This is a genomic window from Pseudoalteromonas sp. 2CM36K (assembly GCF_023161865.1).
Classification (GTDB): Bacteria; Pseudomonadota; Gammaproteobacteria; order Enterobacterales; family Alteromonadaceae; genus Pseudoalteromonas; species Pseudoalteromonas tetraodonis.
The window spans coordinates 71,684-113,499 of sequence record NZ_JALNTK010000014.1 but is presented as its reverse complement, the minus strand read 5'-3'; the positions used below and the strand labels follow the sequence as shown (position 1 = coordinate 113,499).

Genomic DNA, 41,816 nt, shown 5'->3' with positions numbered 1-41,816 from the left:
TCGAGGGATTTTAAATCCCTTGTGTCTACCAATTCCACCACTCGGGCATCGAGTTTGCTAATTAAAGCGTGTGGAGTGTTGATTGGAGGCGGAACCCGGAGTCGAACCGGGGTAAACGGATTTGCAATCCGGTGCATGGCCACTCTGCCATTCCGCCTCAGTACTAGGTTAGCTTTAAAGATAAACTGGAGCGGCACACGAGGCTCGAACTCGTGACCTCGACCTTGGCAAGGTCGCGCTCTACCAACTGAGCTAGTGCCGCTTTGTTTATCTAGGGGCTATGCCCTCTCAACACGGACGCATTCTACAGAGATTATTAAACGCGTCAACACAAAAAATGCTACTTTTGAACTGTTTGATTATTTTTTATCTAAAATGGTGCGTTATTAGACGTTTACAATCAATTTTTGGTCAATTCTGCCCATGCTGCAACTAAATATTGCACCATAGAGCTAAGCGTTAAAAACGTCGCTATGTAAAGTAAGCCATAGCTTAAATACATCATCCAGGTATCGTACTGCCAAATTAGGCCAATAATGGCTAACATTTGCGCTGCGGTTTTTAATTTACCCATATCGGACACAGCCACATTGCCGCGTTTGCCTTGCTCAGCCATCCATTCTCGTAGCGCCGATATAACAATTTCACGGCTTATAATAATAAGCGCAGGAATAGTCATATACAAAGATTGATAATGCTCAGATAAAGCAACCAAGGCAGCGCACACCATTACTTTATCAGCAACAGGGTCTAAAAACGCACCAAAAGGCGTTGATTGTTCAAGCTTACGCGCTAAATAGCCATCGAGTATGTCTGTGATTGAAGCAAGCCAAAAAATAAAGGCAGCAACAAAGAATGCCCATGAATAAGGCATATAAAATATCACCAAAAAAATGGGGATAAGAAAGAGTCTAAACGTTGTGAGTGTGTTTGGAATATTCCACATAACTACTTGGATATGTCTTTTTTTCTATATTCGCACATAGGGCTAGCCCTTGTCATGCAAATGGTTAAATATCTTCTCAGCCATGTCAGGACTGATCCCAGGAACTTTCTTTAGCTGTTCTATATTAGCAGCTTTTACGCCTTGCATGCCCCCTAAATATTTTAATAATGTTTGTCGACGCTTGGAACCAACGCCATCTATTTCTTCTAATAACGACTGAGTACGTTGTTTTTGGCGCTTGTTACGGTGCCCTGCAATTGCAAAACGATGCGATTCATCCCGAATATGCTGAATCAAATGCAGTGCGGGTGCATCAGAATCCATAGGTATAGTTTTACGCCCGCCGTCAATAAGTAAAGTTTCAAGGCCTGGTTTACGGCTAGTGCCTTTTGCAACCCCAACTAATAGTGGCATTTTTGCATGCGGCCAGTTTTCAAAGTATTGTTCTGCCCTACCTAATTGGCCTTTACCACCATCAATAAAAATAACATCAGGAATTTTCTCCTCATCAACCAACTTGTTGTAACGTTTGTTTAGTGCAAACTCCATAGCGGCGTAATCATCACCACCGGTAATACCGGTCACGTTATAACGACGATACTCTTTATTGTTAGGGCCTTGAGAATCAAATACAACACAACTGGCCACGGTGTTTTCACCCATGGTGTGACTGATATCAAAACATTCCATGCGATTAATGTCATCAAGACGCAAGGTAGCCTTTAATTGCGCATAACGCTTGTTTATAGAGTCTTGAGTGCTTTGCTTAACCGTAATACTATTTAATGCGTTTTTATTGGCTAACTGTAAGTACTGTGCTCGCTCACCACGAGTAACCACTTTAAGCGATACTTTACGTTCACTAATTTGAGTTAGTGCTTCGCTGAGCGCATCACTTTCTTCTATTTCAAATGGTAAGATGATTTCTTTGGCAATGCGCCCTGTTGCTCCCGGTGCTAAGTAATATTGGCCTAAGAAAGAGGTTAAGATTTCCTGCTCCTGTGAGTCTTTAGGCACCTTTGGAAAATAAGTTTTACTACCCAGCACTTTATGATCGCGGATCATTAATAGATGAATCCCATTTAAGCCATTTAAATGAGCAAAACCTACAACATCCATTTCAGCAAAATTACCTGAGATAGACTGCTGCTCCTGCATTTTACGCAATAGCATAATTTGATCGCGAACTTTAGCTGCGAGTTCAAAATTAAGCTGCTCACTGGCTTTTTCCATTTTAGCGATAAGATCAGCTATTACTTCATGGGATTTACCGGTTAAAAATTTACGGACATAATCAACTTGCTGCGCGTATTCATCTTCAGAGACTTTATTAACACACGGTGCAGAGCAACGTTTTAATTGGTATTGCAAACATGGCCGACTACGCGCACGGTAGTAGGCGTCTTCACATTGGCGTACCGGAAATATTTTTTGCATTAAGCGCAAACTTTCTGAAACCGCCCCCGCGCTTGGAAACGGACCAAAATATTCACCTTTTACTTTTCTGCTACCACGATGAAAGGCTAAGCGAGGATGCTTATGATTAGTGAGCAGTATATAAGGGTACGACTTATCATCACGTAACAGAATATTATAACGTGGCTGATATTTTTTAATCAGGTTGTTTTCGAGCAGTAAAGCTTCTGTCTCTGTATTAGTAAGTGTGACTTCAATATTACAAATATTACTCACTAAAACACGGGTTTTACTGTCGGTAATGTTGCTGCGAAAGTAACTGCTCACCCGCTTTTTTAAACTTTTAGCTTTACCGACATAGATAACTTGGTTGTCATTATCGAGCATGCGATAAACGCCAGGCTCACTCGATAATGTTTTTAAAAACTGGGCATGATCAAATTCAGACATATATATCGACTAGTAAGAGATATCTATATCAATCATTTTGTAACGTATGGCTAAATGAGTAAGCTCTACATCGCCTCCTACGTTAAGCTTTTCAAACATACGATAACGATAACTGTTTACTGTTTTAGAGCTTAAATTTAAGCGCTCAGCAATATCCTGTGCTTTTTCACCTTTGGTGATCATTAGCATTATTTGTAGTTCACGCTCAGACAAACTTTGAAATGGGTTTTCATCGGTACGCCCGGTTACCTGTGCAAGTGCAATCTGTTGCGCTATTTCTGGCGCAATATAACGTTGCCCTGCATGCACACAACGTATAGCACGCACCATTTCATCAGATCCTGCCCCCTTGGTTAAAAAGCCATGAGCACCAATTTGCATGACCTTACTTGGAAATGGGTCTTCACAATTAACTGTAAGCACAATAATTTTTACATCGGGACAATAACGGCAAACCTTTTTAGTTGCCTCAAGCCCGCCCATACCAGGCATGTTCATATCCATTAATACTATATTTGGCGCATGTTGACGACAAAACTGCACAGCCTCTTCGCCTGTTTTAGCTTCACCTATTACTTTAAAACCACGTATATCATCAAGAATACGTCTGATCCCTGTGCGCACAAGTTCATGGTCATCAACTAAAAGTACGTTAATCAATGGAACACCCTCACTAGCCTAATAAGATGCAAGTTAACAAAATTAATTCTCAACATTAGCATAGATACGACGAAACCATAACTAATATTATGCTTTCGTAATCGGTCTTTATGACCGATATGATTAAAAGCGTATTTACCTACAGCAGGTAAATACGCCCCAATGATTTATGCTGACGCCTTTTCACTAAAACGGTCTACCCATAAAGCAATAATACCATCGCCAGTTACATTACACGCAGTGCCGAAGCTATCTTGCGCTAGGTAAAGTGCAATCATTAGTGCCACCGCACCTTCATTGAAACCAAGCATGCTAGTTAATAAACCTAACGCCGACATTACCGCACCACCTGGGGCGCCTGGCGCTGCAATCATCACTACACCTAACATCATAATGAATGGCAACATAGCCATTAGTGAAGGTACTTCCATGCTAGGCGATAAAAACATTACAGCCATAGCACAGGTAACTATTGTAATTGTTGAACCTGACAAATGAATAGTGGCGCATAATGGCACTGTAAAGTTAGCTACATCCTCTTTAACGTTATTTGCTTTACTTGATTGCAAAGATACTGGAATGGTTGCCGCACTCGACATGGTTCCTAATGCAGTAAAGTACGCAGGTAACATATTTTTAATTAGCTCAATAGGATTACGCTTAAGTAATAGGCCTGAGGTAATGTATAAAACACTCAACCATAACCAATGCATCACTAACGCAGCAATAAGTACTACACCAAATGCTTGTAATGTATCAACAACGGTGCCTGCTACGGTCATTTCAGCAAATACACCTGCAATGTAAAATGGTAATGCCGGAATAATTACTTTTGAAAGTAAACCATCAATAATATCGCGCCCCTGATCCGACACAGTTTTTAATGTGTCTAAGCCAAGCTGGCTCATACCAATACCAAATACAAATGCTGTGACTAAAGCAGTCATTACACCCATTAATGGTGGAATTTCTAAGTCAATAAAGCTACCTACTTCGGTCACTGCTTCAGCTTCAAATGAAATACCGCCGCTTAAAAACGGAATAACCGCCGTCACTAATAAAAACGCTAAAGTACCAGCTATAATTGTTGAGCCATACGCAAAACCCACCGTTTTTCCCAGTAGATGCCCTGATCCTTTAGGAAGCCCGGCAATCCCAGAGGCAATAAAAAATAAAATAATCAGTGGAATTGTAAAACTAATAAGCTGGCCGATAAGCTCTTTTACTGTATATAAAAGCTCAACGCCAGTTAAGGGAATATAGAGCCCGACTAAGATACCGGCCACAATACCGGCAATTAATTTTAAAATTAACTTCATGGTGATTACTTTATTGAATTTAGATAATGTGTTTTTACCATGTTTTGAATAGTTTGTGTCAATAAACTGTTCAACCGCAGTTCATTTGCACAATTAACCGACAAAATATAAGTGTGTTGTGTTGATTTGTTTAAATAACGACTACATAAAGAAAAGATAAAGTACAAAGTTAAAAACGAACAAATGATTTCAAGTTCGCCTTTTTAATAACTAAAAAATTAACAGATTGAGTTTTTAGTTCAATCCGTTATAAGCGTAATTAATATATGTTATAGCCAAAGCTTACTTTAACTTTTTTTATCTCACAGTAAAGTAGGCTTATAAAGTTAACAGAATAGCTGTTAACGTGTTGATCAGATTGTACCTAAAGGAACATTATGTCTACTATTTTTGAAGATAACTCACTAAGCATCGGTAACACACCGTTGGTAAAACTTAACCGTGTTACAGGTGGGAATGTATACGCTAAAGTTGAATCACGAAATCCTAGCTTTAGTATTAAATGCCGTATTGGTGCATCAATGATTTGGGAAGCTGAAAAATCAGGTCAACTTACCAAAGACAAAGAACTTATAGAGCCAACATCAGGCAATACCGGTATTGCATTAGCATTTGTAGCTGCTTCTCGCGGTTACAAGTTAACGCTTACAATGCCAAATACCATGAGCTTAGAACGTCGTAAACTATTAAAGGCACTCGGTGCTAACCTAATGCTCACCGATGGCGCTAAAGGCATGAATGGCGCTATTGCAAAGGCCAAAGAAATTCAAGCAGCAGACCCAGATAAGTTTATTTTGCTACAACAATTCGAAAACCCTGCAAACCCTAAAATTCACTTTGAAACAACAGGCCCAGAAATCTTTGATGCACTTGATGGCAAAATCGATTTCTTTGTTGCAGGTGTTGGTACAGGCGGAACTATCACAGGTGTAAGCCGTTATCTTAAAAAAGAAAAAGGCTTAAATGTAAAATCAATCGCTGTAGAGCCAAGCCACTCTCCGGTAATTAGCCAAACACTTGCTGGTGAAGAAGTAAAACCTGGGCCACATAAGATTCAAGGTATTGGTGCAGGCTTTATTCCTGGGAATTTAGATCTATCAATAATTGATAGTGTAGAGCAAGTCTCTAATGAAGAATGTATAGCAATGTGTCACGAACTAATGAAAAAAGAAGGGATTTTAGTCGGTATTTCATCGGGTGCAGCCGTGGTTGCAGCAAAGCGTATTGCTGAACGTCCTGAAAATGCAGATAAAAATATTGTGGTTATTTTGCCAAGTGCAACAGAGCGTTACTTATCAAGCCCGATGTTTGACGAAGAGTTTAGCGAACAAGAGCTTGTGCAATAATCAAGCGATCTGATTAAAAAAGGATGTTTTTTAACATCCTTTTTTATTGCTTTTTTAATAAGTTACTATCTATTTAGTCTACTCCTCTTTACATCTTCTCCATTCCATCACACACTTTATATATAAGTAATCAACCTGACCAAATATGAAAACAATTTTAACCATTTTTGTACTCATATTTAGTATTTTGATCGTTGGCTATAATGAAAATACTAGACCTAAAGAGCAGTACATTGACAATGATCGTCCAGGCGACACTGCTACTGTGTATTTTGATGCGCTTTATAACCAGCATAATTTGCAAAAAGCCAGCGATTTCGCAACGCCTAAATTAGCCCGCATAATGAAATCGTATGGGACGGCCAAACAGTTTGCGCGTAGTCTTATTAATTTACAATACGATGAAGTGGTAATTGAAATTGATATGTCAAATTCAAGCCTGCGAGAACAGTATGGCAATCAGGCTAAAATAAATATTGTGTTTACCGGTTACTTAAATGGTAAAAAAATCGATGATTTCCGTAGTATCGAAATGCTTAAAATAAAAGGTAAGTGGTACGTAGATAAAATCATCGCCGATCCTTACGGGCGCTGATCAGTCATTCAGAGCCTTAGTAACAGTAACCGTATATTCGGGCTTAAAAAATATACAACATAAAAAAGCCTTAAATCATAAATTTAAGGCTTTTTTTATTATCTACTTTATTATAATCCAGTGTTAAATGTCTTCAGGTTTAAAGTTATCAACCGCAATAGCCTGCATTCTTAGCTTATTGGCATGATGCATTGCTTCACCATCAACCTTCGTTACGAGCTCGTGTTCAAGTGCGTAATCAATCGCTTGTTCAATATCATAGGTGACAGGCACCTTGCCTTTTCGTTGCCACTGTTTTAACTGCTTAAATTGATTGTGCATATCGTGCATTGCTAAAAAAGCATTTTCCATCACCCCTGTGCCTGCATTCTCATCAACGTAACACAAATGGGTAAGCCTGTTTCGAAACACGCCGGGTTGAGTCATGTGTTCACAAATACTTTGTGAAGTGGCATCACTTGGTTTGTGATAATGATTACCTAATGGAAAAACAATACGCTTAAGTGCAAAGTTAACCACCGGGTTAGAGAAATTTTTAAAGAAGCCGTCAAATGCTTGACCTATTTCATACAATGACGTCTCTATTGCATACTTAACAAAAGGTAAATCAGCTTGTTGGCGCCCTTCATCTTCAAAACGTTTTAACACGGTAGAAGCAATATACAAATGACTTAATACATCGCCTAAACGTGCCGATATCATTTCTTTGCGTTTAAGTTCACCACCTAACATCAACATTGCAACATCCGTTGTAAACGCCAATCCTCGGCTCATTCTACCTAATTGTTTATAATAGTCGGCCGTCTCTCCACACACAGGCGCTTTAGCAAAGTAGCTGCGAGTTAAACCATGCACCAAGGCCATACTTGCATTACTCAGTGCAAATACAATGTGCTTCATTAACAAGCCATCAAATTGCTCAAGTGCAGCATCATCGTCATCCATTGCTGCCGCTTCCATCTCTTTTAATACAAACGGATGGCAACGAGTTGCACCTTGGCCAAATATCATAAGGTTACGGGTAAGAATATTAGCGCCCTCTACGGTAATAGAGACGGGAATACCCATATAACCGTGTGCTAAATAGTTATTAGGCCCAACCTGAATCCCTTTACCTGCATGAATGTCCATTGCATCATTCATTACCGTTCGACCCATTTCGGTCATGTGGTACTTTGCAATAGCAGTCACTACTGACGGGCTAAGTTTTAAATCAATAGCGCCAGCTGTCATTAACCTGCACGATTCCAGCGCATAAGTTAGGCCACCAATACGTGCTAACCCTTCTTGAACCCCTTCAAATTGACCAATTGACACACCAAACTGTTGTCGAACAACAGAGTAAGCCGAAGTCATTTTAGCCGCTAAATGCCCTGTTGCAGTGCTTAATGCCGGTAACGAAATACCACGCCCTGCACTTAAACATTCAACTAACATGCGCCAACCACGTCCTGCGCCTTGCTGACCGCCAATAATCCAATCAAGCGGAATGAATACATTTTTACCGTAAGTTGTGCCATTCATAAATGCCATATTGAGGGGATAATGCCGCTCGCCAGTTTCAACACCCGGATGATCGGTTGGTATAAGTGCACACGTAATACCCAGCTCTTTTTCATCGCCAATCAAGCCATCTGGGTCATACATTTTAAATGCAAGGCCAAGTACTGTCGCCACAGGCGCTAGGGTAATGTAACGTTTTGACCAATTTAAACGCAGCCCTAAAACCTCCTTACCATCATGTTCGCCTTTGCACACCACACCTGAATCTGGAATACTGCCGGCATCTGAACCGGCCTCTGGCCCCGTTAATGCAAAACAAGGCACATCGTCGCCTTTTGCAAGACTAGGTAGCCAGCGTTCTTGTTGCTCAGTTGTTCCGTAATGCAGTAATAACTCACCCGGTCCTAAGCTATTTGGTACCATTACCGTCACTGCAGCAGTTAAACTTTTAGTAGCGATTTTTGACACTATGGTGGAATTAGCAATAGCAGAGAATTCAAGACCACCAAATTTTTCTGGGATGATCATTGCGAAAAACCTTTCGGTTTTTAAAAAGTCCCAGACCTCTTTAGGTAAGTCTTTATCTTTTTGAACAATTTTATAGTCATCAAGCATTGCTAATAAAGTTTCAACTTGATTATCTATAAATGCAGTTTCTTTTTCACTTAACTGCGGGCGCGGATAGTTGTGTAGTTTTTGCCAATCAGGATCACCACTAAATAACTCGCCATCCCACCAAACATCGCCTGCTTCCATGGCTTCTCGCTCTGTTTGCGATAATGGCGGTAATACTTTTTTGAACATTTTAAAAGTGGGTCGGGTAATTAAATTAAGGCGGATATCTTTAATTGCAAACACCACGATCACCATAACCAGTAATATAATAAATACTGACATAAGCACATTCCTTTACAGTTATAAAAACATTGATTTAATTATGACCGATCTTAATTTAAATACAATGGGCTGTCAGAAGAGTGCTACTGAATGATGCGCCGATTATTTGCGATCAAAATATAACGATAAAGTAGAGTTACATATTTATTACACACAGCAAAAAGCCCACAAATGTGGGCTTTTCACTACTTAACTGGTTTAATTTATGCGATTAAACGCTTAATTAAAACTGAAAACGCATATTTGCAAAGTAAGCATCGTTATCTGAGTCATCTGCGTTGTTTTCGTAACCTACTTTTACGCCAATGTTTTTATTGATGAAATGTTGAGCACCAAAACTGTAAGTATCTTGCTTGTCGTACGAAGCAAATACAGAGGTTGCTTTAGAGAAATAGTAGTTTGTTTCTACATTCCATTGGTCATCTGCTTCGTCAATGCTTTCAAATGTACCTTCTACTGTTAAGTAGTTACCTTGTTGTAGGTCAATGAAGTATTTTGCAGCTACTAAACGATAATCAAAATCATCATCTGATTCTACAGTGATACCTACGTAATCTGTATCGTTTAGCATGTGGTTGTATGCTAAAGAAAAGTATGTAACGTTATCACCATCTTTTTGATCAACAAATCTTACTTTTGCAAGTAAATCTGGGTTAAAGAAATAACCAGCAGAAAGTGTGTATGACTCGTTGTTAGAACCAAAATCAGCATTTTGGTAAGACGCACCAACAACAAAATCTTCAACGAAGTATTCACCGCCAATAGCAGTCACATCGCCAAAATCGTTATCAGCGTAGCCACCAAATACGTTGCTTTGCTTATTGATGTATTCGAATTGATCGTATGGACCTAGTGTGCTTTTTGGAGAGAAGTAGTAAGTAGAGTCCACGCTGATAGTATCGTTGTTATCAGTATCTGTGTAGTTTAAGTTACTGATTGATTGATAGCTATCTGCAGCGTGTGCAGCACTTGATAATAAAAGACCTGAAATAATAATTGCTAATTTTTTCATAATGAAACATCCCTATGTACATTGTTTTTGTACTTTAACTACATTGCTAAAGTGGGGGTATGCTAACGCCACGAAACTGAACAAAAACTGAATCAAGCAATTGTATTTGTTAGGGAATTTGTAAGAAAGTGTTGGAGTAATTTATGTTAAAGTAATCGCAACAAGCTGTAAACAATTACTTTAATTTTACACCGATTTTGTTTGTTTCTATAATGAATACTGGCTAATTATCCGATAAACATCATTTATGTTATCACCAGCTTTAAAGTCCTTGCTAATTGGCGTTGGATCTGACCCTACCCATATTTTTAACTCAGCGTCTAAATCAAAGTGCCCAGCACTCTCTTTACTGAACTTAGTTATCTTAGAGTAAGCAATACTGATCATTTCTATTTTAGAACCTGTCACACCTTGTTTATCTAATAAAATTAGTCGCTTATTAGTAAAGATAAACATATCACGGACAACTTTATACGCCTTTTCAACTCGCTCACCTTCAATAAGGGTATTTGCCAATACTTTTTCTAAATCGGCGTCATCCACTTCACTGGCGTTACCCATTAAACCACTAAATAATCCCATTATAGTTTCTCCTGTTTAAATATTTGATTTTCTAGCGTATGACCATTTACTAACTGCCTATACTGCCAATTATGTTGGTGGCAAAATTGCAATAGCGCGATGTCGAGTGAATCGCTAGTTGGTTGATACTCAATCACATACTCTTTATGTTGGCTCATATAAACACGGCTCACACCCTCAATTGCTTGGAGTTGTTGCTCCACATTTTGATACACTTCACTGAGCATTAAAGTGTAAAAATGCTTATCGGTGTTCACTGCTTTAGTTTGGTGCTCGCTTAATACGCCTTTATCTAAATGTAGTACTTGAGAACATAATCGTTCAAGTTCCGTTAAATCATGAGAGCTTAAAATAAACGTCGCTTGAGACGATAGCTCAGACACCAGCTCCCTGACTTCTCTGGCATGAATCGGATCAAGTCCTGCTGTGGCCTCATCTAACATCACAATTTGCGGTGAGCCAATTAATGCTTGCGCTATGGTTACACGCTTGCGCATACCGTGAGATAAGTCCCCAGCGCGGTTTTTTGCAATTTCGCTAAGGCCCACTAAATCAAGCACACGAAGTGCCTCTACGTGGCTTTGCTTAGTACTCATGCCTTGTAGCTTGGCATAAAAACTAAGTTGTTTATCTATATTAAAACGCGGATCTAGCTGGGCATCTTGTGGTAACGCACTCACTTTATTAAATAAAGCAGCACTACCAGGTTTATGGCCAAGTATTTCAAGCTCACCTATGCTAGGTGCGATATAGCCACACAACAAACTAAATAAAGAGGTCTTCCCTGCGCCATTAGGGCCAACTAATGCAACTGGCGCGCCTTTTTGAATCTCGAAACTCACATTATTTAGAGCCAGTTTTGAGCCGTACGATTTACTTAAATTACGCCCTATTATTAATGATTTCATAGTGAGCTCCTTGCAAAAATACGTTGAGCAACCACAAGTAGCACCGCTGTTTGCACAAGTGGAATAGCTAATGCGCTCAGTAACGGTAAGTTTTGTCCCGCTAATAACTCTATTTGCACACCAGGGAATAAATAATCAAGCACACTTAATGCGGGTATTTGCCACTCTAGTAATCCAACAATAATGCCACCGGCTGTAAAATATAAAATGGCTAACACAATAGATAAGCGAGATGAGCTCGCAAAAGTATTAATTAAGCTCATTAAGGCTACAAACGGCGAAAAAGTAACTATGAGTATTAAAAATATTGAAACAGCACGACTAAGGCCACCTGCAAGTAAGCTCGGCTCGCGAAACCCGAGCACCGCCAATGTCGCTATAAGCGTGATGCCAACTAAACAGGTTAGTACTGCTAACTGCCCTAAAAAACGACCAAAGAGTATTTCAAAGCGAGTTGAGCGTAATGATAAAAATCTTAGCGTACCGCGCTCTCTATCACCCACAGTTTGATCACTACAAATAAATAAGCTAAAAACAGGAAAACTATACAAAGCAATAAGCCAATACATAGCAAATTCTGCTTCAGGCCAATCAAGTAACTTATTTAATCCAATAGAGCCGGAAATATCACGGGCTATTTGTTCAAAATCGGGGGAGCTGATAATGCCCACTGCCTGCCCTATGGGGTAACGTAAAATAACAAGCCACACTAGCCCAAAAGCCGCCAGTGCAATAAGTCCTCGTTTAGTTAAAAACATACGTACCAGCTCAAAACCCGCGATTTGGGTTAAGCGCCCTACGTTAACAGGTGATGGTATTGCCATTGACTATCCTTAATGACGTTGTTCGTGCTTTACAATAAGTGTTATTTAACAACACTAAGTGTAAACACGTTGAATTGCTAGCAAAAAAAAGCCTACTCAGAGATAGGCTTTGTAACAAATAATGTAATTTAACCAATTAGTAATTATAAATGTTGCTCATAAATAACTAATGCTTGCTGTAAGTCGGCAATTAAATCTTCAACATCTTCCAAACCAATGTGCAAACGAATCACAGGTCCATGCTCCCATCCTGTTTGCGAGCGCAGCCCTTTCATTGATAGGTTTGCCGTTACTAAGCTCTCAAAGCCTCCCCAAGAAAAGCCCATTTTAAAATGCTGCAAGCTATCTAAAAAAGCATCAATGGCCTTTTGGTTACCGGTTTTCATTACAAACGAAAACAAACCATTACTACCGTCAAAATCGCGTTTGAAAAATTCATGCCCAGGACACGTTTCAAATGCTGGGTGGCGAATATGATCAACCAACGCATGTTGCTCAAGCCATTTTGCTACTTCTAGCGCGGCTTTTTCATGCTGATTTAATCGCACTGCCATGGTACGCAAGCCTCGTAGTGCTAAATACGCATCATCTGCACTGGTGCATTGCCCGAGTAAATAAGAATGTTCACGAAGTGTTGGCCAATATGTTTTATTCGCTACAGCTACGCCCATCATCACATCTGAATGACCTACAATATATTTGGTTGCCGCTTGAATACTAATATCAACACCGTGTTCAAGTGGACGATAGTGCAAACCATTACCATAAGTGTTATCAAGCACCGTCATTACATTATGATCATTTGCCACTTGCACCATAGCGGGAACATCTTGAATTTCCATGGTAATTGAACCCGGAGACTCTAAAAACAACATTTTGGTATTGTCTTGAATGTACTCTTTTATGTCTGCGCCAATCATGGGCGGATAATAGGTCGTACTAATACCCAACCCAGCTAATATCTTGTCGCAAAAATCACGGGTTGGCTCGTAAACAGTGTCCACTATTAAAATATGATCACCGGACTTTAAAAACGATAACAGCGTTTGGCTTATCGCTGCCGCGCCACATGGGTATAACGCACAGCCCTCACCGCCTTCGAGTTCGGTAATTGCCTCTTGCAGAGCAAAATGAGTGGTCGTCCCTCTGCGGCCATAAAACAAGGTTTTGTCGCCACGTGTTTTAGCCGCTTCTTTAAGCTCACTCACAGAATCAAACACAATCGTTGAAGCGCGCTGTATCACTGGATTAACTACGCCATGGGTGTACGCTTTTTTGCGCCCTGATGACACTAATTGGGTATTTTTATTTTTGCTCGACATGATTCATCCTTCTATCTGAGTACGCCAATATTCAATTAAATAACGCGAAATCGAATCAGCTCTAGGTAGCTTTAAATGCTCCCCCTCGTGTTGCCAATCTTTAAATTGCGCAAGTTCTTGGCGAGAAAACCATCGTGCATCTTCAAGTTCATCTTGCTCTGTGCTTATTTCATCACTGCTTGCTGTGGCAATAAAACCAAGCATGATTGATGAAGGAAACGGCCAAGGTTGAGAAGCAATATACTCTGCTTTCTCCACGGTAATACCCGCTTCCTCTTTTACTTCTCGGATCACGGTTTGTTCAAGGGTTTCACCTGGGTCGACAAACCCGGCAAGTGAGGAATACAGACCTTTAGGCCAAGTTGCTTGGCGACCCAATAAGCAGCGTTCAATCCCATCAGAAAATGTTTTAGTTACTACCATAATAACGGCTGGATCGGTACGCGGAAAAGTTTGGTGCATACAGGCTGCGTTGTCGCATAAACGTGAATGCCCCCCTTCAACTAAGTGATTTTTGGTACCACAGCGACCACAAAAACTATGAGTGGCATGCCAGTAACACAACCCACGAGCAAGCGCTGCATTTGAGCCATCTTCAAGTGCTACTTGAGTACCATGTTGACGAATATCTGCAAACTGGGCATCACCAACAATCGTTGCTAATAACGACTCTTCGAGTTCAGTTACGTCTAGCGCAAATACGGCATTATCCTGTTTATTTGATCCTAAAAGAATAGCCTGCGTTAAATCTAAATGTGCCACTTGTTGGTAAGCTAAATACACCACCTCAGGGCTACTGTTAGCAAATAAGGTGTGATTGCCTTTAACTAGAAGCCATAAACTGTCTGCTGTTTTTTTTGCGTCTACCCAAGTAGGGTCTTTGCGCGCATTTGAGCCTCTGTCTAATGGCATATTACTGTAGTTAAGCATGTAATTCCTTGATACTAATTGAATCTTAAAATTACCATACTCATCCACTAAACCCAATTTATTATCGCCATAAAAAAAGCCTAAATTAGGCTTAATTAATCTATGCACCCGTTGTATTAAATACTCTCATGATCAACGCAAACATTCTGCTCAAAAATAAATCAAAAATACAATGCTTATACTTTTTAAAGTAGTAGCTGTTTGTCAATTAAATGAAATTGCTCGGCACTTTGCTTAAGTACCTCTGCGGTTAATTTATCAGCACCGTATACATCACACGGAACATTATATTGATTTTTTAAATGCCCAAGTAATAATGCAAAGTCACCGTCACCCGAGAGTAAAATAACTTTATCAAGCTGCTTTCCCTGCTCTAGCATATCTATGGTTATACCTACATCCCAATCGCCTTTGGCACTGCCGTCACGGCGTTGAATAAAGGGTTTTAGTTTTACTTCAAAGCCAATAGCGCGCAAAATATTTTGAAACTGATTTTGCTTTTCATCACCTCGGTATATTGCATAAGCAAACGCACATTCAATATTGTATTGTTGCTCTATCATTCGCCAAAAGGCATTGTAATCAAAGTTTTTACCGTGGCTTTCGCGACAGGTGTAATAAATATTTTGTACATCGACAAAAATACCTACACGAGGTTTACTGCTTTGTTGTGAGGTCATTATTATGTCCTAATGAGTGATACTTGCAATTGCGTGTTAAGTAACCTAAATTAGTTACCAAACCCAACGTAACCAATTATAGTTACATTTAACAATGTAACCTAATTTAGTTACATATAAATAATTTATCTGGATTTTTATGATTGGTGTGATCAGCGGCGATATTATTAAATCGCAAAAAATACCTAAACAACAATACGATGCCATGCTTTATCAGCTAGAGCAAAGTTTACGTGCAAATTGTAATAAAACAACATCTTGGGATATTTACCGTGGGGATGCATTTCAGCTGCAAGTAGAAAAAAGTGAACAGTTAGTTACCACCGCTATTCTTATCTACCTACAGCTAAAATCTGCCGGCTATGAACTGCGCCAAAGCATGGCGTTGGGGCACATAGATAACCCTGGTAAGAGTATAAAAACGGCCACAGGCTCTGCGTTTACTCTCTCTGGTCATGAGCTAGATAAAATGACAAACCAGCGTTTTACATTTGCTATTGCAAAGCAACCAGTTGATGAGAGCTTTAAGCTAAACCTAGCGTTTGTTGATGTATTGCTGTGTAAAATAACTCAAAAACAAGCAAACGCTTTGTATGTATATTTAACCCATACTAATAACAACCATGCAGCATTAGCTAAAGAGCTCAATACCAGCCGCGAAAACGTTACTAAGCTGCTTAATCTTGCTAACTATCAGCTGATAGAACGATTTATTTTACATGCACAACAACAGCTTAAAAGCATACAGCAAGGACATGACTAATGGAATTTTCACTATTACTCGTTGCACTGATTATTGGCCACTTACTCGCTGATTTTTATTGGCAACCCATGAGCTGGGTAAACGACAGAAACACCCGTCATTTTAAAGCAAAAAAACTTTACCACCATGTATTGGTTCACGGAATTACCAGTGCAGTCGTTGTGGCACTTTGGGAATATAGTTTTGGCTGGCAACAATTAGGCAGCGTATTACTGGCGACCGGCATTATTATGATCAGTCACTACTTTATTGATATTGCTAAATCGTATTCAAATAAAGGCGTAGTGCCTTTTTTATTAGACCAAATTGCCCATATCACCGTCCTTATTGTGATAAGCATTTGGCTCACTGATAATCAGCAATTTACTAACAATTTTATGGCGTTATTGTTCAACGAAAAAGTGCTTTGGGTTATAACTGGTTACCTTATTATTTTAAGTCCCAGTGCGGTATTTATAAGAATGATGTTAGAGCGTTTAACTAATCACTTTTCAAGTGATGGTAGTCTCCCTTTAGCAGGACAAAGTATTGGTATGCTCGAACGAGTACTTATGCTGACATTTATTTTATTAGATCAGTTTGCTGGGCTTGGGTTTTTAATTGCCGCCAAATCCGTGTTTAGATTTGGCGACTTAAGTGCCAGCAAAGATAAACAACTCACAGAATATGTGATGCTAGGCACGTTACTGAGTGTTAGCGTTACGCTGTTTGTTGGCCTAGGCATTAATTACTTACTGATAAATTAAAAACAAAAAAAGCGCTAACCTTAAAGCTAGCGCTTTTTTTGCAGCTGCGTTTAACTAAACGCAGTGACAATTAGTCATTATTTGCAGGACGACGACGGCGTTGACCACTGCCCCCAACCGATTGACGCTTTGCCCATGGGTTTTGTGCATTTTCATCGGTTTTAGCTGCTGGCTTTTTAGAGCCACCACGACGTGGGCCCGTACCATTGCCACCATTGTTAGGCTTTTTGCTATTAGGCTTGCTGCTATCTGATTTAGGCTTATTAAATGGTTGTTTTTTCTTTGGCTTTTTAGCAGGCAGTGGGCGAGCATCGAGTGCGCGCTCAGCAACAGGGTTAGCCGGTTCAAAGCCTTCTTCTTCAGCACGAGGAATTAACTCGCCAATAAAGCGTTCAATACCGTATAAATCTACTGCATCGTCGACCGTTACAAACGAAATGGCATGCCCTGATGCACCCGCACGACCAGTTCGGCCAATACGGTGGACATAATCTTCATATACATTAGGTAAGTCGTAGTTAACTACGTGTGGAAGCTCAACAATATCTAAACCACGAGCAACAATATCAGTTGCCACTAATACGCGCACTTCACCGCTTTTAAAGCCTTCCAATGCTTTAACACGTGCGCCCTGAGATTTATTACCATGGATTGCTGCGCCAACAATATCATCGCGTTCAAGTTGCTTAACTAAACGATTAGCACCGTGTTTAGTACGGCTAAATACCAGTACTTGTTGCCAATCATTGCTACGAATTAAATGGCTTAATAAGGCCGTTTTACGCGCTTTATCGACAGCGTACACGCATTGAGTCACGCTTTTAGCAGTGGTGTTTTTGGCAGCGACTGAAATTTCAACCGGATCGTTAATTAACCCTTTGGCCAATGCACGAATGTCGTCAGAAAAGGTTGCTGAGAACATTAAGTTTTGACGTTTTTCAGGCATTTTTGCAATTAAGCGTTTAATGTCGTGGATAAAGCCCATGTCTAACATACGGTCGGCTTCATCTAAAACCAGTACTTCAACGCTATCAAACTTAACTGCGTTTTGATTATGTAAATCAATTAAACGCCCAGGTGTGGCCACTAAAATATCAACCCCTTTGCGCAGGCGCTGCATTTGTGGGTTAATTTTTACACCACCGTAAACCACAAACGAACTCACATCAGAATGCTTAGCGTACTCTTCAACGTTTTCGCTTACTTGCAACGCAAGCTCTCGGGTTGGCGTTAAAATAAGCGCACGTACATGATTACTTTTTGCTTTAGTGCCCGACGATAAACGCTCAATTAGTGGCAAAGTAAAACCAGCGGTTTTACCTGTACCTGTTTGTGCTGCGGCCATTACATCGCGACGCGCAATAATTGCTGGGATAGCTTGAGCCTGAATAGGCGTTGGCGTTTCATAGCCCTTTTCTAAAACCGCATTAACTAAAGACTGTGATAAACCTAAACCATCAAAACTCATATAAACTCTCTATTTCAAATTAGGCCAAAGTGGCCAGTTGCGCGCATTATACCTTTAGTAGCTCAGAATGCATGCCATTATTTACTTTGTGCCAAATCAATACACACAAATACTAAAAAAGCGGCTAAACAGCCGCTTTTTATTTACCTGAGCATTACAAATGCTAAAGGATTATTTTACACCTAACTCACGTAAACGCTCTTGTAAGTAGCTATCTGCTGTGTAGCGATCAGATAACACCACATCTGGACGAGGATGCAAAAACAATGGTAATGAAATACGTGATTTGGTTGTTGCTTTACCCGATGGATTAATTACACGGTGAATCGTTGATGGGAAGTAGCCACCCGATGCTTCTTGTAACATGTCACCAATATTAATAATTAGACTACCAAAATCACATGGCACGTCTAACCAATCGCCATCGGTTTTTTGTACTTGTAAACCCGGCTCGTTTGACGCTGGTAATACGGTTAATAAGTTAATATCACCGTGCGCAGCAGCACGAATAGCACCAGGCTCTTCATCACCTGTCATTGGCGGGTAATGTAAAATACGTAACAACGTTTGCTCAGATTGGGCAATCATATCTTTTAAATCGATAGAGAACTTAGCACGCACTTCTTCAGGCGCTTCAGCCTGAACCCAGCTTAATAATGTTGCCGCAAATTCATTAGCTAAACGGTAGTACTCACGCACATCAGCTTCTAATTGTGCAGGAACACGGCCTTTAGGGTAAACATGAAAGTACTCTTTAATGTCTTTTACTGTATGGCCTTTAGCTACTTCTGATACCGACGGTGGAAAATAACCATCTTGCGTTTCTTTTGAAAATAAAAACTCATGCTTTTGATCTGAGTTAAAAAAGTCTTGCCAATTTTTATAAATAGACTCAACTAAAGATTGCGGAATAGGATGGTTTTTTAATACGCCAAAACCAGTATTTCTCAACGATTCAACAAATTGCGCAGCCGCATCGTCCGCTTTATAATCAACTGTAGGTAATTGCATGGTACATTCCAGTAAGTAGGTTGTTAGAAGCCATTTACCAATTCGCTTGAGTAAAGATCCATTAAATTAACTAAATATTACATGCTAACTACGCAAAAAAAATTATATCTAGTTGTTCTAGATAAGGTTTTTTAAACGCCGATAAACAACGACTTAATACATTAAATTAATCATAGGTTTATGCTAATTGGTATTACATTCAAATATAGCTTAACTACTTAATTCAAGTAATAAAGGCTGCATTTATATGCTGTGCGAGGATAGACAAACCCCTTTGAAATTATAAGGACATATGTCCGCACTCAATTGGCAAGCCCTTTCTAGCTTGATCGAGATCAAAATAATGCCAATATTGAATTTTCATCCCATCGTACCAATCTCTTATTTATCAGCACCACACACTTTATCAATTAGTTAAGGTATTCTCATGCGACAAAAAGTCTCTTTTATAAGCGGTGAATTAGAACTTGCTGGACAACTTGAACAGCCCTCTGGTGAGGTGAAATTTTATGCCTTATTTGCCCACTGTTTTACCTGCTCTAAAGATGTAGCGGCTGCAACACGAATAAGCCGCGCACTCACTCAGCAAGGCATTGCCGTATTACGCTTTGATTTTACAGGGCTTGGTAATAGCGACGGTGACTTTGCTAACAGTAACTTTTCATCAAACATTCAAGACTTAGTGGCTGCTGCCAATCATTTAAGAACACACTTTAAAGCACCTCAGTTATTAATAGGTCACAGCTTAGGTGGTGCTGCGGTGCTTGCAGCAGCAGAGCACATACCCGAAGTGTCAGCTATTACGACTATAGGCGCGCCATCAGATGCCCAGCATGTTACCCATAATTTTGCTGCTCATTTAGATGAAATAAACCAATCGGGTGAAGCAAAAGTGTGTTTAGCTGGGCGTGAGTTTACGATTAAAAAGCAATTTATAGATGACATCGCCAAATACGATAACAGCCATATAGGCAAGCTTAAGCGTGCTTTGTTGGTTATGCACTCTCCTATTGATGCCACCGTGAATATTAGTGAAGCCGAAAAAATTTACGCCGCTGCCAAGCATCCAAAAAGCTTTATAAGTTTAGATAATGCCGATCACTTACTCAGCAATAAAGAAGACGCTAACTACGCAGCCGATGTCATTGCTACGTGGGCTAATCGCTATGTTAAATACGAGAAAACACCCTATAGTGCAAAATTAACTAACGGCAGTGTATTAGTTGAAGAAAAAGATCATCAATTCACTCAGCACGTGAGTACTAAAAACCATACATGGCTTGCTGATGAGCCTACTGATGTTGGTGGTAAAAACTTAGGCCCAGACCCTTATGATCATTTACTCGCTGGGCTTGGAGCGTGTACTGCAATGACACTTCGCATGTATGCAAGTCGCAAAGAGTTACCGCTAGAGCATATAAAAGTAGAGCTTAACCATACCCGCAATTACAACCAAGATTGTGATGATTGCGAAAAGACCGGGAATTTAGAGGCTATTACTCGAAAAATAACCTTAAAAGGTGATTTAACTGACGCTCAGCGAAATCGATTACTCGAGATAGCCGATAAATGCCCCGTGCATAAAACGCTTCATAATAGCCCTTTGGTGGTGAGTGAACTGGTAGAGTAACTTAAAACTAAAATAGCGCAGTAGGCCTGCGCTATTTTTAGGATTTTAATTTAAAAAGCTGACTGTATCGTTTAATTTTCTAAAAACGCCGCTACCTCTTTACTCATTCTATCCACCAGCCATTTAGGCCCGCCATCGTACATATCGTTATGACGTGATTCTGATATCAACGTTTGTGTAAAAGGATAAACAGTTAACTCTTGGTCGGTTAAAAGCACGTTCACATCGGTTGGGTAATCACTACCTCGAAGTGTGAGCACATGTATGTTTTTATTGCGTGGCAATAACATGCGGCGGTGATCGAGCGTAATTAGTTGGCTTACTTCACTTGGGTAAATAGCTGTATACAAGGCTGAGATATCTCCACCATTTGAGTGGCCAAATAAAGTGAGTTTTGTAAAATCATACTCAGGGTATTTAACACTTAGCTCATTAACTAAAAATTTTAGTGTTACAACACCCCGGTGCCAATTTTCCATACGGGTGGTCAAATAAGGCTGCGCACTATTAAGCGCAGGGTCACTTTTAAGCTCATGTGCTACCGCAATGCTTAAATAGCTTACTTACAAAGGTGTATTCATTGTGGCTAATGCCATATCCCGCATTTACAAATACCACTTGGCATTTGACTTGCGCGCTGCACTTAAGGTGGTTAGTTGGTAGGGTAATATTTACAGGTATAGAGCGATTACGACTATCATCAATCACTACATCGTCTTGGGCATAACTTTATGATGTAAATAGCGAAGCACTTAAAGTAAGCGCACTTAATATTAAACGCTTTTTTATAATTTTTAACATGCATTTCATTGTATTATCTATATATTTTTAAGTAGTATTAATTTTTATTATAAAGGTTAGCGCGCGCCTTTGCTTATTTGTGCGATAATAGCGATTATTGTTTTACTATTATCGCAAAAGAATCCATTCATGAAATCATATAGCAGCATTGAACAACGCATCGACATTCTACAAAGCAGAATTGAAGCCTACCAAGAAGAAATTAAAGTGTTACAAGCCGAGCCGAAAAGTAACAACGAACGCATTATTTTTAAGTTTATTGAAACCGGCAGTACAGGTAAAACCAAAGACTTTGTGAGAGAGCTCGGGATTAAATCACCGCGTGATAGCTTATATTCATCAGGTGATGTAACTAAACTGATTAAAGATGGCGCTGATGATATTTCGCCTGAGCTACTGAGCATAGCCCGCGCACTTGCTAGTGCACGTAACAAAAATGGCCCTGCTTGCTAATAGTAAATACACGTATTAGCCGTAAGCTCTTGCGGCTAATCAACCAGCTCGATATCAAGTCCTGTTAATAAATTTAACGCTTCAAGCCGTTCAAACTTTGCATTACTCACATCATTGTTTGTTATATCAATATTAAATTGCGTTGCGCCAACAAAATTTGCTTTTCTCACATTAGTTTGATGAAACAGGCTGTCTCTAAAATCAGTATCCGAGAAGTTGCTTTGAGCTAAGTTAGCGTGTCTAAAATCGACATCTTTGGCAAAACAGTTCGTCATTGTTAAGGCTTTTAACTGTAATTCAAAAAACGAACTATGGCTCAGCTCACACTGTTTAAAACTCACCGGTGACGTTAGCGCTAATTGCGGCCAATTTACTTGCCCCCACACTATGCTATTGAGTTTACAATTTGCAAAGCTCACCTCTTCTAGCGAGCTGTAATTCCAGTTAAGCTCACTCAAATTACAGTTTATAAACTCACACTCTATAAACCGACAGGCACTAAATTGACTGTGACTAAAATCGCAATCAATAAACTGACATTGTTCAAACTCAATATCGCTAAAGCGCTTTGCATTTGCTGTAAAGTTTGAAAATAACTGATCAAAATAATGACTTTCTTTAAATAGCTCGCTCATAAAAATAAAGCACCTAAATTGGGTTTTGCCGAACAAAAAACCCCTTAGGTATTTAGCCTAAGGGGTTTTTATCTAACTAAAAACTAGCTTTATTCTGCGCTTGGTAATTCTTTCTCAACAACACTAATTGCAAGCTCTGTCAGCGAATCGTTGTTAGCTTTGCTTGGTGCATCGGTTAATAAACACGATGCTTGTGTGGTTTTAGGGAAAGCAATAACGTCACGAATGTTATCAGTACCACATAACAACATAACTAAACGGTCTAAACCGAACGCTAAACCTGCATGCGGCGGTGTGCCGTATTTAAGTGCGTCAAGTAAGAAACCAAATTTATCTTGCTGCTCTTGCGCTTCAATACCTAAAATTCTAAATGCCGCTTCTTGCATATCTGCATTGTGAATACGTACCGAGCCACCGCCAACTTCGTAGCCGTTTAATACCATATCGTAAGCATCTGAAATAGCCGCTGCTGGGTTTGCTTCAAGCTCACTGGCACTAATATCTTTTGGTGCAGTAAATGGATGGTGTACAGCGTGTAATGTGCCTTCGTCATCTTCTTCAAACATTGGGAAGTCAACAACCCAAAGTGGTGCCCAGCTATCTAAATTAGTGATTTCTAAATCAATACCAATTTTTAAACGAAGTGCGCCCATGGCTTCATTTACGGTGTTACGTTTATCCGCACCAAATAAAATGATATCGCCTGTTTGTGCATTAGTACGTTCAAGTAACTGCGTGATCACATCTTCATTTAAGAATTTAGCGATTGGCGATTGTACGCCCTCAACGCCTGCATCGCGGTCATTTACTTTCATCCATGCTAAACCTTTAGCACCGTAAATACCGATAAACTTAGTGTAGTCATCTAGTTGCTTACGAGAAAGTGATGCACCACCTGGTACCGTTAGTACTGCAACACGGCCTTTTTCATCATTTGCTGGACCTGAGAATACTTTAAACTCTACGTCTTTTACTAAATCGGCTACATCAATTAGCTTCATTGGGTTACGTAAGTCTGGCTTATCAGAACCATATAAGCTCATTGCTTCAGAGTAAGGCATAACTGGGAAATCACCTAAATCAACATTTAGTAATGACTGCCACATTTCACGAATCATTTTTTCAGTTATACCGCGTACTTGATCAGAGCTCATGAACGAGGTTTCTAAATCTATTTGAGTAAATTCAGGTTGACGGTCTGCACGTAAGTCTTCATCACGGAAACATTTAACAATTTGGTAGTAACGGTCAAAACCCGACATCATCAACAATTGCTTAAATAACTGTGGCGACTGCGGTAATGCGTAAAAGCTACCTTTGTGTACTCGACTTGGCACTAAGTAATCACGCGCACCTTCTGGCGTTGCTTTAGTTAGTACTGGCGTCTCGATATCTAAAAAGCCATTTTCATCTAAAAAGCGACGAACAAAGCTGCTTGCTTTAGCACGTAATTTAATACGGTCGCTCATTTCTAAACGACGTAAATCTAAGTAACGATACTTTAAACGACGCTCTTCTGAGTTTGTTTGATTAAAATCAAGCGGAAGCGGCTCAGAGCGGTTGATAATAGTTAGCTCAGTACCTAAAATTTCTACTTCGCCGGTTGCCATATCTTTATTTACTTGGCTGTCTGGGCGTGCACGAACAACCCCTTTTAACTGCACACAAAATTCTTGACGAAGTTTGTTAGCTGTTTCCATTAATCCTTCAACTTCCGGATCGAATACAACTTGTACTAAACCTTCTCTATCGCGTAAATCGACAAAGATAAGTCCACCAAGGTCACGTCGTTTGTTGATCCAGCCACATAGTTCAACTTCCTGATCTACGTGAGTTTTATTTAGCTGTCCGCAGTATATAGAGCGCATAGTTTTCCTGTCAGATAAAAGGCATATAGCGGTTAAACACTGTTGTTTTAAAAGTTTTTATAAACACCAAAATGAAAATAAAGCCGCTAGCAATTCAAAATAATCAAATTAAGCCCTGCATTATACCCAAGTAGGTTGAAGATGCTAGGGCGTGTTTACCTTTCGGGGTGGAATTTACAGCGCACTGTTTTGTTATTTGTTACACTACCGGCACTTTATATCAAGGCTTTTGTTTGTATGCTATATATTGGATGCCCGCAGTGGTCGAGCAGCGCATGGAAAGGAAATTTATTTTCACGCCAGTGTAAAAATGCCGATATGCTTAGCGAATATGCGCAGCATTTTAATTCGGTAGAAGGTAACACCAGTTTTTATGCCGATCCCTCGCCTGACACCGTATTACGATGGGCTGCCAGTGTACCCGATGAGTTTAAATTTACCTTTAAATTTCATCGGCGCTTTAGTCACGAACTCCAACTTACTAACGTGCAACATGAGCTAACTAATTGGCTTAATTTATTCGCCCCTCTATTTGAAAAAACAGGGCAAATAATGCTGCAATTACCTAAAGCGTTTGCGCCACAGCATTTAGCGAAGCTTGCCGCTTTTATTGAGTTACTGCCTAAAGAGCTAAACTATGGGGTTGAGGTACGCCACCCTGATTTTTTCAAAAAAGGTGAGGCCGAAATCGCACTTAATCAGCTTTTAATGGCACATAATATAAACCGCATTGCTATGGATACTCGGGCGCTCTTTGCAGTAAAGCCAACCACCGAAGCGCTAATAGACGCCCAACAAAAAAAGCCGCATTTACCAGTGCACGCTATTGCAACGGGCTCGCAGCCTATGGCGCGCTTTGTTATTGCTGATTTAGAAAACGATTATAAGACCTTTTATCAACCTTGGCTTAGCAAAGTAACTCAGTGGCTTAATGAAGGCAAAAGCCCCTATGTGTTTTTTCATACCGCTGATAACCGCGAAGCGCCGCTGCTGGCTCGCCAGTTTTGCCAAGATTTGGGGTATAATCACAATGTACTCAATCCATTTAGTGGTGAAAAAGAAGCCCAGCAGCAAGCGCTTTTTTAAACAATAAATTCAAAATACAGAGACAATAATGAGTGAATACGCACGTTACTTTACCGGCTACCCTGCCAATATCGTTGAGCAAGTATTAGGACTAATAAAAGCAGGAAAGGTAAGTGAGTATTTACTTAAAAAGTACCCACAGGCGCATCGTATCACCAGTGATAAGTTACTGTATAGCTACGCCACTGAGCTTAAAAAACAGTATTTAAAAAACGCCCCGCCGTTTGGCCGCGCTACGTTTAAAAAACAAGGTGATATGGTCACCAACGCGCTCGGAACACACACGTATCGTATGCAAGGTAAAACCCGTAAGCACGATTTAGCTATCAACAGCGATTTACTACACGCACCGGAACCATTATTAAAAGCATTAGTGGTGCATGAACTCGCGCATTTTAAAGAAAAAGATCATAACAAAGGCTTTTATAAATTATGCTGCCATATGGAGCCGCAGTACCATCAGCTAGAACTAGATTTGCGTATGTTTTGCGTGTTAGTTGAGCAAAATAACAACCCTTATTCACCCTAATGTATTTATAAGCCTATCAATTATGAACCCACTGTAAATTTAGCTAATCCTATTAGTTGCCCTGATTCAGTAACAACCTGTACTTGCCATTTCCCAGCTGGATCTGCTGGAAAGTTCATTTTGTGGGTCCATGCTCTATAGCCTTGCTCTCGTCCACCGGTAATATTTAATGCAATTCGATCTACGACTTGGTTATTAAGGGTCCAAACATGAAAAATCTTTTCGTTTAACCCTCTTGGCGCTTTTACCGCTGTCCAACTATATAAACCTTCACGTCTTAATGTATCTACATCTAACACCTTAACGTTACCGATGGGCTTGCGTTGCTGAATATCGACTTCATGGGATAACGTGATATCAGTTAAGCGCAACGCTGCTGGCGGTACCCAGCTACGTAGCTGCCATAAACCAACACTAAGTGCACTCAATAATACAACTAACAAAGGAAAACGCCACCAACGCGCGTTAGGCATTAAGTTACCTAAGCTAGGAATGGTAAAAATAATGGCAGTGATCAAGGCTATCTCTATGCTTTGGCTTGTCGTAAGGTTAAGTAAAATTGGTAAAGTGACTGAAATGGCCACAAACAATGCAAAGTTATGAAATACCGTAAAGAGAACACTGTGTTTAGCTAATTTTTTATAATACAGTGGATCAACAACTGATATAAACGCACAGAGAATAATTAACGAAGTAAATATAGCTTGCGGATGATTCCAAGAAGTCGCCGCGAGAAAAAATGGCAGCGCAAAAAAAAGGCTTTCCTGTTGCACCATTTGCAGAGCAAAGCGCATAACATTAGGAGAAATAGCCACGCCAAAACGTTGCTCAACTTTATCACGTAGCCAGTTATCAACAATCAACCATAGCCAACTAACTATCAACAATATGGCAATAATTTGCGAGAATGACTCTTTACGTTCAACCAATACATAACTTGCGACCCCACTACAAAACGCAAATACTGCCAATAAACCTGGCCGCTGTTGCATCATAATTATAAATTTTGTTATTAAATTCTTAAAATAGCTCATTCAGTAGAGAGTCCGCATAAATCTATAATAATTGTAGCTTTAAAGCCACCAGCACTGCACCTTAATATATGCATGAAAACTTTACACTTTTTGTTGTGAAAATTAACTAATACCGCTTGTTAGCGATAACTATGTGAGATCTCTTCACTCACCCAATGTAGCAATTGTTTTATCGCTTTTGACAGCACCTGATTTTGCCGCACAATGTAGCCTAGACTGGTGGTTGGAAACTTTGGTAAGGCGGTGACTGTAGTGGTTAAATTTGCTTTACTGCGCAGTGAAAACTCCGGCACAATCGCAACACCAAAGCCCGCTTCAGCCCAATCAATTTGTGCATCCACACTGCCCACTTCCATTACCCGATAATTCGGTAAGTTTAAAGACGGTAATGCGCTATCAAGTAACTCTCTTGTACGCGTATCATGGCCGAGTAAAATTAATGTTGGCGGCTCAGTCAGCGTTATAGTGTTGTTATTTTTAGCTTGCTGCCATAGCTGTAAATGATTACCTAGCGCACACCACTTTATCTGCTGCAATTGCGTAAAATGCAGTGGTTCACTTTCTTTTTGCGCAATAACAAAACCAAGATCAGCCTCCGCACTTTTCACCAACGCCGATGCTTGTGATGAAGTAGTATTGAGCAAAGTAAAGTCAATTCCTGGAAACTGACGTTTAAATAGCTGGAACGGCTCAATCAACAACAACCGAGAAATAATATCACTTGCAGCAATCGTTAGGGTGCCTTGGCGTAGATCATTTATCGCATTTAAATCAGACTGGCAAACCTGTAATTCCCACAAAGTTTTTTGCCCAGACTGCAATAGCCGTAAACCTGCTTGCGTCAAACTAAACGGATTACGCTCGATCAGTTTCGCCCGTGTCATTTTTTCTAGTTGCTTAATGTGCAAGCTAACATTGGGCTGTGTCATATGCAGCGCATTGGCGGTTTTACCAAAATGCTTTAGTTGTGCTAATGTGACAAAGGTTTTTAACCAATGAATATCTAACATCTTGATGACCTTAACTATCTAAAATCGATATGAAATTCTTATCAGGATAATAATTATAATTAATTTCTCTTATTTAGATAGTGCGCATACCATATTCATTCAATCAATTTGGAGAGAAATTTATGCCGTCAATTGTTGTTGTAGGTGCAAACTGGGGTGATGAAGGCAAGGGCCGCATCGTCGATTTTTTAGCAGAGGATGCATCTGCAAGTATTCGCTTTCAAGGTGGTAACAACGCCGGTCATACCGTTGTGAATGAGTTTGGTACGTTTAAATTACACCAATTACCAAGTGGTATTTTTAATCCTGATTGTATTGCCGTATTAGGCCCTGGCATGGTGATAAGCCCTGGCGCATTAAGCGAAGAAATCGCTGAAGTTAAAACCGCTGGCGTTGAGGTAAAACTGTGCATTTCTGATCGTGCAACCCTGTGTTTACCGCTACACGCTCTTGAAGATACACTTGAAGAAGTACGTTTAGGTGATGCCGCTTACGGCTCAACTCGCCAAGGTATTGCCCCTGCATACGGCGACCGCGTAATGAAAAAAGGCATTTTAGTTGGCTGGTTAAATCAGCCAGAGGTTTTATTAGAGCGTATTCAATTTATGCTTGATTGGAAAATGCCACAGCTAAAAGCCCTTTACCCAAGCTGTGATTTTTCACAAACAGCTGAACAAATGACTGAGTGGTTATTAGCTGTCAGCGCTCCTTGGCGTGAATTTATTTGTAATGTAACAGAGCCTTTAAAAGCGCTACAAAAGCAAGATGCAAACTTATTATTTGAAGCGCAACTAGGCGCTGGCCGTGATTTAGTTTATGGCGAATACCCTTATACTACATCATCAAACGTCACTGCCGCCTATGCAGGAATTGGCAGCGGTTTACCGGCACTGAGACCTGAACGTGTTATTGCAGTAGCTAAATCGTTTAGTTCATCTGTTGGCACAGGTACACTCGTTACCGCAATGGCGGAGCAAGAGAATTTTCGCGAAAGCGCCAATGAGTATGGTGCAGTAACTGGTCGCCCACGTGATATGGGTTATTTTGATGCTGTTGCCACGCGTAATGGAGTTGAACTACAAGCTGCTACTGAAATTGCATTAACTAAAATTGATTGCCTATCGGGCATGACGGATTTAAAAATCTGTGTTGGTTATGCAGGCGATCACAGCGAAAATCCTATTTGGCCACAAACAGCCGCTTTAACGCCAATCTATGAAAGCATGCCAGCGTGGGATGAAGATATTACCGGTTGTCGTACTTTTGACAGTCTGCCTGCGGCCGCTCAGCACTATGTTGAACGCATCGAAGCACTGATGGGCGTGCCTGTGAGTATGGTATCTGTAGGCCCTGAGCGTGAGCAAATGATTATCCGCTAAACACTCAATGACTATAACCCAAGTGCTTATATAAACGGCTTGGGTTAGACGCTAGGCAATTGCAGCTCCTCATCCACTATCTAAAAATTTTTTGAGTTCGTTATTCAAAAATATAAATCATTTCATCATAAAGTAATTGATTATCACCACAAGTGTATTTAAAGCACATTTAAACTCGATTTAACGCGTTCTAGTACAACGGTGGTTCTAAATGATTTGATATTATCGTTTTCATGAAAAAAATTATCACAAATATCTTCTATATACCGACTATGCAAAGCTCTACTAAAACTTCATTGGGCGTTACTTTAAATATAATTTCATCAGCACTTTTTGCACTAATGTTTGCTTACACTTCACTGTTAAATGAGCTTCAAGGTCACGAAACAGATGGTTGGCGAGTTTTATTTACGGTGCCATTTTTAACTGTTTTTATTCTACTAAAAGGTTACTGGCCACTTGTACTCGGCATATAAACGAGGGTGCGATATGAAAAGTATTTTTGGCTAACACGGCTCCTTTCATCTTTTTTAGTTGGTGCACAATTATGGCTATTCATGTGGGCACCCGTAAATGGATATGGTCTAGCGGTTTCACTAGGCTACTTTATCATGCCAATTACTATGGTAATTATCGGACGGCTTGCTTTTCAAGAGCGTTTAACCCCGCATCAAAAAGTAGCATGTTTATTTGCTCTGATAGCTATTATAAATCTATTAATTGTTTCTCAATCAGTTTTGTGGCCGGTTTGGGTTGTATGCATAGGTTACCCTATTTATTTTTGGCTACACAAAAAAACCAACACTAATAACATTAGTTGCTTTTTATATCGCAACGAGATTTACCAAAAATTACTTAAGGCAATAACCCTCATAAACCAAAAAGCGCAAGATGAACTCGCGCTTTTATTGTTTTACTTAAAGCTGTAAAGCTCCGTAGATTTACAAACCAAGCTCGGCCATAAAATCATCATCTGCATCACTGGCTTTTGCATCGTCCGCAGCTTTTTGTTTTTCTGCTTTATGCTTTGCTTCGTTTTCGATGATGTCATCTGGGTCTACTGCTTCGATAATATCAAAGTCATGTAGCTTGATGAACTCTGTTTTATCCATCGCTAACTCTAAATAGAAGATATTTTGCTTGCTCGTGGTGAAGGTTACACGACGTGCTTGTGGTCTATCCATAGTGGTATCAACCGATATTTGCACTTGTTTATTAATAGCCATCATTTTTGGCTGATTTTGGGTAATAGAGGTATGCAGCTGTTCACGCACTTTTGACGTGAAGTCGCCCACTATTTGGTTCATCAGCTCGCCCATTACATTTGAAACGTCATCTGATAAATGACTGTGGGCAATTTCTTCTTCTGGCATGCCCATGTTGCGCATGTAATCGCCGTAAATTTCCATTGCGGCTTGCGCTGTAAAATTAGTTACAACCAACCCTGTAAAGCCACCATCAAATAATACAAAACAGCCAATATCTGGGCGCATACAAGTGCGCGTTATTTTTTGCACCATAGCCGAGTAGCTAATTTCGTTACCACTGGCTGATGATAGTACCTCCGTCACTGAATGACATAGGGTTGCTAATATATCGTCTGTGCTAATTACCTTACTTTTGCTCATTTAACGTTCTCTTTTATACTTATTATTCATAATTCTAGCCAAGCTACTGAATTTATCACTGACTATCCAGTATAAAATGTTAAAATAGTGCCATTATTTTTAAAGAGACTGCCTTAGTGAGTATAAAAGACAGTATTTACGCCTCTGAGCAACAAGTAAAAGATTTTAGCTTTGACCAAAATGTGGTTGAGGTTTTTCCGGATATGATCCAGCGCTCTGTGCCTGGATACGCCACCATTGTCAGCACTATGGGTAAATTGGCGGGAGAATATGCGCAAAGTAATTCAAACCTTTACGACTTAGGTTGCTCGCTTGGTGCGGTTACTCTAAGTATGCGCCGTAATATTCGTACCGACAACTGCCATATTATTGCTGTAGATAACTCACAAGCTATGGTTGAGCGCTGCAAGGTTCATTTACAAGGCTTTAAGTCAGACGTGCCGGTTACAGTAACTTTGGGCGATATTAACGAGCTTGAGATTCAAAATGCGTCGGTTGTGGCCATGAACTTTACCTTGCAATTTATTCCGCCTTTACAGCGCCAAGCCGTGCTTGAAAAAATTTACGCTAACTTAAAACCCGGTGGCGTACTACTCCTTAGCGAAAAAATTAAAGCCGAAAACGAGCAGTGCGATAACCTATTAATTGATTTGCACCACGACTTTAAACGCCACAATGGCTACTCAGAGCTTGAAATAAGCCAAAAACGTACAGCCATTGAAAACGTAATGCGCCCCGATACGCTGAGCACGCACTTTAATCGTTTAAGCGACATTGGTTTTAGCCAAACGCAGGTGTGGTATCAATGTTTTAATTTTTGCTCAATGGTAGCAATTAAATAAAAAGAGTAATGTATGTCTCAATGGTTTAACCAATTTTACGCAGCAATTGCACAAAGCCCGCTTAGCCACTGGCTAGAAACCCTGCCCGGTCAATTAAAACATTGGCAAAACGAGGCAAGCCATGGTGATTTACCAAAATGGCAAAAAGTACTTAAAAATTTGCCTGAAGTAAAAACAACCCACGTTGATATTGCTACTAAAGTAGAAATTGGCGCATCGGGTGAGATGAGCGAAGGCGAGCAAAAACAAGCTACGCATTTATTAAAACGCATGATGCCATGGCGAAAAGGTCCCTTTACTGTACATGGTATTGAAATAAACACCGAATGGCGCAGTGACTGGAAATGGGATCGACTTCTGCCGCATATTGAGCCATTAAAAGGCCGTACTGTATTAGATATTGGTTGTGGCTCTGGGTATCACCTATGGCGTATGCGCGGTGAAGGTGCTCAGTTTGTAGTGGGTATTGACCCATCTGACTTATTTTTATGTCAGTTTCAGGCAATTAAACACTTTAACCCAGATGAAAACGTGCATTTGTTACCATTAGGTGTAGAAGCCCTGCCAGAACTCAAAGCGTTTGATACGGTATTTTCAATGGGGGTGCTTTATCATCGTCGTTCCCCTATCGACTTTTTAGCGCAATTAAAAGCACAGCTTCGCCCAGGCGGAGAACTCGTACTTGAAACATTAGTGATTGAAGGCGATGAAAACACCGTATTAGTACCGACCGACCGCTACGCGAAAATGCGTAATGTATGGTTTATTCCAAGCACTGCGGCATTAAAATTGTGGATGGAACGTGTTGGCTTTAAAGATGTGCAGATTAAAGATTGTGCTATTACAACGCTCGACGAGCAGCGTAAAACTGACTGGATGGAAAACGAATCTTTAGTTGACTTTTTAGACCCCGCTGACACCAGTAAAACCATTGAAGGCTACCCTGCACCACTTAGAGCGATACTTACAGCAAAAGCCTAATTCGTAGTATTAATTTTTTATTTCCATATTAAAAAGCGCCATTAGGCGCTTTTTTTGTTTACTAATACAGCAACTAGCGGACAAGTGTCCTTGTCTTTAAAATCAAATCCAGATTTCAACTAGCCGCGCCCTTGCAATTGTTGTAAAATACGCGCGTTTCTAAGTAAGCATCAAAACAACTATTTTGAGGAAAACCTGTGAGCGAACAAAAACAGTCTCTAAGCTATAAAGACGCGGGCGTAGATATCGACGCTGGTAATGCTCTTGTTGAGCGTATTAAAGGCGTAGTTAAAAAAACTCGTCGTCCTGAAGTGATGGGCGGAATTGGTGGTTTTGGCGCACTTTGCGAAATTCCTGAAGGTTATAAGCAACCCGTACTTGTAGCAGGCACCGATGGTGTAGGCACTAAGTTACGTTTAGCAATTGACCTTAAAAAGCACGATACTGTAGGTATCGACTTAGTTGCGATGTGTGTAAATGATTTAATAGTACAAGGCGCTGAACCCCTGTTTTTTCTAGATTACTATGCAACGGGTAAACTAGATGTAGACACAGCAGCCGACGTAGTAACCGGTATTGGTAAAGGTTGTGAAATTTCAGGTTGTGCCCTAATTGGTGGCGAAACAGCTGAAATGCCAGGTATGTATGATGGTGAAGACTACGACATGGCAGGCTTTTGTACAGGTGTGGTAGAAAAATCAAAAATTATTGATGGCACTAAAGTAGCTGCAGGCGATCAACTTATTGCCCTTGCATCTAGCGGTCCTCACTCAAATGGTTTCTCTTTAATTCGTAAAGTTTTAGAAGTCTCTAACGCTGATACTAATCAAGTGATTGATGGCAAAACCTTAGGTGAGCACCTTTTAGAACCAACACGTATTTACGTTAAACCATTACTTGAGTTGTTCAAGCAAGTAGACGTGCATGCCCTTTCGCATATTACTGGTGGCGGTTTTTGGGAAAATATCCCACGCGTATTACCTGAATCTGCTAAAGCGGTTGTTAAAGGTGATAGCTGGCAATGGCCAAGTGTGTTTAGCTGGTTGCAAGAAAACGGCAACATTACAACACACGAAATGTACCGCACATTTAACTGTGGTGTAGGCATGGTGTTAGTTGTACCTGCGGATGAGCTTGAAAATAGCTTAAATATCTTAAAAGATCTTGGCGAGAACGCATGGCACCTTGGTGAAATCCAAGATGCAGTTGCTGGCGAAGAGCAAGTTGAAATTGTAGGTGGTGCTGCGTAATGGCACCCACTCGTCTAGTAGTTTTGATCTCAGGCAGTGGCTCAAATTTACAAGCCATTATAGACGCCTGTGAAAGCGGCGAGATAAACGCCAATATAGCGGCTGTTATTAGTAACAAAGCAGACGCTTATGGGTTAGAGCGTGCAAAAAATGCAGGTATTGCCACACACGTGCTGAGTCATAAAGAGTTTGACTCACGCGAAGCGTACGATGCCCAGTTAATGCATATAATTGACTCTTTTGAACCAAATCTAGTTGTATTAGCTGGGTTTATGCGTATTCTAACTCCTAACTTAGTGCAAAAATATGTTGGAAAAATGTTGAACATTCATCCATCTTTGTTGCCTAAGTACCAGGGGCTGAATACCCACCAAAGAGCAATTGATGCAAAAGACGACGTTCACGGCGTTAGTGTTCACTTTGTAACTGAAGAATTAGACGGCGGACCCGTTATTCTTCAAGCCAAAGTGCCTGTATTTGCAGACGATACAGCAGACACGCTCGCTAAGCGTGTGCATGCGCAAGAGCACATAATTTATCCTTTGGTGATCAAGTGGTTCAGTGAACAACGACTTACGATGGAAGCAGATTATGCAGTTCTTGACGAAAAACAACTTCCTGCACACGGCGCGCACTACCCAAAATAAAAAATTAAGTGCCTTGCTATTATGTGCGGGCACTTTATTACTTCCTACCAGCCTGATTGCAGGTGAGTTAACCCAGTATCAAGCCAGCTACGATATTTTGCGCAAAGGCGCAAATCATGGTACAGCCGAGCGGACGCTTAAAAAACTCGATAATAATGACTACCAAGTCACTTACCATAGCGATATTGAATGGATGATTTTCTCTGACTCACGTCAAGAGTCATCAACTTTTAGCTTTGCTAACGATAAAGTAGAGCCCATTCAGTACGCTATGATCCGCACGGGGACTGGGCCTGACAAAAAGTATGAAATTAACTTTGATCGTCAAACACAGACTGTCACCAGTAACACCAGCGACTACCCGTTAAAATGCCAATGGCATGATAACTTCCAAGATGGTATTTCTTATCAAGTACAAGTTCGTGAAGGTCTTAAAAAAGGCAAAACCAACTTCTCGTTTCCGTTGGTTGATAAAAAAGGTAATTGCCGTGACTACGACTTTGAAGTGGTAGAAACCGAAATGATTTCTCTGCCTATAGGTAATGTAGAAGCAGTGAAAGTTAAACGCTTATACGATAACGATAAACGCCAAGCTTTAGCCTGGTTTGCCCCAGAAATGGATTACATGCTAGTGCGCATGTGGAAGGGTGAAAAAGGTGTGGAGCAGTTTGAAGTGCAAATGAAATCGTTTACCGTGATCAACCCACCTGCTTTACCTGCAGAAGTGAAAAACGAAATAACACCTGAATAAATTGCTTACAAGGTGAAAGGCCCAAGTGTGACGACCATAACTTGGGCTTTTCATTTTAATACTTTAATTTAAAACTTTAAGCTGGGTTTCATTTCACTCTACCCAAGCTACATTAATTCACCCATTTTAAATAACGCAAACTCTCCTGGCTGCATTTTTTGCCAGCGCTCATCATTAGTTAATGGCCTTGTTGCTACAACCGTTACTACATCGTTTGGTGTGGTTTCTTGTTGAAAGTCGACCACCATGTCAGCATCAATCAATGTAGCTTTACCAAATGGTGCACGGCGCGTTATATAATGTAAGTTATTAGTACAATACGCTAAAACAAATACACCATCGGTCAATAACATATTAAATACGCCCTTTTCACGCAGCGTATGCGAAAGCTTGGCGGCGTATCTAAAAACCGATGCCATATTACTTGGACGCTTTGGGTATTTTTCGCGAATTTTGTCAAGTAACCAACAAAAAGCGAGTTCACTGTCGGTGTTTCCCACAGGTCGATAATACTCTGGTTTTAAATCGTGATAATTTGAAAGCTGCCCATTGTGTGCATAGGTTATTTCGCGCCCCCACAACTCTCGGGTAAACGGATGAGTGTTTTCAAGACATACCCGACCTCGATTTCCTTGGCGAATGTGGCTAATAACTGATACGCTTTTAATCGGATAAGCTTTAACTAATTTAGCTATTTCTGACTGGTAACTTGGCTCTGGATCTTTAAAGGTTCTGCAGCCTTTACCTTCATAAAAAGTAATACCCCAGCCGTCTTTATGTGGCCCCGTATTTCCCCCACGCTCCAACAACCCTGAAAAACTAAAACAAATATCCGTTGGCACATTGGCTGACATGCCAAGTAATTCACACATAAAATAAATAAACCTTTAAAAAGCTAAACATAGAATATCGTTCTATTTTTAATAAGCGTACACTGATCATCATAAGTATATTTACTTAATTAAACTTATATTACTACTAGATTAATTGATTTTTTAATGCTTATATTTTTTTATGATAAGCCAAAATAAACGATTACAGCCAAACTGTTCGTATAACATACAACGCATTGTAATAATCGTACCGATAACTACACTTTAATCTAAGTAATGTACTTGAAACTTAGCGTTACTAGCGCTACTCTAAACAAGGTGGTCTGACCTCTATTAAGGAATTAGCAATGACACTCATATTTACACTTGGTTTAATCGCACTGCTCAGCATTGCGCTTTACCACAGAGCGAGTTGGAACACAGCACTTGGTGTTTCTGCCGCAACATTATTAATTGGTACCTTTGCTGGTGCTTTTGGTTTAATTAGCTGGGTGATCTTTTTAATCATCGCAGTGCCTCTTTCAGTTACTGGTATTCGCCAGCAATACATTATCAAACCTATTTTCACCATCTTTAAAAAAGTAACACCGAGCATGTCTGACACCGAAAAGTCAGCTATTGATGCCGGTACAACTTGGTGGGAAGCTGATTTATTTTGTGGTAACCCAGATTGGAAAAAGCTTCACCAGTATCCAGTTCCAAAACTTACTATTGAAGAGCAGGCATTTATCGACGGCCCTGTTGAAGTTGTATGTAGTATGCTGGACGATTGGGAAGCTACGCATGAGCTAACTGATTTACCTCAGGACGTATGGCAATATTTAAAAGATAATAAATTCTTTGCCATGATCATCAAAAAGGAATACGGCGGCTTAGAATTCTCTGCATTTGCACAATCGTGTGTACTGCAAAAACTAACCAGTAAATCAACATTGCTTTCGTCAATTGTTGGTGTACCTAACTCGTTAGGCCCGGGTGAGTTATTACAGCACTACGGTACTGAAGATCAAAAAAATCATTACTTACCGCGTTTAGCAAGCGGTCAAGAAATTCCATGTTTTGCTCTTACTTCGCCAGAGGCAGGTTCTGATGCAAGCTCAATTCCAGACTACGGTGTAGTATGTAAAGGGCAATGGAATGGCGAAGAAGTGGTGGGTGTAAGCCTTACATGGAACAAGCGTTACATTACCCTTGCTCCTGTGGCCACTGTACTTGGTCTTGCCTTTAAACTACAAGATCCAGATGGTTTACTAAGCGACAACAAAGAGCCGGGCATTACCTGTGCACTTATTCCAACTAACACGCCTGGTGTTGAAATTGGACGCCGTCACTTCCCGCTTAACGTACCATTTCAAAATGGCCCGACCCGCGGTAAAGACATATTTGTACCCCTAGATTACATTATTGGTGGCCCAGAAATGGCTGGCCAAGGCTGGCGTATGCTGGTTGAATGTTTATCGGTGGGCCGTGCAATTACATTGCCGTCAAACTCTGCCGGTGGCATTAAAACAATTGCAACAGCAACAGGTGCATACAGCCGTATTCGTCGTCAGTTCCGCTTACCAATTGGTAAAATGGAAGGTGTTGAAGAGTCACTGGCTAAACTTGCAGGTTACGCTTACAGCTCTGATGCAGCAGTTAGCATGTCTACGGGGGCCGTAGATTTAGGTGAAAAACCATCGGTTGTTTCAGCTATTATTAAATATCACCTTACTGAGCAAATGCGCGAGTCGACCATTCATGCAATGGACGTGCTAGGCGGTAAAGGTATTATGCTTGGGCCAAATAACTATTTAGGTCGTGGCTATCAAGGTGCACCTATTGCCATTACCGTTGAAGGTGCAAACATCTTGACCCGTAATATGATTATTTATGGTCAAGGTGCTATTCGTTGTCATCCATTTGTACTTACCGAGCTAAGTGCGTGTGAAATTGAAGACCGCGAAGAAGCGCTTAACGTATTTGATAAAGCGCTAATGGGCCACATTGGCTTTACCATGTCTAACCTTGTACGTACTAAGTGGCTTGCACTTACTGGCGCTCGCTTTACTAGCGTACCGTACAAAGACGAAACGGCAGAGTTTTACCGTATAGCGTCACGCTTTAGTGCATCACTTGCACTTATGTCTGATATAAGTATGGCAGTATTTGGTGGTTCACTTAAACGTAAAGAACGTATTTCAGCACGCTTAGGTGACTTATTAAGCTACCTTTACTTAGTGTCTGCAACGCTTAAACGTTATAACGACGAAGGCCGTAAAAAAGAAGATTTTGCACTGGTTCAGTGGAGCTGTCAGGATCACCTTTACCACTGTCAACGTGCGCTTGCTGATTTAATCAACAATATGCCATCTGCACCACTTCGTGGCGTATTAAAAGTATTGTTATTCCCGTTTGGTCGCCCGGTTCGTAAACCTACCGACAAACTTGAGCATAAGCTAGCGCAATTACTGCAAGTGCCTAGCGAAACGCGTAATCGTTTAGCAAGCTATGTATACCTTACAAACGAGCCGCTTAACCTTGTAGGTCGTCAAGAGCAAACGCTTAAAGACGTACTAGAGGTAGAGCCTTTATTTGAACGCGTATGTAAAGAGAAAGGCGTTAAATTGCCATTCTTCCAACTTGATAAAGTGGCGCAAATGGGCTTAGAAGCCGGCATTTTAAGCCAAGCTGAAGCTGATAAGTTAGCAGCTGTTGAGCAAGCTCGCTTAGACGTTATTAACGTTGACGACTTTGACCCTGCAGATTTACTTGCCGGCAAAGCAGCGCGTAATAGCAAAGCTAAATCTAAAAAGGCAGATGCCGCTTAACTAATTTAGTAAAGCTAGCAGCAACCCTGTTGAAATTAGCCAAACCAGCGCATAATGCGCTGGTTTTTTTTGTGCAAGGTAAACCTGTAATACACACCACATATTTCCAATGACAAATAATACAATATGAGTGTAACCAAAAATAACGCTATAACTTATTGTGGATAATAAAAACAGCAATATGCTAGGTAAAAACTGGCTAATATAAAAGGCGCGTTCTTGCTCGCATGTTTTAAAAAATAATCGATACTGCTCATACACCCTACCGCAATCAAATTGCAATGAACTACTAAAGAGTACAATAAAAGCCATGGCTAATATCACAAGTATAGGTACTAAATCAGCACGTTCGTTTATTAGCGCAGCTGATGCCATGAATACACTTAAAAGTAACGACACGCGCCAAACAAGTGTCCAACAATGGTTTAATAAATAACAAAACCAAAAGCCCAATAATGAACTTACTGCAATACGCCCGTTAACATTAACCACGGGGACAAAAAGGCTCAGCGCAAACAATAAAGCAAAGCCCATATGATAAGTGAGCGGCTGCATATGAATAGGAACCAGCACTAATATCGTGCTAAATAAAAAACCATATACCAGTGCGCTGGGTTTGTATAAACACAAAACGCCCAAGCTAAACTGCAGCAACATAAATACAATAAAATGCGGTACTTTAACCCATTGTGACAGTGTTAAATCTAGCGCAATTAATACACTGGCTATAAGCCATGCATTACTGAGCGTTAATAGTTTAATATCGACTAAATATAACCAAACTGATCGTGCAATAGTTTGCTGAAATAACCGCTGCTTACTATTTTTAATTGCTGACTTCATTGCGCTGAGCATCACACTTTGAAGTAACAAATAAAATAAAGCCATTTGTGCACCGTATTGGGGTGCTGCGCTGCTGTCTATAATTTTTCCAAGGCCTAAAAAAAGTAGCAATATCAAACCCAACACTGACGAGCCTAACACCACTAAAAATAACAACCCAAAGCTTTTTAGTTGTAACAATAATTGCGTGAGTTCAGTTTTGTAAGCCTGATAACGATAATCCATAAAAGAGCGATATTGCCCGATTGATTGTTTTAAATTTGCAATCATAACGGTATACACTCAAAGCCACGCTCAATAAATGGCGCTGGTTCATGGCAGGTGATGACTATTTGCCCATTGGGCTTATCTATTAGATATTCATCAAGCAGTACTAATAAATACTGAATACTGGCTTGATCAAGTGCTGCGCTGGGTTCGTCTAGAAATAAATAAGGTGCATCACGCATAAGCGCTAAAATTAACTGGCATTTCTTTTGATTACCTGACGACAGCGCATCAAAACGAGTATTTAAAAATTCATTGAAATTAAACCCATCTATTATTGTCGTTGGCCAATCACAACCCAGCGTATTCACGGACAAGTTAATAATTTGCTTTGCCGTAAGAAAGTCAGGTAAAGCAATACAGTCTGAGGCTATAGCAACTTGTTTATGCGGTTCGGTTAATGCTTTTTTAGAAAATAAAATCTGCCCACTTTGGCGCGTTTCGAGCTCTGCCAACATCATCAACAACGTTGTTTTACCTTGGCCATTAGGTGCATCAATACACACTTTTTGGCTGCTAAACACCTTATTGTAATCATTGTAAACAACGTTGGCAGCAAACTGCTTGTTTAAGCCCTTCACTTCAATCATAAAATATCCCTATAAGTAAGCGTGATATTATAAATAAACTTTTATGAGAAACAAAACCCATCACCACAGCTTTAAAACAACACTAATAGGAAAGTAACGTCGCTTTCTAATAGCGACAAATCTTTTAGCAAAGTGAAACAGTATCAGAAGCTCTGAAAAAGCTTGTGGCATCAACAGCGTTCCTCTCTAACACTTCACTATAAAGATAAGCTTTTTACATCTGCGGCGCTATGACTTAGCCTCAAGCCATATAAACGACTTTAAAGGACAATTTGAATTTTGATAACACGTAAAGCTATGAACTAAACTAAAAATTAAGCTATGTGTTTTTAATTCAAATCTACTACGGTTTACGTATAAATTATGACTGATAGCTGATAGCTGATAGCTGATAGCTGATAGCTGATAGCTGATAGCTGATAGCTGATAGAAAAATATATTAGCTGTTATTAATAGGAAAGTATTTTTTAACTTGTTATTGAGGAAATAACAAGTGGCGGAGTGGACGGGACTCGAACCCGCGACCCCCGGCGTGACAGGCCGGTATTCTAACCAACTGAACTACCACTCC

At 40.2% G+C, this 41,816-nt stretch carries 38 protein-coding genes, 3 tRNA genes and 1 pseudogene; 16 read left to right on the top strand and 26 right to left on the bottom strand.

Features of this window, described 5'->3' with window-relative positions:
• Positions 1 to 83: 83 nt before the first annotated feature.
• From MTN97_RS10460 to MTN97_RS10435, 6 genes are all read right to left on the bottom strand, one after another.
• Positions 84 to 157, bottom strand: a tRNA-Cys gene (locus MTN97_RS10460).
• Positions 158 to 186: 29 nt separating this feature from the next.
• Positions 187 to 262, bottom strand: a tRNA-Gly gene (locus MTN97_RS10455).
• A gap of 138 nt (positions 263 to 400) precedes the next feature.
• Positions 401 to 946: a CDP-diacylglycerol--glycerol-3-phosphate 3-phosphatidyltransferase gene (gene pgsA, locus MTN97_RS10450; RefSeq protein WP_013464594.1), complete on the bottom strand. Its 546-nt coding sequence runs from the start codon at positions 944 to 946 to the stop codon at positions 401 to 403.
• A gap of 42 nt (positions 947 to 988) precedes the next feature.
• Positions 989 to 2,812, bottom strand: a complete 1,824-nt coding sequence (gene uvrC / locus MTN97_RS10445) for an excinuclease ABC subunit UvrC (RefSeq protein ID WP_036983092.1) — start codon at positions 2,810 to 2,812, stop codon at positions 989 to 991.
• Between the two features lie 9 nt (positions 2,813 to 2,821).
• Positions 2,822 to 3,472 carry a UvrY/SirA/GacA family response regulator transcription factor gene (gene uvrY, locus MTN97_RS10440; RefSeq protein ID WP_013464592.1) on the bottom strand — a complete coding sequence of 217 codons (651 nt, stop codon included), beginning with the start codon at positions 3,470 to 3,472 and terminating at the stop codon, positions 2,822 to 2,824.
• 167 nt (positions 3,473 to 3,639) lie between these two features.
• Positions 3,640 to 4,791 (bottom strand): dicarboxylate/amino acid:cation symporter, encoded by a 1,152-nt coding sequence (locus MTN97_RS10435; RefSeq protein ID WP_010391481.1) that lies wholly within the window; start codon positions 4,789 to 4,791, stop codon positions 3,640 to 3,642.
• Between the two features lie 377 nt (positions 4,792 to 5,168).
• Between MTN97_RS10435 and cysK the strand changes: the two genes are divergently transcribed.
• Together cysK and MTN97_RS10425 are read left to right on the top strand one after the other, a co-directional pair.
• Entirely contained in the window at positions 5,169 to 6,137 is a 969-nt protein-coding gene (cysK, locus tag MTN97_RS10430; protein ID WP_248474343.1) for a cysteine synthase A, read from the top strand.
• Positions 6,138 to 6,282: 145 nt separating this feature from the next.
• Positions 6,283 to 6,732 (top strand): hypothetical protein, encoded by a 450-nt coding sequence (locus MTN97_RS10425; protein WP_248474342.1) that lies wholly within the window; start codon positions 6,283 to 6,285, stop codon positions 6,730 to 6,732.
• A gap of 123 nt (positions 6,733 to 6,855) precedes the next feature.
• Here the strand turns inward: MTN97_RS10425 and MTN97_RS10420 are convergent, their stop codons facing one another.
• The 8 genes from MTN97_RS10420 to MTN97_RS10385 form a co-directional block, all read right to left on the bottom strand.
• A complete protein-coding gene (locus MTN97_RS10420) occupies positions 6,856 to 9,132 on the bottom strand; it encodes an acyl-CoA dehydrogenase (RefSeq protein ID WP_248474341.1) in 2,277 nt (758 codons plus the stop codon).
• A gap of 223 nt (positions 9,133 to 9,355) precedes the next feature.
• On the bottom strand, positions 9,356 to 10,144 hold the full coding sequence (locus tag MTN97_RS10415) for a putative porin (protein WP_248474340.1): 789 nt from the start codon (positions 10,142 to 10,144) through the stop codon (positions 9,356 to 9,358).
• A 207-nt stretch (positions 10,145 to 10,351) separates the two neighbouring features.
• Positions 10,352 to 10,726 carry a PH domain-containing protein gene (locus MTN97_RS10410; RefSeq protein WP_248474339.1) on the bottom strand — a complete coding sequence of 125 codons (375 nt, stop codon included), beginning with the start codon at positions 10,724 to 10,726 and terminating at the stop codon, positions 10,352 to 10,354.
• On the bottom strand, positions 10,726 to 11,634 hold the full coding sequence (locus MTN97_RS10405; RefSeq protein ID WP_248474338.1) for an ABC transporter ATP-binding protein: 909 nt from the start codon (positions 11,632 to 11,634) through the stop codon (positions 10,726 to 10,728). Before MTN97_RS10405 ends, MTN97_RS10410 begins: the two co-directional genes overlap by 1 nt.
• Positions 11,631 to 12,458: an ABC transporter permease subunit gene (locus MTN97_RS10400; protein WP_248474337.1), complete on the bottom strand. Its 828-nt coding sequence runs from the start codon at positions 12,456 to 12,458 to the stop codon at positions 11,631 to 11,633. Before MTN97_RS10400 ends, MTN97_RS10405 begins: the two co-directional genes overlap by 4 nt.
• A 143-nt stretch (positions 12,459 to 12,601) precedes the next feature.
• Positions 12,602 to 13,780 (bottom strand): cystathionine beta-lyase, encoded by a 1,179-nt coding sequence (locus MTN97_RS10395; RefSeq protein WP_248474336.1) that lies wholly within the window; start codon positions 13,778 to 13,780, stop codon positions 12,602 to 12,604.
• 3 nt (positions 13,781 to 13,783) lie between these two features.
• Positions 13,784 to 14,710, bottom strand: coding sequence for an NAD(+) diphosphatase (gene nudC, locus MTN97_RS10390; protein ID WP_075169536.1), 927 nt, complete (start codon positions 14,708 to 14,710; stop codon positions 13,784 to 13,786).
• A gap of 185 nt (positions 14,711 to 14,895) precedes the next feature.
• A complete protein-coding gene (locus MTN97_RS10385) occupies positions 14,896 to 15,390 on the bottom strand; it encodes an NYN domain-containing protein (protein WP_248474335.1) in 495 nt (164 codons plus the stop codon).
• A gap of 139 nt (positions 15,391 to 15,529) precedes the next feature.
• Here MTN97_RS10385 and MTN97_RS10380 point away from each other — a divergent pair, with 139 nt between their 5' ends.
• Entirely contained in the window at positions 15,530 to 16,153 is a 624-nt protein-coding gene (locus MTN97_RS10380; protein ID WP_036983119.1) for a hypothetical protein, read from the top strand.
• On the top strand, positions 16,153 to 16,899 hold the full coding sequence (locus MTN97_RS10375; protein ID WP_248474334.1) for a DUF3307 domain-containing protein: 747 nt from the start codon (positions 16,153 to 16,155) through the stop codon (positions 16,897 to 16,899). Before MTN97_RS10380 ends, MTN97_RS10375 begins: the two co-directional genes overlap by 1 nt.
• 70 nt (positions 16,900 to 16,969) lie before the next feature.
• Here MTN97_RS10375 and MTN97_RS10370 read toward each other — a convergent pair whose 3' ends face one another.
• Positions 16,970 to 18,367, bottom strand: a complete 1,398-nt coding sequence (locus MTN97_RS10370) for a DEAD/DEAH box helicase (protein WP_036983123.1) — start codon at positions 18,365 to 18,367, stop codon at positions 16,970 to 16,972.
• A 171-nt stretch (positions 18,368 to 18,538) separates the two neighbouring features.
• Positions 18,539 to 19,378: an isopenicillin N synthase family oxygenase gene (locus MTN97_RS10365; protein WP_248474333.1), complete on the bottom strand. Its 840-nt coding sequence runs from the start codon at positions 19,376 to 19,378 to the stop codon at positions 18,539 to 18,541.
• 427 nt (positions 19,379 to 19,805) lie between these two features.
• Here MTN97_RS10365 and MTN97_RS10360 point away from each other — a divergent pair, with 427 nt between their 5' ends.
• On the top strand, positions 19,806 to 21,008 hold the full coding sequence (locus tag MTN97_RS10360; protein ID WP_248474332.1) for a bifunctional alpha/beta hydrolase/OsmC family protein: 1,203 nt from the start codon (positions 19,806 to 19,808) through the stop codon (positions 21,006 to 21,008).
• 71 nt (positions 21,009 to 21,079) lie between these two features.
• Here the strand turns inward: MTN97_RS10360 and MTN97_RS10355 are convergent.
• Positions 21,080 to 21,809: pseudogene (locus tag MTN97_RS10355) on the bottom strand (alpha/beta hydrolase).
• Between the two features lie 129 nt (positions 21,810 to 21,938).
• Here MTN97_RS10355 and MTN97_RS10350 point away from each other — a divergent pair.
• Entirely contained in the window at positions 21,939 to 22,262 is a 324-nt protein-coding gene (locus MTN97_RS10350) for a hypothetical protein (RefSeq protein ID WP_008111621.1), read from the top strand.
• 35 nt (positions 22,263 to 22,297) lie between these two features.
• On the opposite strand, the gene MTN97_RS10345 is transcribed toward MTN97_RS10350, so the two are convergent.
• Together MTN97_RS10345 and aspS are read right to left on the bottom strand one after the other, a co-directional pair.
• The gene (locus MTN97_RS10345; RefSeq protein ID WP_248474331.1) at positions 22,298 to 22,897 is read right to left on the bottom strand and encodes a pentapeptide repeat-containing protein; all 600 of its coding nucleotides are present in this window, start codon (positions 22,895 to 22,897) and stop codon (positions 22,298 to 22,300) included.
• Between the two features lie 89 nt (positions 22,898 to 22,986).
• On the bottom strand, positions 22,987 to 24,765 hold the full coding sequence (aspS, locus tag MTN97_RS10340; protein WP_248474330.1) for an aspartate--tRNA ligase: 1,779 nt from the start codon (positions 24,763 to 24,765) through the stop codon (positions 22,987 to 22,989).
• A 237-nt stretch (positions 24,766 to 25,002) separates the two neighbouring features.
• Here aspS and MTN97_RS10335 point away from each other — a divergent pair, with 237 nt between their 5' ends.
• Both MTN97_RS10335 and MTN97_RS10330 read left to right on the top strand, forming a co-directional pair.
• Entirely contained in the window at positions 25,003 to 25,851 is an 849-nt protein-coding gene (locus MTN97_RS10335) for a DUF72 domain-containing protein (protein ID WP_248474329.1), read from the top strand.
• A gap of 28 nt (positions 25,852 to 25,879) precedes the next feature.
• Positions 25,880 to 26,380 (top strand): M48 family metallopeptidase, encoded by a 501-nt coding sequence (locus tag MTN97_RS10330; RefSeq protein ID WP_248474328.1) that lies wholly within the window; start codon positions 25,880 to 25,882, stop codon positions 26,378 to 26,380.
• 20 nt (positions 26,381 to 26,400) lie between these two features.
• Here MTN97_RS10330 and MTN97_RS10325 read toward each other — a convergent pair whose 3' ends face one another.
• Both MTN97_RS10325 and MTN97_RS10320 read right to left on the bottom strand, forming a co-directional pair.
• Positions 26,401 to 27,414 (bottom strand): DUF5924 family protein, encoded by a 1,014-nt coding sequence (locus MTN97_RS10325; RefSeq protein ID WP_036983135.1) that lies wholly within the window; start codon positions 27,412 to 27,414, stop codon positions 26,401 to 26,403.
• Positions 27,415 to 27,533: 119 nt separating this feature from the next.
• The gene (locus MTN97_RS10320) at positions 27,534 to 28,424 is read right to left on the bottom strand and encodes a LysR family transcriptional regulator (RefSeq protein ID WP_248474327.1); all 891 of its coding nucleotides are present in this window, start codon (positions 28,422 to 28,424) and stop codon (positions 27,534 to 27,536) included.
• A gap of 122 nt (positions 28,425 to 28,546) precedes the next feature.
• On the opposite strand from MTN97_RS10320, the gene MTN97_RS10315 reads away from it, so the two are divergent.
• Both MTN97_RS10315 and MTN97_RS10310 read left to right on the top strand, forming a co-directional pair.
• Positions 28,547 to 29,803 (top strand): adenylosuccinate synthase, encoded by a 1,257-nt coding sequence (locus MTN97_RS10315; RefSeq protein ID WP_036983139.1) that lies wholly within the window; start codon positions 28,547 to 28,549, stop codon positions 29,801 to 29,803.
• 557 nt (positions 29,804 to 30,360) lie between these two features.
• On the top strand, positions 30,361 to 30,732 hold the full coding sequence (locus MTN97_RS10310) for a hypothetical protein (RefSeq protein ID WP_248474326.1): 372 nt from the start codon (positions 30,361 to 30,363) through the stop codon (positions 30,730 to 30,732).
• A gap of 12 nt (positions 30,733 to 30,744) precedes the next feature.
• On the opposite strand, the gene MTN97_RS10305 is transcribed toward MTN97_RS10310, so the two are convergent.
• A complete protein-coding gene (locus tag MTN97_RS10305; protein ID WP_036983141.1) occupies positions 30,745 to 31,431 on the bottom strand; it encodes a DUF3334 family protein in 687 nt (228 codons plus the stop codon).
• A 116-nt stretch (positions 31,432 to 31,547) separates the two neighbouring features.
• Between MTN97_RS10305 and cmoA the strand changes: the two genes are divergently transcribed.
• The 5 genes from cmoA (at position 31,548) to MTN97_RS10280 (ending at position 35,902) form a co-directional block, all read left to right on the top strand.
• A complete protein-coding gene (gene cmoA, locus MTN97_RS10300; RefSeq protein ID WP_004588942.1) occupies positions 31,548 to 32,273 on the top strand; it encodes a carboxy-S-adenosyl-L-methionine synthase CmoA in 726 nt (241 codons plus the stop codon).
• A gap of 12 nt (positions 32,274 to 32,285) precedes the next feature.
• The gene (gene cmoB / locus MTN97_RS10295; protein WP_138627579.1) at positions 32,286 to 33,254 is read left to right on the top strand and encodes a tRNA 5-methoxyuridine(34)/uridine 5-oxyacetic acid(34) synthase CmoB; all 969 of its coding nucleotides are present in this window, start codon (positions 32,286 to 32,288) and stop codon (positions 33,252 to 33,254) included.
• 197 nt (positions 33,255 to 33,451) lie between these two features.
• Complete coding sequence (gene purM / locus MTN97_RS10290; RefSeq protein WP_016899473.1) at positions 33,452 to 34,504, top strand: phosphoribosylformylglycinamidine cyclo-ligase; 1,053 nt, start codon at positions 33,452 to 33,454, stop codon at positions 34,502 to 34,504.
• Positions 34,504 to 35,151, top strand: a complete 648-nt coding sequence (gene purN, locus MTN97_RS10285) for a phosphoribosylglycinamide formyltransferase (protein ID WP_248474325.1) — start codon at positions 34,504 to 34,506, stop codon at positions 35,149 to 35,151. Before purM ends, purN begins: the two co-directional genes overlap by 1 nt.
• A complete protein-coding gene (locus tag MTN97_RS10280; protein ID WP_248474344.1) occupies positions 35,105 to 35,902 on the top strand; it encodes a DUF3108 domain-containing protein in 798 nt (265 codons plus the stop codon). Before purN ends, MTN97_RS10280 begins: the two co-directional genes overlap by 47 nt.
• Positions 35,903 to 36,009: 107 nt before the next feature.
• Here MTN97_RS10280 and MTN97_RS10275 read toward each other — a convergent pair whose 3' ends face one another.
• Positions 36,010 to 36,774 (bottom strand): class II glutamine amidotransferase, encoded by a 765-nt coding sequence (locus tag MTN97_RS10275; RefSeq protein WP_248474324.1) that lies wholly within the window; start codon positions 36,772 to 36,774, stop codon positions 36,010 to 36,012.
• Between the two features lie 308 nt (positions 36,775 to 37,082).
• On the opposite strand from MTN97_RS10275, the gene fadE reads away from it, so the two are divergent.
• A complete protein-coding gene (gene fadE, locus MTN97_RS10270; RefSeq protein ID WP_248474323.1) occupies positions 37,083 to 39,545 on the top strand; it encodes an acyl-CoA dehydrogenase FadE in 2,463 nt (820 codons plus the stop codon).
• Here fadE and MTN97_RS10265 read toward each other — a convergent pair whose 3' ends face one another.
• The 3 genes from MTN97_RS10265 to MTN97_RS10255 form a co-directional block, all read right to left on the bottom strand.
• Positions 39,546 to 40,658, bottom strand: a complete 1,113-nt coding sequence (locus MTN97_RS10265; RefSeq protein ID WP_248474322.1) for a DUF6136 family protein — start codon at positions 40,656 to 40,658, stop codon at positions 39,546 to 39,548.
• Positions 40,655 to 41,245, bottom strand: coding sequence for an ATP-binding cassette domain-containing protein (locus MTN97_RS10260; RefSeq protein ID WP_138627576.1), 591 nt, complete (start codon positions 41,243 to 41,245; stop codon positions 40,655 to 40,657). Before MTN97_RS10260 ends, MTN97_RS10265 begins: the two co-directional genes overlap by 4 nt.
• A gap of 494 nt (positions 41,246 to 41,739) precedes the next feature.
• A tRNA-Asp gene (locus MTN97_RS10255) sits at positions 41,740 to 41,816 on the bottom strand.

What these genes read in the sequence shown, in the direction of transcription:
- MTN97_RS10315 (WP_036983139.1), top strand. Translation starts at nt 28,547, where the DNA reads ATGCCGTCAATTGTTGTTGTAGGTGCAAACTGGGGTGATGAAGGCAAG.
- MTN97_RS10310 (WP_248474326.1), top strand. Translation starts at nt 30,361, where the DNA reads ATGTGGGCACCCGTAAATGGATATGGTCTAGCGGTTTCACTAGGCTAC.
- aspS (WP_248474330.1), bottom strand. Translation starts at nt 24,765, where the DNA reads ATGCGCTCTATATACTGCGGACAGCTAAATAAAACTCACGTAGATCAG.
- MTN97_RS10365 (WP_248474333.1), bottom strand. Translation starts at nt 19,378, where the DNA reads ATGCAATTACCTACAGTTGATTATAAAGCGGACGATGCGGCTGCGCAA.
- MTN97_RS10335 (WP_248474329.1), top strand. Translation starts at nt 25,003, where the DNA reads ATGCTATATATTGGATGCCCGCAGTGGTCGAGCAGCGCATGGAAAGGA.
- MTN97_RS10265 (WP_248474322.1), bottom strand. Translation starts at nt 40,658, where the DNA reads ATGATTGCAAATTTAAAACAATCAATCGGGCAATATCGCTCTTTTATG.
- MTN97_RS10260 (WP_138627576.1), bottom strand. Translation starts at nt 41,245, where the DNA reads ATGATTGAAGTGAAGGGCTTAAACAAGCAGTTTGCTGCCAACGTTGTT.
- cmoB (WP_138627579.1), top strand. Translation starts at nt 32,286, where the DNA reads ATGTCTCAATGGTTTAACCAATTTTACGCAGCAATTGCACAAAGCCCG.
- MTN97_RS10360 (WP_248474332.1), top strand. Translation starts at nt 19,806, where the DNA reads ATGCGACAAAAAGTCTCTTTTATAAGCGGTGAATTAGAACTTGCTGGA.
- uvrC (WP_036983092.1), bottom strand. Translation starts at nt 2,812, where the DNA reads ATGTCTGAATTTGATCATGCCCAGTTTTTAAAAACATTATCGAGTGAG.
- MTN97_RS10385 (WP_248474335.1), bottom strand. Translation starts at nt 15,390, where the DNA reads ATGACCTCACAACAAAGCAGTAAACCTCGTGTAGGTATTTTTGTCGAT.
- MTN97_RS10405 (WP_248474338.1), bottom strand. Translation starts at nt 11,634, where the DNA reads ATGAAATCATTAATAATAGGGCGTAATTTAAGTAAATCGTACGGCTCA.
- MTN97_RS10275 (WP_248474324.1), bottom strand. Translation starts at nt 36,774, where the DNA reads ATGTGTGAATTACTTGGCATGTCAGCCAATGTGCCAACGGATATTTGT.
- purN (WP_248474325.1), top strand. Translation starts at nt 34,504, where the DNA reads ATGGCACCCACTCGTCTAGTAGTTTTGATCTCAGGCAGTGGCTCAAAT.
- MTN97_RS10370 (WP_036983123.1), bottom strand. Translation starts at nt 18,367, where the DNA reads ATGAGTTTTGATGGTTTAGGTTTATCACAGTCTTTAGTTAATGCGGTT.
- MTN97_RS10400 (WP_248474337.1), bottom strand. Translation starts at nt 12,458, where the DNA reads ATGGCAATACCATCACCTGTTAACGTAGGGCGCTTAACCCAAATCGCG.
- MTN97_RS10415 (WP_248474340.1), bottom strand. Translation starts at nt 10,144, where the DNA reads ATGAAAAAATTAGCAATTATTATTTCAGGTCTTTTATTATCAAGTGCT.
- cysK (WP_248474343.1), top strand. Translation starts at nt 5,169, where the DNA reads ATGTCTACTATTTTTGAAGATAACTCACTAAGCATCGGTAACACACCG.
- pgsA (WP_013464594.1), bottom strand. Translation starts at nt 946, where the DNA reads ATGTGGAATATTCCAAACACACTCACAACGTTTAGACTCTTTCTTATC.
- MTN97_RS10395 (WP_248474336.1), bottom strand. Translation starts at nt 13,780, where the DNA reads ATGTCGAGCAAAAATAAAAATACCCAATTAGTGTCATCAGGGCGCAAA.
- MTN97_RS10330 (WP_248474328.1), top strand. Translation starts at nt 25,880, where the DNA reads ATGAGTGAATACGCACGTTACTTTACCGGCTACCCTGCCAATATCGTT.
- MTN97_RS10425 (WP_248474342.1), top strand. Translation starts at nt 6,283, where the DNA reads ATGAAAACAATTTTAACCATTTTTGTACTCATATTTAGTATTTTGATC.
- MTN97_RS10420 (WP_248474341.1), bottom strand. Translation starts at nt 9,132, where the DNA reads ATGTCAGTATTTATTATATTACTGGTTATGGTGATCGTGGTGTTTGCA.
- MTN97_RS10435 (WP_010391481.1), bottom strand. Translation starts at nt 4,791, where the DNA reads ATGAAGTTAATTTTAAAATTAATTGCCGGTATTGTGGCCGGTATCTTA.
- nudC (WP_075169536.1), bottom strand. Translation starts at nt 14,710, where the DNA reads ATGCTTAACTACAGTAATATGCCATTAGACAGAGGCTCAAATGCGCGC.
- MTN97_RS10325 (WP_036983135.1), bottom strand. Translation starts at nt 27,414, where the DNA reads ATGAGCTATTTTAAGAATTTAATAACAAAATTTATAATTATGATGCAA.
- fadE (WP_248474323.1), top strand. Translation starts at nt 37,083, where the DNA reads ATGACACTCATATTTACACTTGGTTTAATCGCACTGCTCAGCATTGCG.
- MTN97_RS10350 (WP_008111621.1), top strand. Translation starts at nt 21,939, where the DNA reads ATGAAATCATATAGCAGCATTGAACAACGCATCGACATTCTACAAAGC.
- MTN97_RS10320 (WP_248474327.1), bottom strand. Translation starts at nt 28,424, where the DNA reads ATGTTAGATATTCATTGGTTAAAAACCTTTGTCACATTAGCACAACTA.
- MTN97_RS10375 (WP_248474334.1), top strand. Translation starts at nt 16,153, where the DNA reads ATGGAATTTTCACTATTACTCGTTGCACTGATTATTGGCCACTTACTC.
- MTN97_RS10380 (WP_036983119.1), top strand. Translation starts at nt 15,530, where the DNA reads ATGATTGGTGTGATCAGCGGCGATATTATTAAATCGCAAAAAATACCT.
- MTN97_RS10410 (WP_248474339.1), bottom strand. Translation starts at nt 10,726, where the DNA reads ATGGGATTATTTAGTGGTTTAATGGGTAACGCCAGTGAAGTGGATGAC.
- MTN97_RS10305 (WP_036983141.1), bottom strand. Translation starts at nt 31,431, where the DNA reads ATGAGCAAAAGTAAGGTAATTAGCACAGACGATATATTAGCAACCCTA.
- MTN97_RS10345 (WP_248474331.1), bottom strand. Translation starts at nt 22,897, where the DNA reads ATGAGCGAGCTATTTAAAGAAAGTCATTATTTTGATCAGTTATTTTCA.